Consider the following 57335-nt stretch of genomic DNA (forward strand, 5'->3'; position numbering starts at 1 on the left):
TCCGATCTCGGCAGAAATCGACTTCGACGCCTTTGCCGCTGTAGACCTGCGCGTTGCGCTGATCGTCAAGGCCGAGGCCGTGGAGGGTGCCGACAAGCTGCTGCGCCTGACCCTGGACCTGGGTGGCGAGCAACGTAACGTGTTCTCCGGCATCAAGAGCGCCTACCCGGATCCTTCCAAGCTCGACGGCCGCCTGACCATGATGATCGCCAACCTCAAGCCACGCAAAATGAAGTTTGGCATCTCCGAAGGCATGGTGATGGCAGCCGGCCCTGGCGGCGAAGAGATCTACCTGTTGAGCCCTGACAGCGGTGCCAAGCCGGGTCAGCGTATCAAGTAAGCCTGCAAAGCCCGTCTGCGGCAAGCGGGCCTCCCGTGGCAAACGGGCTGCCTGTGGCGAGCGGGCTTGCCCCGCGTTGGGCTGCGCAGCAGCCCCAATAAAGTCGCCGCATTTGGCCTGTTAAGCCGAGTGTCTGTACCAAGGGCCGCTCCGCGCCGCAACGCGGGGCAAGCCCGCTCGCCACAGAACGCGCGCTCGCCACTACAGGCCCTGTTTGTTCAACCGGCATACCAATGATCACCCCATGAACTTGATTCAACGTATCGACGCGCTGCTGCCGCAGACCCAATGCGGCAAATGCGGGCATCCGGGTTGCAAGCCTTACGCCGAAGGCATCGCGTTGGGTGAGGCAATCAACAAGTGCCCGCCCGGAGGGCAGGAAACCATTGCTGGCCTGGCCCAGCTGTTGCGCGTGCCGGTGTTGGAACTGGACACCAGTCGTGGCGAAGCCCCGGCCCAGGTCGCCTACATCCGCGAAGCCGAATGCATCGGCTGCACCAAGTGCATCCAGGCGTGCCCGGTGGATGCGATTGTCGGCGCCGCCAAGTTGATGCACACCGTGATCATGGATGAATGCACCGGCTGCGACCTGTGTGTTGCGCCCTGCCCTGTGGATTGCATTGAAATGCGTCCAGCGACCACTGTGCTGGCGATTGTCGGCGGCCTGGCGGCCGATGATGGGCAACGCCATGAGCGCGGCCTCAAGCGCGACCGCGCGCGGCGGCGCTTTGAGCAACGCAATGCGCGGCTGCAACGCGAGGAAGCGCATAAACTCGCCGAGCGCCTGGCGCGGGCTAAACGTTTGGCCCCGCCGGTTGCCCCTGTGCAAGCCGATGACGCTCAGGCGGCCCGGGATACAGCGGTCAAGAAGGCCAAGATCACCGTTGCCATGAGTCGCGCCCAACTGCATAAATCACTCAAGGCATTTGGACATCCACCGACCTTTGAGCAGCAGTCGCAGTTGATCGTGCTGCAACAGCAGTTCGAAGCAGCGGAGCAGGCGCTGGCCGCACTGGAAGTACAGAGCACACCGACGCCAGCAACGGCACCGAGTAACAGCGCCGATCTCAAGCGCGCTAAAATCCAGCTGGCCATGCACCGCGCAGCATTGAAGAAAGCCCAGGATCTAAACGCCACTCCACAGCAACTGGCCGAGGCGCAAAGCAAAGTCGATGACGCACAACGCCAAGTGGATACTCATGACAGCGTTTAAACCCGCGCTAAACCCTGCTGTGTGTATTACTACAATCGCGCTGATCGCCTGCAAGGAACCACCTGCCCCATGAACGCTGCAAAACGCCTGGAAATTTTCCGCAGGTTTCATGAAGACAATCCGGAACCCAAGACCGAGCTGGCCTACTCGTCGCCGTTCGAGTTGCTGATTGCGGTGATCCTGTCAGCACAATCCACGGACGTGGGCGTCAACAAGGCTACGGCCAAGCTGTACCCAGTGGCCAATACGCCAGCGGCCATTTATGCCTTGGGTGTGGAGGGTTTGTCGGAGTACATCAAGACGATCGGCCTGTACAACAGCAAGGCCAAGAATGTCATTGAGACCTGCCGCTTGTTGGTTGAGCTGCACGGCAGTGAAGTGCCACAAACCCGCGAAGCCCTGGAAGCCCTTCCCGGCGTAGGCCGCAAAACTGCGAACGTGGTACTCAATACCGCGTTCCGGCAACTGACCATGGCAGTGGACACGCATATTTTCCGCGTCAGCAACCGAACCGGCATCGCGCGTGGCAAGAATGTGGTCGAGGTAGAAAAGCAGTTGATGAAGTTTGTGCCCAAGCCCTATCTGCTCGACTCCCACCACTGGCTGATCCTTCACGGGCGCTATGTGTGCCAGGCCCGCAAGCCTCGCTGCGGGAGTTGCCGCATCGAAGACCTGTGCGAGTACAAGGACAAAACCTCGGACGATTGAGGGTTCATTGGTTTTCTCGATCAGTCGATTGAAAAAATCTTTTTTACCCGTTCGTGGATTATCGTTATAAGGAGCGCCAACGGCAGTCTTAGCCTGGAGTTAACCTTATGAGCACTGGCAAAGAACAACTGGATGTAGAAGACGATCTCGTTGATGTGGCGGAAGACGAAGGGGACGCCCCTGTGGCAGAGGTGGCCAAGACCAATTTGAGCAAACGCCGCACTATCGACAACCTGTTGGAAGAGCGACGCTTGCAAAAACAACTGGCCGATTACGACTTCGACCTCTGATCGATGCGCTGACGGCCGGAAGCCTCCCTGACGGAGGCTTTTTTTTTGCCGGGTTTTCGGTTTTTGGTGCAAAACCGCACCGCGTCTACACGAGGCCGTTGCGCTGGGCCAGCTCGATCAGGTCCACAAGGGAGCGTGCATTGAGCTTGAGTAACAGGCGGGTCTTGTAGGTGCTGACGGTTTTGTTGCTCAGGAACATGCCATCGGCAATTTCCTTGTTGGTTTTGCCTCGGGCCAGTTGCTGCAACACCATCATCTCGCGACCCGACAAGCGTTCAACCATGTCCGCCTCGCTGGCATTGCCCATGGTCGAGCGTACCGAGTTGAGCGCCTGGTTGGGGAAATAGCTGTAGCCGGAAAGTACAGCCTTGATGGCGCTCAGCAGCTCGGTCAGGTCCTGCTGCTTGCATACGTAGCCCGCCGCCCCCGCCTGCATGCAGCGCATGGAGAAATGGCCGGGTGCCTGAGACGTCAGCACCAGCACCTTGACGGGTGTAGCCTGCTTGGTAGACGCCAGCCGACAGATAACTTCCAGGCCATCGAGCTTGGGTATCCCGATATCCAGTATGACAATGTCCGGCATATGTTCCCGTGCAAGTTGCAGCGCATCGACGCCGTTATCAGTCTCGGCAACGACTTCATAACCATGACGTTCCATTAGCATGCGCACAGCAAGTCGAATGACGGGATGATCATCCACGATCAGCACTTTATTCATGAGAAAGTCCAATTTCGCTGTTCGAATTATTTAGAGCAAGCACAATAGCCTAGTCGTTTCCTAGTTGGCATAGCGCTCCCCCCCAAGCAACAGCAAGCAGAGACCCAACCCACAACGATATAGGAATTAACCTACAAAAAAACACAAACTCAGGTGCAGGGAATTTTATGCAACCCTTCAGAACTTTCCGGGGCCATACATATTTCGAGTGAAATATACGCCGCAGAATGGGTACGAGGTAAATGTACCGCACATGACTTTCAGGAAATACCCCTTGCTTATGGCAGCTAGGCCAGTGAGCAGCTGAAAAGAAATCAACTGATTTAGTTCCATTCAACATACCTGTTTACATCCCTATTTCCTACAGAAGTTTCAGCGCCCTACATACTCGCTGTACTTAGGTAGTGAATTTTCCGTAAGACATAGTTCCTGTGCAGGTGTAAAAAATTCATTCAACCGTACAGAAATAAACACGCCATCGCTGAAACGGCCGAATTCAACTTCAACATTCAACAAACCTTAAACAGTCAGACCGCGTTTAAACATCAGCTTGCTTTTAAATGCGCCCGTCTTTATATGCAGGCAAAAAAAATGGCCCCTTGGACTAGGGGCCATTTTTACAACGAGGGTCGCACTCAGAACAGCTTGCGACCCTTGTTGGCGGCGATGCGCATACGCAACGCGTTCAGCTTGATGAAGCCTGCCGCGTCCGCCTGGTTGTAGGCGCCACCGTCTTCTTCGAAGGTGGCGATGTTGGCGTCGAACAGCGACTCATCAGACTTGCGACCGGTAACGATCACGTTGCCCTTGTACAGCTTCAGGCGCACAACGCCGTTCACGTGGACCTGGGAGGCGTCGATCATCTGTTGCAGCATCAGACGCTCCGGGCTCCACCAGTAACCGGTGTAGATCAGGCTGGCGTACTTGGGCATCAGCTCGTCTTTGAGGTGAGCCACTTCACGGTCCAGGGTGATCGACTCAATGGCGCGGTGAGCGCGCAGCATGATGGTGCCGCCTGGGGTTTCGTAGCAACCACGGGACTTCATGCCCACGTAGCGGTTCTCGACGATGTCGAGACGGCCGATACCGTGTTCGCCACCGATACGGTTCAGGGTCGCCAGCACGGTGGCCGGGGTCATTTCGACGCCGTCCAGTGCAACGATGTCGCCGTTGCGGTAGGTCAGTTCCAGGTACTGGGCCTTGTCTGGAGCGTTCTCCGGGGAGACGGTCCATTTCCACATGTCTTCTTCGTGCTCGGTCCAGGTGTCTTCCAGCACGCCGCCTTCATAGGAGATGTGCAGCAAGTTGGCGTCCATCGAGTACGGGGACTTCTTCTTGCCGTGACGCTCGATCGGGATTGCATGCTTTTCAGCGTAATCCATCAGCTTTTCACGGGACAGCAGGTCCCATTCACGCCAAGGAGCAATCACTTTCACGCCTGGCTTGAGCGCGTAGGCGCCCAGTTCGAAACGCACCTGGTCGTTGCCCTTGCCGGTAGCGCCATGGGAAATGGCGTCGGCGCCGGTTTCGTTGGCGATTTCGATCAGGCGTTTGGCGATCAGCGGGCGTGCGATGGAAGTACCCAGCAGGTACTCGCCTTCGTAGACGGTGTTGGCGCGAAACATCGGGAAGACGAAATCGCGGACGAATTCTTCGCGCAGGTCGTCAATGTAGATCTCTTTCACGCCCATGGCTTGCGCCTTGGCACGTGCAGGTTCGACCTCTTCGCCCTGACCCAGGTCAGCGGTGAAGGTCACCACTTCACAGTTATAAGTATCCTGCAGCCACTTGAGGATCACCGAAGTGTCCAGGCCGCCGGAATACGCGAGAACGACCTTGTTTACGTCGGCCATGCCATCACTCCACGGGGTTGTACGGAAAGCCGTCGATTCTACCGACCAAAACCGTGAATTTACAGAGGCGCGACAGCAAATGAAGATAAAGCGACAGATTATGTCGAGCGGGCGACCGATGGTCGCACCTTATGACGTGTGTGCCGCGCTGCTCGGGCCAGTGGCCTGGGGTGCCGGTTTCTCGGGGGCAGCCACGCGTTCGAGCTGAATATTCACGCGACGATTGCGGGCGCGGTTGGCGGCATTGGTATTGGGCGCCAGTGGGTAACTTTCACCGTGAAAACGCAGGGTGATCTGCGATTCCTGAATGCCATTGGCCTTGAAGTAGTCCATCACCGCCAGGGCACGACGGCGCGAGACGTCACGGTTGGTCAGGCGGTTACCGCTGTTGTCGGAATGACCATTGAGCTCGACGTGATTAACCGTCGGGTCGGCTTTCATGAACGCGAGAATCACGTCCAGCTTCTTCTTGGCAGCGGCGTCCAGCTCGATACCGCCGCCGGGGAAGCCGACTTCAGTCTGTTTGACCTGATCGTAATTCATCGGCAACAGCTTGGTGGTGCACAGTTGATAGTCGTTGAAGGCCTTGTTGAATTTCACCGGCAACAGGCGGACCTCCGAGTAGCCGCCCTCACGCCCGTAATGCCGCACCGTCGGGCTACGCCCCTCCAGCAAACCCGTGAACAAACGCCCGGCCTGGGCCTGGGAGCTGTTGAACAGCACGTCGCCACTGCCAACACGCACGGCGCCCAAGTTGATATCACCACGGCCCGGTTGCCAGGGTGCCGCCGCAGCCAGCAAGGTCGCCGAGCCCGCTCCGAGCGCGCCGCTATAGGCTTTCAGGCGAAATGTCGCCTGCTCGCCGGCCCGGCGCACAAACTCACCCGAACCGAAATCGGTGATCGGCTGGGCCAGGCGGCACTCGAATTGGTCGCCTTCCACCTTCCACTCAATATTCTCCAGACGTGTCTGGAATGTGAGTGCCATCGCAGGCAGGCTGGCGAACACACTGAGCAGGGCTAGATAATGCTGGCGCACGGGAGGCTCCACTGGTTTCTACAACACTTCAAAGCGTCATACGTCGTTAAGGCATACCCAGGGATATCGGACACGTGCGGCAAAACTTGATAGCGAGTGCCTGCAAGAGTCTTTTCCGGTAGCATTCCCACCAGATTGACCCGCCTGGAATCCCCAATGTCCGACCGCCTGACCCTGCTGCGTCCCGACGACTGGCATATTCATCTTCGCGATGGTGCTGCGTTACCCCAAACCGTGGCCGATGTAGCGCGCACGTTTGGCCGCGCGATTATCATGCCTAACCTGGTACCTCCGGTGCGTAATGCCGAGCAAGCCGATGCCTATCGCCAGCGTATCCTCGCTGCGCGCCCGGCCGGCAGCCGCTTCGAACCGTTGATGGTGCTCTACCTCACCGACCGTACCCAGCCTGCCGAAATCCGCGAGGCCAAGGCCAGCGGTTTTGTGTACGCCGCCAAGTTGTACCCGGCGGGCGCGACCACCAACTCCGACTCCGGCGTGACCAGTATCGACAAGATCCTGCCGGCAATCGAAGCCATGGCTGAAGTCGGCATGCCGCTGCTGATCCACGGTGAAGTCACCCGTGGCGATGTGGATGTGTTTGATCGTGAAAAGATCTTCATCGACGAGCATATGCGCCGCGTGGTCGAGCTGTTCCCGACCCTCAAGGTCGTGTTCGAACACATCACCACCGCCGACGCCGTGCAGTTCGTCAACGAGGCTTCGGCCAACGTCGGCGCGACCATCACCGCGCATCACCTGCTTTACAACCGCAACCACATGCTGGTGGGCGGGATTCGGCCGCACTTCTATTGCCTGCCGATCCTCAAGCGCAACACCCACCAGGTGGCCCTGCTGGACGCCGCTACCAGCGGCAGCCCGAAGTTCTTCCTCGGCACCGACTCGGCGCCCCACGCCCAGCACGCCAAAGAAGCTGCGTGCGGCTGTGCCGGTTGCTACACCGCGTATGCCGCCATCGAGCTGTATGCCGAAGCGTTTGAACAGCGCAACGCCCTGGACAAGCTCGAAGCCTTCGCCAGCCTCAACGGCCCGCGCTTCTACGGCCTGCCGGCGAATACCGACCGCATTACCCTGGTTCGTGAAGATTGGACCGCCCCTGCCAGCCTGCCGTTTGGCGAGCTGACTGTTATCCCGCTGCGCGCCGGTGAAACACTGCGCTGGCGCCTGCTGGAGGAAAGCAAGTGAGTGAAGACCATTACGACGACGAACACGAGCACAGTGGTGGCGGCTCCCGCCACCCGATGGCCGAGCGGTTTCGCGGTTATCTGCCGGTTGTCATCGACGTAGAAACCGGTGGTTTCAACTGCGCCACCGACGCATTGCTGGAAATCGCCGCGACCACTATCGGCATGGATGAACAGGGTTTTGTGTTCCCGGAACACACCCACTTCTTCCGTGTTGAGCCGTTTGAAGGCGCGAATATCGAAGCTGCAGCCCTGGAGTTCACCGGCATCAAGCTCGATCACCCACTGCGCATGGCCGTGAGTGAAGAAGCGGCGCTGACCGATATCTTCCGTGGTGTGCGTAAAGCGTTGAAGGCCAATGGCTGCAAACGCGCGATCCTGGTGGGCCATAACAGCAGCTTCGACCTGGGCTTCCTGAATGCTGCCGTGACGCGGTTGGACATGAAGCGCAACCCGTTTCACCCGTTCTCCAGCTTTGACACCGCCACGCTTGCGGGCCTGGCTTACGGCCAGACCGTGCTGGCAAAGGCCTGCCAGGCGGCCGGTATCGACTTTGATGGTCGTGAGGCCCACTCGGCCCGCTACGACACCGAGAAGACTGCCGAGCTGTTCTGCGGCATCGTCAATCGGTGGAAGCAAATGGGCGGCTGGGAAGACTTCAACGACTGAGGCTGACGCCTTTGTGGTTGTGGCGAGGGAGCTTGCTCCCGCTGGGTTGCGCAGCGGCCCCAATAAGACCGCCGCGGTTAACCTGTTAAACTGCGGTGTCAGGTTATGGGGCTGCTTCGCAGCCCAGCGGGAGCAAGCTCCCTCGCCACAGAACCAAATGCAGTGCATAAAAAAACCGGCCCTCACAGGCCGGTTTTTTTGTACCTGAAACGAGGCTTACAGCTTGCCAGCGTTCTCGGTCAGGTAAGCCGCAACGCCTTCTGGCGAAGCGTTCATGCCTTTGTCGCCTTTTTTCCAGTTGGCAGGGCAGACTTCGCCGTGCTCTTCGTGGAATTGCAGGGCGTCAACCAGACGGATCAGCTCTTCCATGTTACGGCCCAGCGGCAGGTCGTTGATGATCTGCGAGCGTACAACGCCCTTGTCGTCGATCAGGAACGCGCCACGGAACGCCACGCCGCCTTCGGACTCAACGTCGTAGGCCTTGGCAATGTCGTGCTTCATGTCGGCAGCCATGGTGTATTTGACTTTGCCGATGCCGCCATCATTGATGGCGGTGTTGCGCCAGGCGTTGTGGGTGAAATGGGAGTCGATGGAAACGGCTACCACTTCAACATTGCGCGCCTTGAAATCGTCCATGCGGTGGTCCAGAGCGATCAGCTCCGACGGGCACACGAAGGTGAAGTCCAGCGGGTAGAAGAACACCAGGCCGTATTTGCCTTTGATGGCTTCAGACAGTTTGAAGCTGTCTACGATTTCGCCATTGCCGAGGACGGCAGGTACGTCGAAATCCGGGGCTTGTTTGCCGACGAGTACGCTCATTGGGTATCTCCTGATGTAAGGGTGACGATTGAAGTAAAAGGACCAGCCCAAGTCTGGCGCAGTTAAGCGACAGGCCTGTGACGCGGTCACGCTTCGTGAAGACCGACCATCATACACTGAAAAAACCGTTCGTCAGCGCGCCGCAGGTACCTGGCAATACCCTGTGAATCTACTTTGACAATCATTCTCGTTAACATTAAGATCCATCGCACTTAAGCCTTAAACCCGCGATGGTTCTCCCTTATGTATGTCTGCCTCTGCACTGGCGTCACCGACGGACAAATCCGCGAAGCAATCTATGAAGGTTGCTGCAGCTACAAGGAAGTACGTGAAACCACCGGCGTTGCCAGCCAGTGCGGCAAATGTGCTTGCCTCGCCAAGCAAGTGGTACGGGAAACCCTGACGCAGCTGCAAACAGCCCAGGCCGCACTCCCCTACTCAGCAGAATTTACACACGCTTAAATAGGCGTGTTTTGAAGAACCGGACTTAATGTCCGGTTTTTTTATGCCCGTAATTCAATTAGTTAGCGTCAAGACGCGGAACACAAACATTCTTATTCCGATTAATTTTCATTTATTATTCAATAACTTAGGTTTGACACTAGGGATTTCGCCGCTCAAACTCCGCCCTATACACAGCTATTACAGGGCAGGACCCCAGTCATGAAAGGCGACATCTCAGTCATCCAGCAACTCAACAAAATCCTTGCCAATGAACTGGTCGCGATCAATCAGTACTTTCTGCATGCGCGCATGTATGACGATTGGGGCCTGGAAAAGCTCGGCAAGCGTGAATACAAAGAATCGATCAAGGCCATGAAGGACGCAGACGCGCTGATCAAGCGCATCCTGTTCCTGGAAGGGCTGCCGAACGTACAGGACCTGGGCAAGCTGAACATCGGCGAGCACACCCAGGAGATGATCAGCAGCGACCTGAAGTTCGAGCAGAAGATCCACAGCGACCTCAAGGCCGCCATCGCTCACTGCGAAACCAAAGGCGACTTCGGCAGCCGTGAGCTGCTGGAAGATATCCTGGAAGATCAGGAAGAACATATCGACTGGCTGGAAACCCAGCTGGGCTTGATCGTTAAAGTCAGCCTGGAAAACTACCTGCAATCGCAGATGGGTGAATAAGCGCTGAAGATCGTTCCCACTTGAGCATGGTGACGCAGAGCGTCACAGGATGCATTCCCACGCGGAGCGTGGGAACGATCACAAAAAAGCCCCGCTCTCTTTCGAGAAGCGGGGCTTTTTATTGCATTCGGGTCAAGCGTCAGTCTTGGCCGCCGCGTTTACCGCTGCTTCTTTGATCAGCGCTTGCAGCGAACCGTCAGCAGCCATCTCAGTGATGATATCGCTACCGCCGACCAGCTCACCGGCTACCCACAGTTGTGGGAAAGTTGGCCAGTTGGCGTACTTCGGCAGGTTGGCACGGATTTCCGGGTTTTGCAGGATATCCACGTAAGCGAATTTCTCGCCGCACGCCATGATGGCCTGGGAAGCCTTCGCGGAGAAACCGCACTGAGGAGCGTTCGGGGCGCCCTTCATATAAAGCAGAATGGTGTTATTGGCAATCTGCTCTTTGATCGTTTCGATGATATCCATGGAACACCTCGGCTGGAACTTTGCGACTCACAGGTCGGCACGGTGGCGCATTGTAACGCAAAATTCCAGCGCGGTGCTCGGGCCTTATGCGGCGGCCACCTGTACCGGCACGCCATTAAGCGCGGCGTTTCCAGACAATTCATCCAATTGCCGCTCGTCGGTCAGGTCATTGGCACTGGCCCCAGGCTGCCCACTGGCGATGGTCATGCGCACGCCTGGACGACCGTGGCCCCAGCCGTGTGGCAGGCTGACCACGCCAGGCATCATGTCCAGGCTGGCCACCACTTCCACTTCGATCTCGCCAACGCGTGAGCTGACGCGCACCCACTGCCCATCACTCAATTGTCGGCTGGCAAGGTCGTCGGGATGCATATGCAGTTGATGGCGCGGCTTGCCCTTCACCAGGCGGTGATAGTTATGCATCCAGGAATTGTTGCTGCGTACATGCCGACGGCCGATCAGTAACAGCTCATTGACCATTGGCACCGGCTGGGCCGCAAAGCGCGCCAGGTCTGCCAGGACCACCGCAGGCGCTGCCTGCACGTGGCCGTCGGCGGTTTTCAAGCGTGCGGCCAAGTTGGGGTTGAGCGCCCCCAGATCCACGCCATGGGGATGATCAGCGAGCGTGGCCACCGACAGTTTGTGCTCGGACGCATCGCCATAGACCCCGGCACGCAAGCCAAAGTCGATCATCTGTGCCGGCGCCATGGTCGGCTTGAGCACCGCGCCGGTGTGCGCAGCGAAGGCCTTGGCCAAGCCGACAAAGATCTCCCAATCATGCAACGCGCCGGCAGGCTTGGGCAGGATCGCGCGATTGAAGCGGGTGACGTTACGCACTGCGAACATATTGAACGTGGTGTCGTAGTGATCGTTTTCCAACGCTGAGGTGGACGGCAAGATCAGGTCGGCATAGCGCGTGGTTTCGTTGATATACAGGTCGACGCTGACCATGAACTCCAAACCGTCCAGGGCCTTCTCCAGTTGGCGACCGTTAGGCGTGGACAGCACCGGGTTTCCGGCCACCGTCACCAGGGCGCGGATCTGCCCTTCGCCTTCAGTGAGCATTTCTTCGGCCAGGGCCGATACGGGTAACTCGCCACCGTACTCCGGCCGCCCGGACACCCGGCTTTGCCAGCGATTGAAGTGCCCGCCGCCAGTGGAGGCCACCAGATCCACCGCCGGCGTGGTGCACAAGGCGCCGCCGACACGGTCGAGGTTGCCCGTGACCAGATTGATCAACTGCACCAGCCAATGGCACAGCGTGCCGAAGGCCTGGGTCGATACGCCCATGCGCCCGTAGCACACGGCCTTGTCCGCCGCCGCAAAGTCCCGCGCCAACTGGCGGATCTGTTCGGCAGGCACCGCACACTGGCGGCTCATGGCTTCGGCGGTAAACCCGGCGATCGCCTGGCGCACATCCTCCAGGCCAGCAATCGGCAAATGGCTGTCGCGGGTCAGGTTTTCGCTGAGCAAGGTGTTGAGCAGCCCGAACAGCAGCGCCGCGTCGCCACCGGGCCGCACGAACACATGCTGATCGGCAATCGCCGCCGTCTCGCTGCGCCGGGGGTCAACCACCACCACTTTGCCGCCGCGGGCCTGGATGGCCTTGAGGCGTTTCTCCACATCGGGCACGGTCATGATGCTGCCGTTGGACGCCAGCGGGTTGCCGCCCAGGATCAGCATGAAATCGGTGTGGTCGATATCCGGAATCGGCAGCAACAAGCCATGGCCGTACATCAGGTGGCTGGTGAGGTGATGGGGCAACTGGTCCACCGAGGTGGCGGAAAACCGATTGCGCGTCTTCAGCAGGCCAAGGAAGTAGTTGCTGTGGGTCATCAACCCGTAGTTATGCACGCTGGGGTTGCCCTGATACACCGCCACCGCGTTCTGCCCGTGCCGGGCCTGGATGCCTGCGAGGCGTTCGGCTACCAGTGCAAAGGCCTCGTCCCACGGGATCGGCTGCCAGTCGCTGCCCACTCGCAGCATGGGCTGGTGCAGGCGGTCGGGGTCGTTCTGAATATCCTGCAGCGCCACGGCTTTTGGGCAAATGTGTCCGCGACTGAACGTGTCCAGCGGGTCGCCCTTGATGGAGGTGATCGCCAGGCTGCCGTCGTCCGCCTGGGTGGTTTCCAGGGTCAGGCCGCAGATGGCTTCACACAAATGGCAGGCACGGTGGTGGAGAGTCTTGGTCATGGCCAGTCTCTTTATTGGGCTTTGGCCCAACTATGGCCCGACACCTGAACGCGCACCAGCAACGTTCGTTCTGTGAATCGAGGGGCATCAGGCCAGGCCATGGGCAAGTGTTTCAAATCTTTGCATAGGCGCTCCGAAACCGACACAACCCGCTCCAGGCCCGCCCCACACATTGCAAAAGGTCTTGGCGCCAGTGTACAAATGGAGCGCTGCTGTCAGGAATCAGTCTTCAAAAGCGCTCCGGCGCCCCTCTTGAACACCCTTAAAAACTGTAGCCCTATTGGTAAGACGCGACATTTAATTATAAGATCGCGCCTTCCCCTATTTCGTCGCCCCGTGCGGCTTTCGCCGCAGGTCTCGCCCGTTGTCACAATAAACAAGGCTTTGAGTATCTGCGGTCTGTTGCAAAAAGGTAGTTAATGATGAGCGCAAGGCACTTTCTCTCCCTGATGGATTGCACGCCCGAAGAGCTGGTCAGCGTGATCCGTCGAGGCATTGAGCTTAAAGACCTGCGTAACCGCGGCGTACTGTTCGAGCCTTTGAAAAACCGTGTGCTCGGGATGATTTTCGAGAAGTCGTCGACCCGCACCCGCGTGTCGTTCGAAGCCGGCATGATCCAGCTGGGTGGCCAAGCCATCTTCCTGTCCTCGCGTGACACCCAACTGGGCCGCGGCGAACCGATCGCCGACGCTGCCCGCGTGATGTCGCGCATGCTCGATGCGGTGATGATCCGTACTTTTGCCCACAGCACCGTGACCGAATTTTCCGCCAACTCGCGCGTACCGGTGATCAACGGCCTGTCCGATGACCTGCACCCGTGCCAGTTGCTGGCCGACATGCAAACCTTCCTTGAACACCGTGGTTCGATCCAGGGCAAGACCGTGGCCTGGATCGGCGACGGCAACAACATGTGCAACAGCTATATAGAAGCGGCGATCCAGTTCGACTTCCAACTGCGTGTGGCCTGCCCCGAAGGCTACGAGCCGGATGCACGTTTCCTGGCCCTGGCCGGTGATCGCGTGACCCTGGTGCGCGACCCGCGTGACGCGGTCATCGGCGCGCACCTGGTGAGCACCGACGTGTGGACCTCCATGGGCCAGGAAGAAGAGACCGCCAAGCGCCTGGCGCTGTTCGCGCCGTTCCAGGTGACCCGCGCCCTGCTCGACCTGGCCGCGCCGGACGTGCTGTTCATGCACTGCCTGCCCGCACACCGTGGCGAAGAAATCAGCCTCGACCTGCTCGACGATGAGCGTTCGGTGGCGTGGGACCAGGCCGAGAACCGCCTGCATGCGCAAAAGGCGCTGCTCGAATTCCTCGTCCCGCCGTCGTACCACCACGCATGAGCCAGCCATTACTGCTGAACCTGCGCAATCTGGCATGCGGCTATCAAGATCAACGCGTGGTGCAGCACCTCAACCTGCACCTCAACGCCGGTGACATCGGCTGCCTGCTGGGCTCCTCGGGTTGCGGAAAAACCACAACTTTGCGCGCGATCGCCGGGTTTGAGCCGGTGCATGAAGGTGAGATCAGCCTGGCCGGTGAAGTAATCTCCAGTGCCGGGTTCACCCTGGCGCCGGAGAAACGTCGCATTGGCATGGTGTTTCAGGACTACGCGCTGTTTCCGCATTTGAGCGTGGCCGACAACATCGCCTTTGGCATTCGCAAGCACCCGCAAAAAGACCGCGTGGTTGGCGAACTGCTGGAACTGGTCAACCTGAAAAACCTCGGCAAGCGTTTCCCCCACGAACTTTCCGGCGGCCAGCAACAACGCGTCGCCCTCGCCCGCGCCTTGGCGCCGGAACCGCAACTGTTGCTGCTCGATGAACCTTTCTCCAACCTCGACGGTGAACTGCGGCGCAAGCTCAGCCATGAAGTACGTGACATTCTCAAGGCGCGCGGCACCAGCGCGATTCTGGTCACCCATGATCAGGAAGAAGCCTTCGCCGTGAGTGATCACGTGGGCGTATTCAAAGAGGGCCGTCTTGAGCAGTGGGACACGCCCTACAACCTCTACCACGAACCGCAAACCCCTTATGTCGCCAGCTTTATCGGCCAGGGGTACTTCATTCGCGGGCAACTGAGTTCGCCGGAATCGGTGAGTACCGAACTGGGTGATCTGCGTGGCAACCGTGCCTACACCTGGCCAACGGGTGGCGCGGTGGATGTGTTGCTACGTCCGGATGACATCGTTTACGCACCCGACAGCGCGTTAAAAGCGCGGATTGTCGGCAAGACTTTCCTCGGCGCTTCGACCTTGTACCGCTTGCAACTGCCGACCGGTGCACAGCTGGAGTCGATTTTCCCCAGCCATGCAGACCATCAGGTGGGTGCGCAGGTGGGGATTCGGGTGGCGGCGGAGCATCTGGTGTTGTTTCAGGCATCGGGCAGCACGGCGGCGCAGATTCCTCAAGTCGAATCCGGCGTGCGACGTTACAGCCCGGCTCACTGACCAACTGACAAACCGGATAAAAATGTGGGAGCTGGCTTGCCTGCGATGGCATCACCTCGGTTCAACTGACAGACCGAGGTGTCTGCATCGCAGGCAAGCCAGCTCCCACATTAGATTTTCAGCGCATTCAGAATTGAGTTTCAGCCCCGCCCAATCGGCGCAAATTTGGCCTGGGTATGCTCGGCCAGCACCGCTGCGGCCAGTTCCACTTCTAACCCCCTCCTCCCTGCGCTCACATGAATCGTCGCAAACTGTTGCGCGGTCTCATCAATAAACGTGCGCAAACGCTTCTTCTGCCCCAACGGGCTGATGCCGCCCAACAGGTAACCGGTAGAGCGCTGCGCCGCTACCGGATCGGCCATCTCGGCTTTTTTAACGCCGGCCGCATGGGCCAGCGCCTTCAGGTCCAGACTTCCGACGACCGGCACCACCGCCACCAGCAATTCACCTTTCTCACTGCTGGCCAGCAAGGTCTTGAACACCTGCGCCGGGTCGAGCCCCAATTTTTCCGCGGCCTCCAGGCCATAAGACGCGGCCTTGGGGTCGTGCTCGTAACTGTGGATGCGATGTTCGGCGCGAACTTTTTTCAACAGGTCCAGTGCGGGTGTCATGACTACTCCGGGCGCGGCAGAAAGATCGCCAATTCTAGGCCAAGCCCGCGCAAAACGCTCTAGTGCGCCCCTCCCGCCATGCGCGCTTGCAGCCTCACCCGTGATCATTCACCAGACCAATAGTTCGAAAATGACCAATGGTTCACTTTCGACCTTTGACAGCGGTCATTCTTGTCTATATTTTTTCGTTTCCGAATACTGTAGGAATAGTGCTCCAGTGTTCCAGCGGGAAGCTGCAGTCAGGATGGGGATCCTGATTACGGTGAAAATCGCGCAACGGCCCGTTGAGGCTGTGCGCCAACAAGAACAACAATCGAGGTTTGCCATGACTACTGCTCTTCAACAGCCTTCACTTTCGAGCCAATGCATGGCCGAATTCCTGGGGACTGCGCTTCTGATCTTCTTCGGTACAGGATGTGTCGCTGCGCTCAAGGTCGCGGGTGCCAGCTTCGGGCTGTGGGAAATCAGTATTATCTGGGGGGTCGGCGTGAGCATGGCGATCTACCTGAGCGCCGGTATTTCCGGGGCGCACCTCAACCCGGCGGTAAGTATCGCGCTGTGCATTTTTGCCGATTTCGAAAAACGCAAACTGCCCTTCTATATCCTCGCGCAAATCGCCGGCGCGTTCTGCTCGGCGGCGTTGGTTTACACGCTGTACAGCAACCTCTTTTTCGATTACGAACAAACTCACCACATGATTCGCGGCTCTCAGGCCAGCCTGGAATTGGCGTCGGTGTTCTCCACCTACCCGCACGCGCTGCTGAGCACGGCCCAGGCATTCCTGGTGGAAATGGTCATCACCGCCATCCTGATGGGCGTGATCATGGCCCTGACCGACGATAACAATGGCCTGCCCCGCGGCCCGTTGGCCCCGCTGTTAATCGGCCTGCTGATTGCAGTTATCGGCAGTGCCATGGGCCCGCTGACCGGCTTTGCGATGAACCCGGCGCGTGATTTCGGCCCCAAGCTGATGACCTTTTTCGCCGGCTGGGGTGAAATGGCCTTTACTGGCGGCCGCGATATTCCTTACTTCCTGGTACCGATTTTCGCGCCGATTGTCGGCGCCTGCCTCGGCGCAGCGGCTTATCGCGGGCTGATTGCCCGCCACTTGCCGAGCGCCGCACCTGCTATAGCTGAAGAAACACCTGACACGGCTGTCAACGGCAAGACTCGTATTTCCTGAAAGCGCCGGCCTGGTGCCCCTGCCCTTCGCGGCCCAGGCTGATTTCTGACTTCCTTATTTCGTCCAAGGCAATTGACATGACCGACATTCAGAATAAGAACTACATCATTGCCCTCGATCAGGGCACCACCAGTTCGCGGGCGATCATCTTCGATCGTGACGCCAACGTGGTCCGCACCGCCCAGCGTGAATTCGCTCAGCATTACCCGCAAGCCGGCTGGGTCGAACATGACCCGATGGAAATTTTCGCCACCCAGAGCGCGGTAATGGTCGAGGCCCTGGCACAAGCCGGCCTGCACCATGACCAGGTCGCCGCCATCGGTATCACCAACCAGCGTGAAACCACCGTGGTCTGGGACAAGATCACCGGCCGCCCGATCTACAACGCGATCGTGTGGCAGTGCCGCCGCAGCACCGAGATCTGCCAGCAGCTCAAGCGCGACGGCCACGAGCAATACATCAGCGACACCACCGGCCTGGTCACCGATCCGTACTTTTCCGGCACCAAGCTCAAGTGGATCCTCGACAACGTCGAAGGCAGCCGCGAGCGTGCGCGCAATGGCGAGCTGCTGTTCGGCACCGTCGACAGCTGGCTGATCTGGAAATTTACCGGCGGCAAGACCCACGTCACCGACTACACCAACGCCTCGCGCACCATGCTCTTCAACATCCACACCCTGGAGTGGGATGCGAAGATGCTGGAGATTCTCGACGTGCCGCGCGAAATGCTGCCGGAAGTCAAGTCCTCCTCGGAAATCTACGGCCGCACCAAAAGCGGCATCGCCATCGGCGGTATTGCCGGTGACCAGCAAGCGGCGCTGTTCGGCCAGATGTGCGTAGAAGCCGGCCAGGCCAAGAACACCTATGGCACCGGTTGCTTCCTGCTGATGAACACCGGCGACAAGGCGGTGAAATCCAAGCACGGCATGCTCACCACCATCGCTTGCGGCCCACGTGGCGAAGTGGCTTACGCCCTCGAAGGTGCGGTCTTCAACGGTGGCTCCACCGTGCAATGGCTGCGTGACGAGCTGAAGATCATCGCCGACGCCACCGACACCGAATACTTCGCCGGCAAGGTCAAGGACAGTAACGGCGTGTACCTGGTGCCAGCCTTCACCGGCCTGGGCGCTCCGTACTGGGACCCGTATGCCCGTGGCGCGCTGTTCGGCCTGACCCGTGGCGTGCGCGTGGATCACATTATCCGTGCCGCCCTGGAGTCGATTGCCTACCAGACCCGCGACGTGCTGGACGCCATGCAACAGGACTCTGGCGAACGCCTCAAAGCCCTGCGTGTGGACGGCGGCGCGGTGGCCAACAACTTCCTGATGCAGTTCCAGGCCGATATCCTCGGCACCCAGGTCGAGCGCCCGCAAATGCGCGAAACCACGGCACTCGGCGCCGCGTACCTGGCAGGCCTGGCCTGCGGTTTCTGGGGCAGCCTGGACGAACTGCGTGGCAAGGCCGTCATCGAGCGCGAATTCGAACCACAGCTTGATGAAGCCGCCAAAGAGAAGCTCTACGCCGGCTGGCAAAAAGCAGTCAGCCGCACCCGCGACTGGGAACCGCACGAAGGCGCTGAATAAGCCAACCGCCGGACCCATATCGGGTTGTAACTGGCGGGGAGTCGATTGCTGCGGCATCATGGGCCACTTTTGTATGGCAGCCCAAAGGACGCCCCATGAATCTGCCTCCCCGCCAACAACAAATTCTCGAACTGGTGCGCGAACGCGGCTACGTCAGTATCGAGGAGATGGCGCAGCTATTCGTTGTCACCCCGCAAACCATCCGCCGCGATATCAACCAACTGGCGGACGCCAACCTGCTGCGCCGCTACCACGGCGGCGCGGCCTATGACTCCAGTGTCGAGAACACCGCGTACGCCATGCGTGCCGACCAGATGCGCGATGAGAAACAACGCATCGGCGAAGCCATTGCCGCGCAAATCCCTGATCACGCCTCGCTGTTCATCAATATCGGCACCACCACCGAATCCATCGCGCGTGCGCTGCTCAATCACAACCACCTGAAAATCATCACCAACAACCTCAACGTTGCCACCATGCTCAGTGCCAAGGACGACTTCGATGTGCTGTTGACCGGCGGCAACGTGCGCCGTGACGGCGGTGTGGTGGGCCAGGCGAGTGTCGACTTTATCAACCAGTTCAAGGTCGACTTTGCGTTGGTCGGCATCAGTGGCATTGATGAAGACGGCAGCCTGCTGGACTTTGACTATCAGGAAGTCAGGGTTTCCCAGGCGATCATCGCCAATGCACGCCAGGTGATCCTGGCGGCCGACTCAAGTAAATTCGGGCGCAATGCCATGATTCGCTTGGGGCCGATCAGTCTGGTGGACTGTCTGGTGACCGACCAGCAGCCGGTGCCGGCGTTGGTGCAGTTGTTGAACCAGCATAAGGTTCGGCTGGAAGTGGTTTAGAGTCTGTAACACCGCCATCGCGGGCAAGCCCGCTCCCACAGTTGACCGCATTCTCATGCAGGCACTCGGTCAACTGTGGGAGCCGGGCTTGCCCGCGATGGCGATATATCCAACCCCCCTCTCTCGAGCCTTTCCTTGGCTCATGTTCACAATTCTTCCTTTTTCAGCCCTTCGATGAGTTTTTTCAATCGAAGTCGGGTGGCTGTGCGCGCGTTTATCAGCTACCATTTTCGCAAATGAACATTAATGTTCGAATTCAAAGACGAAAAGATCGCGAGGCCAGCCGATGAACCCTTCCACCTTGCCTGCTCCACCGCTTGCCGAAGTCTATGACGTTGCCGTAATTGGCGGCGGAATCAATGGCGTCGGCATTGCAGCAGACGCAGCCGGGCGCGGTTTGTCGGTATTCCTTTGCGAAAAGGACGACTTGGCCAGCCACACATCTTCCGCCAGCAGCAAGCTGATCCACGGCGGCCTGCGCTACCTCGAACATTACGAATTCCGCCTGGTGCGCGAGGCTCTGGCCGAACGTGAGGTGCTGCTGGCCAAGGCCCCGCACATCGTCAAGCAGATGCGCTTTGTCTTGCCGCACCGCCCGCACCTGCGCCCGGCTTGGATGATCCGCGCTGGCCTGTTCCTGTACGACCACTTGGGCAAGCGCGAAAAACTCGCCGGTTCCAAGAGCCTGAAGTTCGGCCCCGACAGCCCGTTGAAAAGTGAAATCACCAAAGGCTTCGAATACTCCGACTGCTGGGTTGATGACGCCCGCCTGGTGGTACTCAATGCCATGGCCGCCCGTGAAAAAGGCGCGCATATCCACACCCAGACCCGTTGCATCAGCGCACATCGCAGCAACGGCATGTGGGAAATGAACATGGAACGCGCCGATGGCAGCCTGTTCTCGATCCGCGCCCGCGCCTTGGTGAACGCCGCCGGCCCGTGGGTCGCCAAGTTCATCAAGGAAGACCTGAAGCTGGACTCGCCTTACGGCATCCGCCTGATCCAGGGCAGCCACTTGATCGTGCCGAAACTCTACGAAGGTGCGCACGCGCACATCCTGCAGAACGAAGATCAGCGCATCGTCTTCACGATTCCGTACCTGAACCACCTGACCATCATCGGCACCACCGACCGTGAGTACACCGGTGACCCAGCGAAGGTTGCGATTACCGAAGGTGAAACCGACTACATGCTCAAAGTAGTCAACGCGCACTTCAAGAAGCAGTTGAGCCGCGACGACATCGTGCACACCTACTCCGGCGTGCGCCCGCTGTGCAACGACGAATCGGACAACCCGTCGGCCATCACCCGCGACTACACCCTGTCGCTGTCTGGCGGTAACGGTGAAGCGCCGATCCTGTCGGTGTTCGGTGGCAAGTTGACCACCTACCGCAAGCTGGCCGAATCGGCGATGGCGCAACTGGCGCCGTTTTTCACGCAGATGCGCCCAAGTTGGACCGCCACGGCGAGCCTGCCGGGCGGCGAGAACATGACTACGCCAGAAGCCTTGGCCGAAGCGATTCGCGCCAAATTTGACTGGGTGCCAAGCGAGATCGCACGCCGTTGGTCCACCACGTACGGCAGCCGTACCTGGCGCTTGCTCGAAGGCGTGCAATCGCTTGCTGACTTGGGCGAACACCTGGGTGGCGGCCTGTACACCCGCGAAGTCGATTACCTGTGCGCCGAAGAATGGGTGACGCAACCGCAGGACGTGCTGTGGCGCCGGACCAAGCTGGGCTTGTTCACCACACCGCAAGAGCAGGAAAACGTGCAGCGCTACCTGTCCAAGGTCGAGCAAAACCGCGCGAAGATTGAAGCAGCCTGATCGCAGGCAGTGACGAGAAGCCCCTGTACCGCAAGGTCCAGGGGCTTTTTTATAGGGTGTGTCCTGGCATAGCGCAGGCCGATGTCGCGAATCACGCTGAAGGCCGAGCCCAGCAGCACCGGATAGGCCGCCGGTGCCTGCGATTGCATCACCTCGGTTCAATCAAAGACCGAGGTGCAGGCATCGCGGGGCAAGCCAGCTCCCACAAAAAGCCTGGCTCGGAATACCTTGCTGACCATTCGGTTTTCCGAACGCCACACCCCACCCCATTCGGTTTGCCGGACCAAACCGTTACAAATCCCTCGTAACACAAACTTAATCTCCTTATAAATCAATCAAATAACCTTTTATTTCTGGTATGGCACGACTCATGCTCTACACTCCCTGACGATTGCCTGAGGCGCCTTAGGAGCCGTCATGGGCATTCGCAGTACAAAGAGAGTCGCTTAGCCGGCTTCATAAAAAAAACAAATGTCGAGGAAGTATTGATGCGCATCGTTCCCCATATCCTGGGCGCAGCTATCGCTGCTGCTCTGATCAGCACTCCAGTTTTCGCCGCCGAACTCACCGGCACACTGAAGAAAATCAACGACTCCGGCACCATCACCCTCGCTCACCGCGACAGCTCCATTCCGTTTTCCTACATCGCGGATGGCTCGGGCAAACCCGTGGGCTACTCCCACGACGTTCAGTTGGCTGTGGTTGAAGCCCTGAAAAAAGACCTGAACAAGCCCGATCTGAAGGCCAAATACAACCTGGTGACTTCGCAGACTCGTATCCCGCTGATCCAGAACGGCACTGCGGACCTTGAGTGCGGCTCCACCACCAACAACGCCGAACGCGCCCAGCAAGTTGATTTCACCGTCAACATCTTCGAAATCGGCACCCGTCTGCTGGTCAAGAAGGACAAGGATGGCAAGCCGTCCTACGCTGACTTTGCCGACCTGAAAGGCAAAAACGTCGTGACCACCGCTGGCACCACGTCCGAGCGCATCATCAAAGCGATGAACGCCGACAAGCAGATGGGCATGAACGTTATCTCGGCCAAAGACCACGGCGAATCCTTCCAGATGCTCGAAAGCGGCCGTGCCGTTGCGTTCATGATGGACGACGCCCTGCTGGCCGGCGAAGAAGCCAAGGCCAAGAAGCCGGACGACTGGGTCATCACCGGTACTCCACAGTCCTTCGAAGCCTACGCGTGCATGGTGCGTAAAGACGACCCGGCCTTCAAGAAAGCCGTGGATGACGCCATCGTCGCCCTGTACAAATCCGGCGAGATCAACAAGATCTACAGCAAGTGGTTCGAGAGCCCGATCCCACCAAAAGGCCTGAACCTGAACTTCCCGATGAGCGAAAAGGTTAAGGAGCTGATCGCCAACCCAAGCGACAAGCCAGCCCCTGACGTAAAAATCTGATACCTGACTAAGCTTATGTCCTGAGGGAGCCAACCCTCCCTCAGGCGTCTGTTACTACCTGCTGGCATTAATGTGGAACACTCGACCTGGCGGTTTTCGAGCCGATCGCGTGTGCCTGGCGTTCACCGTCAGGCGGGAAAGGATCTTCCCCAAGCGGGTGCTTGTACATCGATCGATCTCGAGGGGAGACCCTAATGAATTACAACTGGGACTGGGGCGTGTTCTTCAAGTCCACTGGCGTTGGCAGCGAGACTTATCTCGACTGGTACATCGCCGGCTTGGGCTGGACCATCGCCATCGCTGTCGTGGCATGGATTATCGCCTTGTTGCTTGGCTCCATTCTGGGGGTCATGCGCACCGTGCCAAACCGCATCGTAGCGGGCATCGCGACCTGCTACGTCGAGCTGTTTCGTAACGTGCCGCTGCTGGTGCAGCTGTTTATCTGGTACTTCCTGGTGCCCGATATGCTGCCGCAGAACCTGCAGGACTGGTACAAACAGGACCTCAACCCGACCACCTCGGCCTACCTGAGCGTTGTCGTGTGCCTGGGCCTGTTCACCGCCGCCCGTGTGTGCGAACAAGTGCGTACCGGCATCCAGGCGCTGCCACGTGGCCAGGAAGCTGCGGCGCGTGCCATGGGCTTCAAGCTGCCACAGATCTACTGGAACGTGCTGCTGCCCCAGGCCTACCGCATCATCATTCCGCCGCTTACCTCCGAATTCCTCAACGTGTTCAAGAACTCCTCCGTGGCGTCCTTGATCGGCTTGATGGAACTGCTGGCGCAAACCAAACAGACTGCCGAGTTTTCGGCCAACCTGTTTGAAGCCTTCACCCTGGCTACGTTGATCTACTTCACCTTGAACATGAGCCTGATGTTGCTGATGCGCGTGATCGAGAAGAAAGTCGCGGTGCCCGGCCTGATCTCCGTGGGGGGTAAATAATGGACTTCGATTTCAGCGGTATCATCCCCGCCATTCCGGGCCTGTGGAACGGCATGGTCATGACCTTGCAGTTGATGGTCATGGGCGTGGTCGGCGGCATCGCACTGGGTACGGTCCTGGCGCTGATGCGCCTGTCGTCCAGCAAACTGCTGTCGCGCCTGGCCGGCGCCTACGTGAACTACTTCCGCTCGATCCCGCTGCTGCTGGTGATCACCTGGTTCTACCTGGCGGTGCCGTTCGTGCTGCGCTGGATCACCGGCGAAGACACCCCGATCGGCGCGTTCACTTCCTGCGTCGTGGCCTTCATGATGTTCGAAGCTGCGTACTTCTGTGAAATCGTGCGGGCCGGCGTGCAGTCGATCCCCAAGGGCCAGATGGGCGCAGCCCAGGCAATGGGCATGACCTATGGCCAGACCATGCGTCTGATCATCCTGCCCCAGGCTTTCCGCAAGATGACCCCGTTGCTGCTGCAACAGTCGATCATCCTGTTCCAGGACACCTCGCTGGTCTACACCGTGGGCCTGGTGGACTTCCTCAACTCCGCCCGCTCCAACGGCGACATCATCGGCCGCTCCAATGAGTTCCTGATCTTCGCCGGTGTCGTCTACTTCATCATCAGCTTTTCCGCCTCGCTGCTGGTCAAGCGTCTGCAAAAAAGGTTTGCCGTATGATCTCTATCAAGAACATCAACAAGTGGTATGGCGACTTCCAGGTGCTGACCGATTGCAGCACTGATGTCAAAAAAGGCGAAGTGATCGTGGTGTGCGGCCCATCGGGTTCGGGCAAATCCACCCTGATCAAGTGCGTCAACGCGCTGGAACCGTTCCAGAAGGGCGACATCGTGGTCGACGGCACCTCCATTGCCGACCCGAAGACCAACCTGCCCAAACTGCGCTCGCGCGTGGGCATGGTGTTCCAGCACTTCGAGCTGTTCCCGCACCTGACCATCACCGAAAACCTGACCATCGCACAGATCAAAGTGCTGGGCCGCAGCAAGGAAGAAGCCACCAAGAAGGGCCTGCAGCTGCTTGACCGTGTGGGCCTGTCGGCGCACGCCCACAAGCACCCGGGCCAGCTCTCCGGCGGCCAGCAACAACGTGTGGCCATTGCCCGCGCCCTGGCCATGGACCCGATCGTCATGCTGTTCGACGAACCGACCTCGGCGCTCGACCCGGAGATGGTTAACGAAGTGCTCGACGTGATGGTGCAACTGGCCCACGAAGGCATGACCATGATGTGCGTGACCCACGAAATGGGCTTCGCGCGCAAAGTGGCCGACCGCGTGATCTTCATGGACGCCGGCAAGATCATCGAAGACTGCCCGAAAGAGGAGTTCTTCGGCGATATCAGCGCCCGCTCCGAACGCGCGCAGCACTTCCTTGAGAAAATCCTGCAGCACTAAAAAGCAGCACTGTTCTCCCTGTGGGAACCGGGCTTGTGTGGAAGACGGCTTGTGTGGGCGCTGGCTTGCCTGCGATAGCATCACCTCGGTGCAACTGATACACCGAGGCGCCTGCATCGCGGGCAAGCCCGGCTCCCACATAATCAAATTGCCCACACAACCGGGTTCGCAACAGGGCTGACAGCGCTGGTTGACCCAAGGCATCTGTGATGAAATGCGACCCCAACCAATTTCGCGCCGCACCGCCATCACTTGCCGTGAAACCTCGTCTGATTCGCCAACTGTTCCTGCCGCCGTTGATCATCGCCCTGATGATCGGCTTGGGTTACATCGGCTTCTGGGTCAGTGAGTACTATGGTATCCGCACCCTCAGCGACAACGGCGAACGCCAGTTGGAGCTGCATGCCCGCACCGTCGAAAGCGAACTGAGCAAATACACCTACCTGCCCAGCCTGTTGGAGCTGGAATCCAGCGTCTCCAGGCTGCTGGCCGACCCGAGCCAGGAAACCCGGCAAACGGTCAACGATTACCTCGAAGGCCTGAACCGACGCAGTCGCAGCCGGGCCATCTACGTGATGGACACCACCGGCCGCGTGCTGGCCACCAGTAACTGGCGCGATGCCGACAGTTACCAGGGTGAAGACCTGTCCTTCCGTGCCTATTTCCAAAACGCCGTGCGCGGCCAGCCCGGCCGTTTCTATGGCATTGGCAGCACCAACGGCGAACCCGGTTACTACCTGGCGCACGGCCTCGAAGAGCACGGCAAGATCATCGGCGTGGCCGTGGTCAAAGTGCGCCTTGAAGCACTCGAAGAACGCTGGCAGCGCGCGCGTCTCGAAGCCTTTGTGAGCGATGAGAACGGCATCATCATCCTCTCCAGCGACCCGGCCCGGCGTCTCAAGGCCGTGCGCCCGCTGAGCGATGACACCAAGGAACGCCTGGCCCACAGCCTGCAATATTACTGGGCGACATTGAACGAGCTGGAGCCGTTGGCCCGCGAGCGTCTCAACGAAGGTACCGAGAAACTCACCTTTCCGGCCAACAGCGAAGTGGTCAACGACGAGCGCGAAGTCAGCTACCTGGCCCAGACCCGCCCGCTCAGCGACACGCCGTGGAACTTCACCCTGCTGACTCCACTTAACGACCTGCGTCGCGCCGCGATCAATCAGGGCATTCTGGTGGCGGTCGCATTTGGCCTGGTCGCGTTCCTGCTGATTGCCTGGAACGAGCGGCGCAAAGTCATCGCCACCCGCCTCGCTGCGCGCGAAGCCTTGCAGGAAGCCAACAGCCAGCTGGAACGGCGAATTGCCGAACGCACCGCCGACCTGCGCGCCAGTAACGAACGGCTCAAGGGCCAGATCCGCGAACGCCGCCAGGCCGAAGAAACCCTGCGTCGCGCCCAGGATGAACTGGTGCAGGCCGGCAAGCTTGCGGCCATCGGCCAGATGTCCACCAGCATTGCCCATGAACTCAACCAGCCGCTGGCGGCATTGCGCACGCTGTCGGGTAACACCGTGCGCTTCCTGGAGCGTGGCGCCCTCGACACCGCCAGCGCCAACCTCAAGACCATCAACGAGTTGATCGACCGCATGGGCCGCATCACCGCCAGCCTGCGCTCGTTTGCCCGGCGCGGCGATGATCAGGGCGAGGCCAACCTGGGCAAAGCCGTGGACGCCGCCTTCCAGGTTCTGGGCGCGCGCCTGGACGGCTTGCCGTTGACCGTGCACCGTGACTTTGTCAGCGCGCAATTGCAGATCGACCAGACCCGCCTGGAACAGATCCTGGTCAACCTGATCGGCAACGCCCTCGACGCCATGCAGGCACAACCGGCCCCCGAACTATGGCTGGACGGCCACAGCAGCGAGGGCAAGTACCGCCTGCAAGTGCGCGACAATGGCCACGGCATCGACCCCGAAGCGCGCAAACATTTATTTGAACCGTTCTTCACCACCAAACCCGGCGAACAAGGCCTGGGCCTGGGCCTGACACTTTCGGCCAGCCTGGCGGCGGCCACCGGCGGCAACCTCGCCGTGGAACACCCGGCCAGTGGTGGTACTGCCTTCGTCTTGTGCCTGCCGTTGGTGGGCACCCAAAAAGCTGAGTCGACATGATGAGTACCGATCCTAAAGACCTCACCGTTCTGATCGTCGAAGACGACCCCCATGTGCTGCTCGGCTGCCAGCAAGCCCTGGCGCTGGAAGACATTCACAGCGTGGGTGTGGGCAGTGCCGAGGAAGCGCTCAAGCGCATCGGTGAGAACTTTGCCGGCATCGTCATCAGCGATATTCGCCTGCCAGGCATCGATGGCCTGGAGCTGCTCACCCGCCTCAAGGCCCTGGATAAAAGCCTGCCAGTGGTGCTGATCACCGGCCACGGGGATATTTCGATGGCAGTCGGTGCCATGCGTAACGGCGCCTACGACTTCATGGAAAAACCCTTCTCCCCCGAGCGCCTGGTCGATGTGGCGCGCCGCGCGCTTGAGCAACGTGGGCTGGCGCGGGAAGTCTGGTCGCTGCGCCGCCAACTGGCCGAGCGCGACTCGCTGGAAGGCCGCATCATCGGCCGCTCGCCCGCCATGCAAAACCTGCGCGAACTGATCGCCAACGTCGCTGATACCTCGGCCAACGTGCTGATCGAAGGCGAAACCGGCACCGGCAAGGAACTGGTTGCGCGTTGCTTGCACGATTTCAGCCGACGCCACGACCATCAATTCGTTGCCCTGAACTGCGGTGGCCTGCCGGAGAACCTGTTCGAAAGCGAAATATTCGGCCACGAAGCCAACGCCTTTACCGGCGCGGGCAAGCGGCGCATCGGCAAGATCGAACACGCCCATGAGGGCACGCTGTTCCTCGACGAAGTGGAAAGCATGCCGATCAACCTGCAGATCAAACTGCTGCGTGTGTTGCAGGAACGCACCTTGGAACGCCTGGGCTCGAACCAGAGTGTGGCGGTGGATTGCCGAGTCATTGCCGCGACCAAATCCGACCTGGACGAACTGAGCCGCGCCAACCAATTCCGTAGCGACCTTTACTACCGCCTCAACGTCGTGACCCTGGAATTGCCACCGTTACGCGAGCGCCGTGAAGACATCCTGCAGCTGTTCGAACACTTCCTGCAGCAATCGTCACTGCGTTTTGACCGCAGTGTGCCTGAGCTGGACAACCAGACCGTATCGACCCTGATGAGCCACGACTGGCCAGGCAACGTGCGTGAACTGCGCAACGTCGCCGAGCGCTTTGCGCTGGGCTTGCCAGCCTTCAAGAAAAGCGGCGCCAGCAGCAGCAACCACGGCCTGGCCTTTACCGAAGCGGTGGAAGCCTTCGAGCGCAACCTGCTTAACGACGCCCTGCAACGCAGCGGCGGCAACCTCACCCAGGCGAGCCTGGAACTCGGAATGGCCAAGACCACGCTGTTCGACAAGGTCAAGAAATACGGGTTGAGCCACTGATGGACTTACTCTTGAAAGCCGCCCTGGGCGCGGCGGTGGTGCTGATCCTGGCGGCGCTGGCCAAGACCAGAAATTACTACATCGCAGGGCTGGTGCCGCTGTTTCCGACTTTCGCACTGATCGCGCATTACATCGTCGGCAAGGGCCGTTCGGTGGACGACTTGAAGACCACCATCCTGTTTGGGATGTGGTCGATCATTCCGTATTTTGTGTATTTGGCGACGCTGTATGTGATGGTCGACCGCATGCGCCTGGAGGCCTCACTCGCCGTGGCGGCAGTGGCATGGTTGATGGCGGCGACGGTGTTGGTGACAGTGTGGGTACGCGTCCACGCCTGACACACCGCGGTTAAACCTGCGGGAGCTGGCTTGCCTGCGATGGCGGTGTATCAGCCAACTTATCTGGCACAGACATACCGCTATCGCAGGCAAGCCAGCTCCCACATTGGGGTTCATGGTGAGCCTGATAGATCAGCGGATGATCTTCTCGACCTGAATCCCCAGCTTCTTCAGCCGATACCAAAAACTCCTCTCGGAAATCCCGATCTTCGCCGCCGCTGCAGCCTGCACGCCGTTGCTCTCGTTCAACGCCGCCATGATGTAGGTTTTCTCGACCTCAGCCAGCGCCGCATCCAGGTCGGCAGGCACGCCCGGTGTGTCACCGAGCAGCGCCGTAACGCCGTCCTCGGCAGGTTTGGACGCAAACAGATAAGCCGGCAAGTCAATGTCTTCAATCACCGGCGAAGCCGCCACGATGGTCGCCCGCTCCACGCAGTTCTGCAGCTCACGAATATTGCCCGGCCAGTGGTAAGCCGCCATCGCCTGCAATGCCTCGGGGCTGAAGCCGGTGATGCGTTTGCCCGCGGTAGCGCTCAGGGTCTGGGCGAAGTGCCGGGCCAGGGGCACGATGTCTTCGGCGCGCTCGCGCAAGGCCGGCAACGGGATCGGGAATACATTGAGGCGGTAATACAGGTCTTCGCGAAATTCTTTATTGGCCACCGCATCCAGCAGGTTCTTGTTCGTGGCGGCGATCACACGCACATCCACCTTGCGCTCGCGCGAGTCGCCCACCGGCTCGATCACCCGCTCCTGCAAGGCCCGCAGGATCTTGGCCTGCAACGCCAACGGCATGTCGCCCACTTCATCCAGAAACAAAGTGCCTTGGTCAGCCTGCATAAAGCGCCCTACCCGATCGGCCACGGCACCGGTAAAGGCGCCTTTGCGATGGCCAAACATCTCGCTTTCCAGCAAGCCTTCGGGGATGGCCGCGCAGTTGACCGCCACGAACGGCTTGTCGGCGCGGCTGCCATGTTTGTGAATCGCGCGGGCGACCATTTCCTTGCCGGTGCCGCTCTCGCCGGTCAGCAGGATAGTGGCGTTGCTGTCGCGTACCGAATCGACCGCGTGCAGCACCTGGCGAAACGCCGGGCTGTCGCCCACCAGACTGTCGAACTGCGCATGGTGATCCAGCTCGGCGCGCAGGCGTGCGTTGTCGCGCATGATGTCGCGAAACTGCAGGGCCTTGGCCACGGTGATGTCCAGCTCGTCGATATCGAACGGCTTGGCAATGTAGTCATAGGCGCCATTACGCATCGACTGCACGGCGTTTTTTACCGTGCTGTAGGCGGTCATCACGATCACCGGCAACTCCGGGAAGCGCACTTTTATCTCCGCCAACAGCGCCGGCCCGTCCATGCCTGGCATGCGCCAGTCGCTGATCACCAGGTCGATGTCTTCCTGCTCCAGCACCTTGAGCGCGTGCAGGCCATTGCCGGCGGTAAATACCTGGATGCCGTTCTGGCTCAAGGCCGATGACAGCAAGTCGCAGAGCTTGGGCTCGTCGTCGACTACCAATACGTTATGCGTCATGAACTTCCTCATCGTCACCGTCGTCTTCACCATGGGCCGGAATGTACAGGCTGAAGGTGGCGCCGGCATCTTTCTCACTGGCACATTCGATGCTGCCGTCATGACTTTCCATGATCGAATAGACTTTAGCCAGCCCCAGGCCCGTGCCCGAGGCCTTGGTGGTGACGAATGGCGTGAAGATCCGCTCGATCATATCGGCCGGAATGCCTTGGCCGGTGTCAGCAATGCTGATCACCGTATTGCCGTCCACACTGCGAATGCCCAAGGTCAGGCGCCCGCCTTCGGGCATCGCATCAATGGCATTGAGGATCAGGTTCAGGCATGCCTGCTTGAGTTGCTTGGCATCGGCATAAATCGTCGCGCCGGGCGCCTGGTCATCGATGTGCGCATCGATGTTATGGGTGGCCAGCTCCGGGCTGCAAAAGCCGAGGATCTCTTCCACCACCGGGCGCGCCGCCTGCAACACACGCAGGGGCGGATTGGGCTTGGCGAAATCCAGAAACTCGGTGATCAGGTCGTTGATGCGGCTGACTTCGCTGATAACGTATTCGAGGTGGCGCTTGTCGGTGTCCGGCAGGTCGACGCGACGGTGCAGCAGTTGAGTGGCGGTCTTGATGATGCCCAGCGGGTTGCGAATCTCGTGTGCCAGGCCCATGGCGACTTCGCCCAAAGCATGCAGCCGGTCGCGGCGGCGCAGCTGGGCCTCGAGGTGGTGCAACTCGCCCAGGCGTTCGGTCATGTGGTTGAAGGTGCTGCTCAGTTGCGCCAGCTCATCGCCGCCGCTGACCAGCACGCGATGCTCGTAATTGCCCGAGATCACTGCGTCCACGCCCTGGGATAAATCGCGCAACGGTTTGGTCAGGCGGCGTGACACCAAGACACCGGCGCCCAGCGACAACGCCGAACTCAGCAAGAAGATCAGCACGAACAGGTTGCTCTGGTTCACCAGCCCCACCAGGCTGGTATGGCGCAACAGGCCGCTGAAAATCACGCCTTGCAGTTCGCCGCCATCATTGAAGATCGGCCAGTACAAACCGCTGTAGTTATTGGTGAACTGCTCGCTCGGTTGCTTGGTGGCGCGCATCGCCGTTTCAACATTCGTGGGAATGCGTGACGGATGATTCTCAAAGCGCTGGGTCGAGAATATCTCGGAAAACCCCGTAGGATTGGCCAGGTACAGGCGCAGGTCGAGGGAATGCACATCGGCCACGCTGGTGAGGAAGCTGCTGTCCAGGTACGTGGCCACCAACAGCACGTAGTCGACGCCCTCTTGGGTGGTTTCGAACGTTGAGACCACCAGGCCCGTCGTCACGCCGGCCACCTGGATGGTCTGCAACACTGCGTTGCTGGTCAGGTTGATCTGCTTGACGACATCGTCAGGGGCCGTGCTGAACACAATCTTGTGGTCACTGACACGAATCAGCGAGACCACGTCGATATCGGTGGCCTCGGCAATATCGGCGGTGAGCCGGTCATGCTTGGCGGCTTGTTTGTTCAACGGCGGAGCCGTGTAGCGCAGGAACAGCTTGGCCATGCGCGCGTTGTCATGCAGGATGTCGCCGATTTCGTCCTTGACGATCTTGGTCGACTCTTGCAGCCAGATGCGCACGTTGCTGTCAAAAATCTGCGACAACGTGGTCGCCGCCAGTTCGGCCGCGATCATGGTCGGGATAACGCTGACCAGCCAGAACGCCAGCACCAGCTTGCGCTGGACGCTCCAACGCGAAATGGCAAAGGGGCGGGCTTTTGGGCGGGTCTTGGTGATCATCAGGTTTCGCTTATCGCAGCAGCCATGGCAGGGTCGGAACGGTCCGGTCTTATGTACATTTTCACGAGTTTGAGCAGGCCGTTGACCAGCCGGTTACGGTGACGGAAGAACATGCTGTTGCCCTGGAACTCGCACCCCAGGCGCAGCTTACTGGCATAGCCCTCCTGACCGCACTCGTACACCGCGATCTTGTGTGCAATACAGTAGTCGACATTGGTCAACCAGTAGCGAAAGTACAAACTGTACGCACGGCTGAACTCACGGTCATGCCCGAAAAACTTGTCGATCAGCCGATGCTGGTCCAACAGCACCAGGTTGAACGCCACCAGACGCTCATCCACCCAGTAAAGAGCACAGACCGCACGCCCTTGCAGCTGTTCAAGAATGCCGGTGAAATAACGCGCCGGCAGGCGTTCGAACTGCAAATCGGCGCGGCTGAGCGTGTCTTCGTACAGGCGCATCACCTCGGGCAACACATCATCAATAGTGTGCCGCCACTCGACCCGTGGGCCTGGCGCGCGCAACTTGCGGCGCAAGTCTTTGCGGGTCGCCTTGCACAGCGAGCCCAGGTAGGCGTCCACCGAGCCGTAAGGCACCGTCAACCACCCCCTGGGTAAGCTTGGCATACTCTGAAAGCCTGCCTGGCGGCAATTTTCTGCCCAGTCCAGGTCACTGGTCGGCACGTCTTTGACCGCCACCAGGCCAATCCCGAAGGTAGTGGCATCCTCGCGTGCCGCCTCCAGCAAATGCTTGATCAACAGTCGGCGCTGCCCCTGGGGCACGTGACTGGCGATGCCCGCATCGCAACGCTCGGCCACCGGCGAGCCAATGGCATACAACTGCAAGCGCAAAACACCCGGCCACAGTCGCTCCAGGCGCTCGGTAAAGCGCTTGCCGGCGCCCGACACCGTGGTGTCGAGGCGATAATAAGTGATGAACGCGGCGGCAACGGCCACCAGCGTTTCATCGTCGTAGACGGCCAGGTAACGCCACTTGAAATCATCGATCGCGGCGTTTTCCACGGCAACGTAAAAATCCCAATCCTCCAGGGCTGCGGGAAAGCAGTCATTCCAGGCGCAACGCGGGATGGCCCGGATAGTCGAGAAGGCTTGGGCGGTGATCACGTCTAGTCCTTAGGCTGAGGCCCGCTGTCGATAATCCACGGGCGCCTGCACAGCCGGGGCGGCGTGTTGCTCGACAAACTCTGCGCTCAACTCGATCACTCGGCGGTATTGCAGGTCGACGGTGATCATGTGGTAGCAGTTATCCAGCAGGATCTTGGTCACCGGGCCGCCCAGGTGGCGCTCGACATAATCGGCGTTCCAGCGGCTGGTGATGTCGTCCTCGATGGAGTGCAGCACCAGCGCCGGCACCTTGACCTCGGGCATGCGCTTTTTGACCACCGCGTTCATGCGGTGCAACTCGCGCACCGTGATGCCTTCCATGGTCAGTAAACCGGCCTCACTGCTTTCGCCTTCCTTCATCTGACGCTCGACGATCGCCCGCAGGCGCTCGTTCTTGATGCCGTAAGGCGGCTTCTCTTCGAAGCGACAGATGTGCACGCCGAACGGGATCTTCATCAGCAACGGCGTCAAAAACGCCAGCTTGTTAATGCTCCAGCCGTCGTACTTCAAGGTGGTCGAATACATCAGCAGCCCGGCCACTTGCCCAGGGTGCTCGGCGGCCACGTACATCGACATCACCGCGCCCATGGACAAGCCACCGACAAACACCTGCTCATGGCGCTGCTTGACCTGCGCAAAGGTCTTGCGCACGCCTTCGTACCAGTCCAGCCAGCCGGTGGCCTGCAGGTCGCTGTTATCGCCGCAGTGCCCAGCGAGTGTGGGCACATACACCGTGCAGTTACCCGCCTTGGCCAGGCCTTTGGCGACCTGGCGCAATTCCGTCGGGGTGCCGGTCAGGCCGTGGATCAACAGGATCCCGACCGGACCTTCACCGAGAACGAAGCCGGCATCACCCTCGCCGAGGTCGATCCCAACGCTGTTCACCGTTTAGTCGCTCGCACCAGCAATTGCTCGAGCAGCTTCAGGCCCAGGTCGATTTCCGGGTAGCTGATTTCCAGGGACGGTGCCAGGGTGATCACGTTTTTGTAGTAGCCGCCCACGTCGAGGATCAGGCCGAGTTTCTCGCCATCGACGATCATGTCGCCCTTCATGCCTTCTTCGACCATGTAGTCCAAGGTCGCCTTATCCGGCGTGAAGCCATCCGGGCCGCAGATTTCGCAGCGCAGGGCCAGGCCCAGGCCATCGACGTCGCCGATGATCGGGAAACGTTTCTGCAGGTCTTGCAGGCCTTCCAGGAAGTATTTGCCCTTGGCCATGACCATTGCGCCGTAGTCGACTTCGCTGGTCATCTTGAACATTTCCAGGCCTACCGCCGTACCCAGTGGGTTGGAGGCGAAGGTGGAGTGGGTCGAACCTGGCGGGAAGACCTTCGGGTTGATCAGCTCTTCACGCGCCCAGATGCCGCCCAGCGGGTTGAGGCCGTTGGTCAGCGCCTTACCGAAGACGATCACGTCCGGCTGTACGTCGAAGTGTTCGATCGACCACAGTTTGCCGGTACGGTAGAAGCCCATCTGGATTTCGTCGGACACCATCAGGATGCCGTGCTGATCCAGCACTTGCTTCAATTCGCGGTAGAAGTTCATCGGCGGGATCACGTAGCCGCCGGTGCCCTGGATCGGCTCGACGTAGAACGCTGCGTATTCGCACTGGTTGGTTTTCGGGTCCCAGACGCCGTTGTATTCGGTCTCGAACAGCCGCGCGAATTGCTGCACGCAGTGGCTGCCGTATTCTTCTTTGGTCATGCCCTTAGGGCCGCGGAAGTGGTACGGGAACGGGATGAAGTTGGCGCGCTCGCCAAAATGGCCATAGCGGCGACGGTAGCGGAAGCTCGAGGTGATCGACGAAGCGCCGAGGGTACGACCGTGGTAGCCGCCTTCGAAGGCGAACATCAGGCTCTTGCCGTTGGAGGCGTTACGCACCACTTTCAGCGAGTCTTCGATCGACTGCGAACCGCCGACGTTGAAGTGCACGCGACCGTCGAGGCCGAATTTGTTCTTGGCATCGACCGCGATCATTTCCGACAGCTCGATCTTGCCTTTGTGCAGGTACTGGCTGGCGATTTGCGGCAGGGTGTCGATCTGCTGTTTCAGCGCGTTATTCAAGCGCGGGTTGGCGTAGCCGAAGTTAACGGCCGAGTACCACATTTGCAGGTCGAGGTAGGCCTGGTCTTCGGTGTCCCACACGTAGGAGCCTTCGCAACGGCTGAAAATACGCGGCGGCTCGATGTAGTGAACGGTGTCGCCGTAGGAGCAGTATTTGGCTTCTTTATCCAGAAGAATCTGGTCTTCGGCGGTAGCGATACGAATATCAGACATGGTGGAAGAGTTCCTGATTTTCAACAGAGAGGTCGGCGGCAAAGGTGCCGGAGTTAGCGGCGATGCCTTGTGGCAAAGCGGTCAGCAGTGCGGGCAATTCGGCAAAGGTGTCGAAGCGCGCATGGGGAATGTTGTTGGCTTCGCAGTACTTGGCGAGGCTGCCTTTGGCGAAGACGAAGTCGGCGGTTGAAGCCACGCACATGTCGGACTTGCCGTCGCCGATCACCAGCACGCGCTTGTTGCGCGGCGTGGATTTGCACTTGCAGTTGCCGGAGGCGGCGCGGCAGGCATCGCTGGAATACGGGAAGTCGATGCGCCAGCTGTTCTGGTCGACCTGGCGCAGGCGGTTGGCGAGGATCGGCAGCAAAGTCACGTAGTTGCGCGACAGAATGCGCGCGATGCCTTGCTCGATGCCGTCGCTGACCACTTCGATGGTCGCGCCCAGGCCCATGACGTGATCGACAAAGTCCGGGAAGTCCGGGTCGATTTCAACGCTGTCGAAATACGCCAGCAGTTCAGCCGGGGTGGCCTTGATCAGCGCCAGTTGACGGCTCAGGCATTCGCGGGAACCGATATGCCCATCCAGCCATTCCTGTTCGATGGTTTCCCACTCAGGGCCGGCGAAGCGCTGGAGGACGTTGTCGATGACGTCGGTGGGGGTGATGGTCCCGTCGAAGTCGCACACGATATGCCACTGGATCATTGCGTTTACCTGGAAGAGGAGCGCTCTGTGCGCTTGTGCCAGGGGTATTGCAGAGACTGTGCCAACTGGCCAAAGCCCAGCGGGGCTGGGGTTTTGGTCGATAAACAGGGTGATTTGTGTCGCAGGAGCTACAATTTTTGTAGCTTGCTACAAACAAGATGAGTGCTTGCCTCAGGGAGGCTCTTCGCGCGTGAATGCGCGCAGGTTCAGATAAGGAAACGCTCCATGTTCAAGGTTACTTCTGCTGTATTCGCCGGTTTGCTGGGGCTGTGGAGCTTTTCCAGCTCGGTATTGGCCGAAGGTATTACCGGCGAAGTCGGCGCGGGCGTCAGCTATGAGCCCCATGACCCGACAGGCAGCCGCTACGAAACCCGGCCGATTCCTTATTTCGATCTGGATTGGGGCAATGTGAGCCTGGGCACCGACGACGGCCTGACCTGGAGCGCACTCAATACCAACGGTTTCACCGCCGGCCCGTATATCAATTACCTGCCGGGCCGCACGGCCAACGGTTCACTGCGTGGGTTGCGGGATGTGCCGGACATGGCCGAAGTCGGGGGGTTCGTCCAGTACTCACCGGCCGAGTTCTGGCGCGTATACGCCCAGGTTGGCCAAGCCGTCGGCGGCTCGCGTGACCAAAGTGGCGTGCTCGGCAAACTGGGCGGCGAGTTGGGCTACCCGCTGGGCGGCGGTATTATCGGCAGCACTGGCTTGATGGCGCATTTTGCTGATGCGCGCCAGACCCAGGCGTTTTTTGGCGTTGATGATAAAGAGTCCGTTGCGTCTGGCATCCGCACCTATAACGCCAGCGCAGGCTTTCAGAACCTGACGCTGACCGAGAGCTTCGAATTCCCACTGGACAGCCACTGGTCACTGTTGACCAGCGCCAGTTGGACTCGCCTGGTGGGGTCGGCGGCGAACAGCACCATCGTCAAAGAGACCGGCAAGGTAAACCAGGGCCAGGTCCAGACGGCGATCAGCTACAAGTTCGACTGACGCATCCTGTGACGCTCTGCGTCATAACTTCAAGGGCAGGACGCGGAGCGTCCGGGGCGGCGTTCCCACGCAGAGCAAGGGAACGATCATCAGGCCTTGGCTTCCTGGATGATCTGACGAATAGCCCCGACAAAGGCTTCAGCCGGCTGCCCACCGCTGACCGCGTACTGGTCGTTGAACACGATGGTGGGTACTGAAGTCACACCGCGTGTAATCCACAACTCTTCCTGCTCACGGACTTCAGCAGCGTACTCGTCAGACGCCAGAATTTCAGCCGCGCGCTTGATATCCAACCCAACACTTTCGGCGATGATCGCCAGCGTCGCGTGGTCGGACGGGTCTTGCCCATCACTGAAATACGCCTTGAACAGCGCTTCCTTGAGGTTGTACTGCAACCCTTCAAGCCCCGCCCAATGCAGCAGCCGGTGCGCATCGAAGGTGTTGTAGATACGGCTGTGCCCGTCCGTGCGAAAGGCAAAGCCCAGCGCCGCGCCCATGTCGCGGATACGCTCACGGTTGGCCTGGGATTGCTCGGCGGTGGAGCCGTACTTTTCGGTGATGTGCTCGACGATGTTCTGCCCTTCGGCCGGCATCTTCGGGTTCAGCTCAAACGGCTGGAAATGAATCTCGGCCTGCACCTCGCTACCCAGTTGGTCGAGGGCTTCGGTCAGGCCGCGCAGGCCGATGATGCACCAGGGGCAAGACACGTCGCTGACGAAATCGATTTTCAGGGGAGTACTCATGGTAGGCAACCTCGCTGGCATTAATGTGCGCCATAAAGGTTGCACCATACACCAACTTCACAGCACCTTCGAAGGCTCGCCCAGATCAATCTGCGCCCAATGCGCGGCATCTTCGCGATGGGCTTTCAGATACGGCAACACAGCCGTCAGCAGCGGTGCCTTGAAGGCTTCCTGGAAGCGGTGGGCCATGCCCGGTATGAGCTTCAGCTGGCTGCCCTGGATATGCGCGGCCAGGTGTACGCCGTGCATCACCGGCAACAACGGGTCGGCGGTGCCGTGCACCACCAGGGTCGGCACGCGCAATTGGTTAAGCAAAGGCACGCGGCTCGGCTCAGCCAAAATCGCCATGATCTGACGCTTCACGCCGTCCGGGTTGAAGGCGCGGTCGTAGGACAGCGCGGCCTGGTGCAGCAGCGCCTGGCGATCATCTTTCACGTTGGGGCTGCCCAGGGCTGCGAGTAAATCGGCTTGTTGCTCCAGCGCCACTTCACGGTTCGGCGCGCTGCGCCGCGACAGCAACTGCACCAACGCCGCATTGGGCGCCGGCAGGCCTTCGGCGCCGGAACTGGTCATCACCAGCGTCAGGCTTTCGACCCGCTGTGGCGCCATGGCTGCCAGGTGCTGGGCGATCATGCCGCCCATACTCGCGCCCAGCACGTGGAATTGCTGAATCTGCAGCGCGTCCATCAAGCCCAATGCATCGTCGGCCATGTCGGTCAGCGTGTACGGCGCCGCCACCGGTAAACCGAGCTTGTAGCGCAGCACTTCGAACGTCAGGTTGGCGCTGGCGGGAGCCTGGCGCCAGGTGGACAAACCAACGTCACGGTTGTCGTAGCGGATCACTCGAAAACCCTGTTCACACAAGGCCACCACCACTTCATCCGGCCAGTGGATCAACTGCCCGCCCAGGCCCATGACCAACAGCAACGCCGGGTCCGACGCTCGGCCGATGCTCTGATAGGCGATGCTGACTTTTTCCAGGTCGACCGTTTGGGTCGGGACATTGACATCACATCGAGAAGCCGCAAAAGACGGCAGGCCGAACACTAGAGCGGCCAATAAAAACAACACGCGCATGAAAAACACCGAAACGCAGAACCCCAGTAGAGCGCGAGTCTGATGAAGTTTGTACAAGCGCGCTGCCACAGTTGCGTGACAGTTTGATGAAGTGCGCCCAACGGTCATGGTCGACATGACTGGCAACATGAGACAAACTCACGATATATCTAATCATCACAAATTATCTTCATGGAGCGCCCGTGCTCGAAATCCGCCACCTCAAGACCCTGCACGCATTGCGCGAAGCCGACAGCCTGGTCGAAGCCGCCGAACGCCTGCACCTGACGCAATCGGCGCTGTCCCACCAGTTCAAAGAACTGGAAGAGCGCCTGGGCATGCCGCTGTTCGTGCGCAAAACCAAACCGTTGCGCTTCACCAGCGCCGGCTTGCGCCTGCTGCAACTGGCCGATGCCACCCTGCCCTTGTTGCGCGGCGCCGAGCGTGACATTGCGCGTTTGGCCGGTGGCACCGCCGGGCGCTTGCACATGGCGATCGAATGCCACAGCTGCTTCCAGTGGCTGATGCCGACCATCGACCAGTTCCGCGATGCCTGGCCGGAAGTCGAACTGGACCTGGCCTCAGGCTTTGCCTTCGCGCCGCTGCCGGCCCTGGCGCGTGGCGACCTGGACCTGGTGGTGACCTCCGACCCGCTGGAACTGCCGGGCATCACCTATGTACCCTTGTTTACCTACGAAGCCATGTTGGCCGTGGCCAACCAGCATGCGCTGGCGAACAAGTCGTACATCGTGCCGCAAGACTTGCTCAGCGAAACCCTGATCACCTACCCGGTTGAGCGCGACCGCCTGGACATCTTCACGCGCTTCCTGGAACCGGCCGACGTGGAGCCGGCCCAGGTGCGCACCTCGGAGCTGACGGTGATGATGATGCAATTGGTCGCCAGCGGCCGTGGCGTGTGCGGCATGCCCCATTGGGCGCTGCATGAATACAGCGCGCGTGGGTATGTGAAGGCCAAGCGTTTGGGCGAAAAAGGCTTGTTCGCGACGTTGTATGCGGGGATCCGTGCGGACATGCTGGATGCGCCGTATATGCGCGACTTCTTGCTGACCGCCAAGGACACCTCGTTTTCAACTTTGGATGGGGTCAGCGCCGTGCGTTAATCACGCACAAAGGTGAACACAATGAGGACTCTAATGTGGGAGCTGGCTTGTCGAATCGTCGCACCGCTGCGATGCAGACACCTCGGTGTGTCAGGTACACAGAGTTGATGCTATCGCAGCGGTGCGACGATTCGACAAGCCAGCTCCCACACAGAACTATGGTTCCCCTATGGAATTTCAGTCGCCTTTGAGTTCACGCCACATGTGGACCTTGTCGAAGTACTCGATCCCCACCCGCACCGCCAACGGCTCCAGGCCGTATTGAATAAAACCGCAGCGCTGGTACAGCGCGAAGGCTGCGTCGTTGCCGGCGGTGACGGTCAGTTGGATCAGTTTGACGCCGGGCTGGCGTCGCGCGGCATCGAGCGCCGCCTCCAGCAACTCACGGCCCAGGCCCTTGCGCTGATAAGCCTCGGTCACGAACATGCCGAACAGCGTGACTTTGTGCCGGGCCTTTTCCCGGGGTTCGAAGGCCAGGCCGACAATCCCGGCCAAGGTGTCAGCCGCGAACGCGCCGAGTACCCGGTCCAACGGATTGTCCAGGCGCTTTTCCCACCAACTCATTGGCATCCGCGCGCGCTCGGCGACGCTGGAGGTAAACGCTTGGGGATAGGCGCCGTAGGCCTCAAGCATCAGCGCTCGATATGCCTCGGCGTCGTGGGCACCCAGTGGGCGAATCAGCATGCGGTGAGCGACTTTCGGTAAAACGGCAGGATCAAATCCCGCGTTAAAGGCGCCAGGTGCAAGCCGCCGTCACCGGCCGGGTCGATCCAGCGCACTTCTTCAATCTCGGCAGCGGGCGTCACCGGCACATCAATGTGCACCTGGAACAACTCGGCGTGCACCGTAAAACCCGGTTCGTTGGCGGCAGGCGCCGAGAAGTGGCCCAAGTACACGGCATCACTCGGTTTGATACACAGGTTCAGTTCTTCGTACAGCTCACGGGCCAGCGCCTCGGCGGGTTGCTCACCGGCGTCGATCTTGCCGCCGGGCTGCATGAACGCCTGGGTGCCACGTTTGCGTACCAGCAGGGTTTGACCGTCGCTGCCGATCAGCAGGGCGGCGGCAATTCGAATAGTGGAAATGCTCATGAAAGAATCGGTGTCTCTTCAGGTTGTTTGATAAATACGCTGTATTTCGCGCCTTCCATCGCCTCGAACGCAATCAGCTTGTCCACCAGCGGCAGATTCAACACCTTGCCGGCGTTAAGCAACAGCATGCCGTTATCGGCATTGAGGTTGCGGGCCAGCACCATGCCGGCTTCCAGCTCTCGGGTGGAGAGGACCTTGACGCTGGGGTCGCCCAAGGTCACATCGCTGAGGAAGGCCGCGCAGGCCTGCACGAAGTCTTCCACCAGCTCCGGATCGTAAAGACGACCGGCGTACTTGCGGATATACAGCAACGCTTCGTCGCTGTTCAGATGCCGTTCAAGGATCAAGCCTTTTTGCAGTTCGATGAAGTCCACTGCCAGTTTAAGCAGGCGCGAGCCGGGCGGGATCGCATCGCCCTTGAGGTGATCGGGAAACCCTGTACCGTCCCAACGCTCCTGGTGGTGGCGAATGATCCGCGCCGCATCCTTCATCGGTTCCAGGGTCATCAGCAGCGATTCGCTCTGGGTCGGGTACTCGCGATACAGACCACGGTCGGTGCTGTGCAGCTTGTCCGACGGCGCAACCATCATGCTGTCGCTCCAGCTCAGCTTGCCAATGTTGTACAGCGCAGCGGCCATGGTCAGGTCGCGGGTGCTGGCTTCGTCGATGGACTGGGCCGCGCAGTAGACCCGGATCAGTTCGATCAAGGCGCGGTTGGTCTGTTTGTCCTTGGGCAAGCGCAGGTTGGCCAACAGCGAAAACACTTCGGTACCGGTCACGTAGCTGCGCTTGAGCTCGTCGTAGGCCAGATCGAGCATGTCGGCGGTCTGTTGCAGCTCGCTGGTACGGGCTGCCACGCGCTTTTCCAGGTTGGCGTTCAACACCTTGAGCTGATCGTTCTGCTCATGGGCCAGGCGCTCCAGGCGCTGATGCTCCAGGGCCTGGCGCAACACCAGCGGCAGTTCTTCGTCATTCCAGGGTTTGCTGATGTAACGGTGAATCTGCCCTTCGTTGATCGCCTTGATGATCGTCGCAAGGTCAGCATAGCCGGTCAACAGGATGCGGCTGGTGGCCGGGTACAGCCGGTGGACTTCAGCCAGCAACTGCGCGCCGTCCATGCCGGGCATGCGCGCGTCGCTCATCACCAGGTCGATGGGCTGGGCCGCCATGATCTCCAGGGCCTGGGCGCCGCTGCCGGCGAGTACGACATTGAAGGGTTGGCCGCGCAACAGGCGGCGCAGGCTGTTGAGGATCGATTCTTCATCATCAACCAGCAGAATCGTGGGTGGGGTCGCAAGTTGTTCATCCATGGTTACTGCGCCTTAAAAATAAACGTAATAGAGCTAAATTGAACCCTGGTATCCCGCCGCGTTTCTGCGCTTGATGCACGCAGCCACGCGGCTGATTTGACGCCAACTTGCCGTCGATATCAAGGGAACTCAACTATGCTGTCTTAACCGGTACGTACTCCTCCCGGATGTCAAACCAAGGAAGGAAGCGTTATGCCATCGAACCTCTTGCCAATGCAGAGTGCGCCATGAACCCGGATTCAGGGCGGGCCAACCGACGCATTCTGATCGTGGATGACACCGCCTCTATCCACGAAGATTTCCGCAAGATTCTGTGCGCCAATCCCAACGATGCCCCCTCACTGGACAGCCTGGAAGAAGCCCTGTTCGGCACCGCGGCGCCGGTGCGCCAGGCGTTTTTGCTGGATTCGGCCTATCAGGGCCAGGAGGCCCTTGCCCTGGTGAACAAAGCCCTGGCGGACGGTGCGCCCTACGCCATGGTGTTTATCGACATGCGCATGCCGCCCGGCTGGGATGGCCTGCACACCATCGAACAGTTGTGGAACGTCGACCCCAACCTGCAGATTGCCCTGTGCACCGCCTACTCCGATTACTCCTTTGAGGCCATCGAAGCGCGATTGAAGTACAACGACCAGCTACTGATCCTGAAAAAACCTTTTGACCACCTGGAAATCCGCCAGATGGCCAGCGCCCTGACCTGGAAATGGCAGCTCGCCCAAGACGTCGCCCTCAAGGTACTGGGCCTGGAGCGCACCATTGAAGAACGCGTGCAGGAACTGCTCAAAGTGTCGCACCTGTTGCAATACGACGCGCTCACGCAGTTGCCCAACAGCACGTTACTGGGTGACCGCCTGACCCAGGCCATCGCCTTGGGCCGACGGCATGACACACAACTGGCGGTGATATTTATAGGGCTCGACCGCTTCAAGCGCATCAACAATGCCTTGGGGTATCCGGCGGGCGACGAGGTGCTCCAGCAGGTCAGCCAGAGCCTGGTGGCGACGGTGCGAGACTCGGATTCAGTGTTTCGCTACGGGGCCGACGAGTTTGTGATTCTGCTCAACGATATCCAGCACCCGCAACAAACCCAGCATATTGCGCAAAAGTTGCTCACGGCCGTGCGCACAACCCGCCACGTCGCCGGGCACGACCTGAGCGTCACCGCCAGCCTGGGCATCAGTATTTACCCCAATGACAGCAGCACGGCGGTGGAACTGATCAAACATGCCGAAACCGCCATGCGCACCAGCAAGGAGCGCGGCCCGGGTGACTTCAGCTTTTATACCGAGACCATGAACCTGCGCGCGCAGCATCAGCAAGGCCTGGAAAGCGCGATCCGCCAGGCCCTGGAGCGTGACGAGTTCGTGCTGCACTACCAACCGAAACTGGAATTGAAAACCGGCAAAATCGTCGGTGCCGAAGCCTTGATACGTTGGTTTGAGCCGCGCTCCGGATGGGTCAGTCCGTCTGAGTTCATTCCGGTGGCCGAAGACAGTGGGCTGATAGTGCCCTTGACCCAGTGGGTACTGCGCCGGGCCTGCGAGCAAGGGCAAGCCTGGCGCGCCATGGGCTTGAGCCCGTTGTGCATCTCGGTGAACGTCTCGGCCATCGACTTTCGCCAGCGGGACTTTACCGACAACCTGGCCGAGATACTCACACAGACCGGCCTGCCGCCTGCCCAATTGGAGTTGGAAATCACCGAAAGCGTGTTGATGCAGAATGTCGACGACACCGTCGCCACCTTGAACACCATCAAGGCCATGGGCGTGCGTCTGGCCCTGGATGACTTCGGCACCGGTTATTCCAGCCTCAGCTACCTGCGGCGCTTTTCCATCGACGTGCTGAAAATCGACCAATCTTTCGTACGCGGCATGAGCGTAAATAGCCAGGACGCGCAACTGATCAGCGCTATCATCGGCATGGGCAAAAGTCTGAACATGAGCATCATTGCCGAAGGCGTGGAGACGATCGAACAACTGAACTTCCTGCAAGCTCAGCGGTGCGAAGAAGGCCAGGGTTTTCTATTCAGCAAAGCCGTGCCCCCAAAGGATTTTGCGCAGTTGATGCAAGCCGGTCACCCTGCCCTGATGCCCGATCAATAGCCGATTGCAAGGAGTGCTCGCTTGAGCGAAGTATCAACCCAAGGGCTCATTTTCACCTTATGGTTAGGCGCGAGTCTGCCACTGGCAGCCGCACCGCTGGACGAGGCACTCAAACCCTTGCCGGGCGTGCCGACGCTGGACCCGGCCAAAGTCGAACTGGGCCGGCAACTGTTCAATGAGCCACGCCTGTCAGCCAACAACACCCTGTCCTGCGCCAGTTGCCATCGCCTGGAGTCCGGCGGCGCCGACGACAAGCCGTTTTCGATCGGTTTTGACGGCAAACCGGTAGAGGTCAACACCCCATCGGTGTTCAACGCCAGCCTGAACTTCAAACAGTTCTGGAATGGTCGCGTCGACACGCTGGAGGCGCAGGTCGAACACGTGGTCACCAGCACGGCAGAAATGGGCAGCGACTGGAAAACCGTGGTGCAGAACCTCGCCGCCGTGCCCGCCTACCAGAGCGCATTCCAGCAAACCTATCCCGATGGGGTCACCGCAGCCAATGTGCAAAACGCCCTGGCCACCTATGAGCGCACACTGCTCACGCCCGACTCACGGTTTGACCAATACTTGAAGGGCAATACGGAGATCCTGACCCTCAAGGAAAAGTACGGCTACCAGCGTTTCAAAGATTACGGCTGTATCGCCTGCCACCAGGGTGTGAACATCGGCGGCAACATGTTTCAAAAATTCGGCGTGATGGCTGACTACTTCAAGGACCGCGGCAACCCGGTCGAGTCAGACCTGGGGCGTTACCTGTTGACCAAGGATGAAGAGGACCGCTATGTGTTCAAGGTGCCCAGCCTGCGTAATGTGGCGGTCACCGCGCCCTACTTTCACGACGCTTCGGCCAAGAGCCTGGAAGAGGCTGTGGACGTGATGTTCAAGTATCAGCTGGGGCGCACTCCGACCCAGGAAGACAAGGACCTGATCATCCTGTTTCTCAAGACCCTGACTGGCCAATGGGCGGGCAAGCCGTTATGAGCCGACTGCCGAGCCTTTCCCGCCGTCGTATCAGTCAGCTGTTGCTGGGGTTGATGACCCTGCTGCTGGCCTCGACCCTGGTCTTTTTGTACCTCATGTCCTCCCGCGACCAAACAGCCAGCTACACCCAGTCACGGGACCTGATCCGCCAGCTCCAGCAACTCAACGCACAATGGGACAGCGAAGTGCTCAAGGCCCGGATTGCGATTACCCACAACTACGATCCGCTGGTGACACCACTCACCGAAATGACGCGTATATGGGCCGAACTTAACAGCCGCAGCACCTACCACAACAGCGTCGACCTGCCCCGTTGGCGCACCATCCAGCTAGCGTATGAAACCGCCATCCAGGAAAAGGCGCGGCTGGTAGACCGGTTCAAATCCCACAATGCGGTGCTGCGCAACTCGCTGGCGTTTCTGCCGACCGCTGAAGACGATATCCAGGCCCAGTTCAATCGTGTTGACGATGGAGGGCGGCTGCAACTGCAAAGCGTGGCCACCGACACCTACGACCTGCTGCTCAGCAGCCTGGAGTTCGCCCAGGTCACCAGCGACGACCGCGCCGCCGATATTCTGGTGGGCCTGGGCAAACTGGAAATTAACAAGGAACGCCTGCCCATTGAGTTCCAGGCCCCGGTCGAGATCCTCAGCAACCACATTTCGCTGATCCTGCGCGAGCAACCGGTGGTCAACAGCCTCCTCGAACGAATTGCCGCAGTGCCCGTGGCCGAGCGCCTGGATGACTTGACCACCCACCTCAACCAGGACCAGCAGGCGGCCGACCTCATTGATCATCAATACCACCGCTACCTGTTGATTTTCTCAACCTTGCTGGTGGTGTTGCTGCTGTACCTGGCGGTACGCCTGTTGCGCAGTTTCGCCGAGATCAACCGGATCAATCGTGCCTTGCAGGCCGCCAACGAAACCCTGGAACAAAGGGTGGAGCGGCGCACGCAACAGCTCAAGGACGCCCAGAGCGAGCTGATGGACAGCGCCCGCCAGGCGGGCATGGCGGAAATCGCCACGAACGTGCTGCACAACGTCGGCAACGTGCTCAACAGTGTGAACATTTCCGCCGACCTGGTGGGGCGTAAATTGCGCAACAGCAAGGCCCAGGGCCTGGGCAAAGCCATGCAATTGATCAACGCGCATCAGGGCGACCTGGGCACCTTCCTCAGCGAGGATGAAAAGGGCAAGTTGCTGCCGGGCTACCTGAACCAATTGGTCGAAGCGATTGCAGTCGAACAGCAAGACATGAGCGAGGAACTGACGCAACTGAGCAAAAGCGTTGACCACATCAAGGACATCGTCTCGACCCAGCAATCCTATGCCGGCGCCTCCACACTGCTCGAACCCGTCAACATCAGCGCGTTGATGGAAGACGCCCTGCGCATGAACGCCGGCGCGTTGAGCCGTCATCACGTCACGGTGGTCAAGGAGTACGCGCAAGTACCGGAGATTCTGGGCGACAAACACCGGCTGTTGCTGATCATGGTCAACCTGATCAGCAACGCCAAGTACGCCATGTCCAACCTCAGTGACCGGCCACGGCAAATGACCCTGACCGTGCAACCGGCGGCTGAAGAGACGCTGAAAATCAGTGTAAGGGACGATGGCGAGGGCATACCCGCCGAGAACATGACCCGGATATTCACCCACGGCTTCACCACGCGCAAAGAAGGCCACGGCTTCGGCCTGCACAGCTGCGCCCTGGCCGCCGTGGAAATGCACGGCCAACTCAGCGCCCACAGCGATGGGCCAGGCCTTGGCGCAGTGTTTACCTTGACGATTCCTCTTACCCTTGCCGGAACTGCCCCATGAACCAGACTCCCAACCGGCGCATTCTGTTGATTGATGACACACCGTCAATTCATGAAGACTTTCGCAAGATTCTGATGCCGAGCGTGGCCGCCAACCCTGCACTGGACGACCTGGAGTCAGCGCTGTTCGGCGCCGCCGCCACGCCTCAGGCTCAGGTATTCGACCTGCATTCGGCGTACGGTGGCGAAGAAGGCCTGGGCTTGCTGACCACGGCCATGGCAGAACAACGGCCCTATGCGCTGGCTTTTGTGGACATGCGCATGCCCCAGGGCTGGGACGGCGCGAAGACCATCGAGGCATTGTGGAAGGTCGACCCCGACCTGCAAGTGGTGGTGTGCACCGCGTACTCGGATTACTCCTGGGAGGACCTGCTCTTTCGCCTGCACGCCCATGACCGCTTGCTGATCCTGAAAAAACCCTTCGACAACATTGAGGTCCAGCAAATGGCCAACACCTTGGCCAACAAGTGGGACATGGCCCGTCGCGCCGCCTTGCAAACCTCCCACCTGGAACAGCTGGTGGAACAACGTACCCAGGCGCTGCAACTGGAAATCGACGAGCGCAAGCACTTGGAAAGCCAGCTGGTGCAGTCGGAAAAGCTCGCGTCGCTGGGTCAGCTTGCCGCCGGTGTCGCCCATGAGATCAACAACCCGGTAGGCTTCATTTCGTCCAACCTCAGCACCCTCGATGGCTACTTCAACCAGCTGCAACAGATGCTTGAAGCTTATCGACACACTGAAGAAATAATCGCATCGCAACCACAGCGCGACCAGCTAAAGGCTTTGCGCACGACGTTGGAGCTGGACTTTCTCAAGGAGGACATCCCGATCCTGATCCGCGAATCCAAGGATGGCATTGGCCGCGTGGTGCAAATCGTCAAAGACCTGAAAAATTTTTCGCGGGTGGACAACGACCAGACCTGGCAATTCACCAACCTGCAACAAGGCATTGATTCGACGCTGAACATCGTCGCCAGCGAACTGAAGTACAGGGCTGATGTGGTCAAGCACTACATGCCGCTGCCGGACATAGAGTGCCTGGCGTCGCAGCTCAATCAAGTGGTGATGAATCTGGTAATCAATGCCGCACAAGCCATGGGCCCGGAACGCGGCACCATTACCATCAGCAACGGCGTGGAAGGTGAGAACATCTGGCTGGAAGTGGCGGACGACGGCTGTGGCATTGCGCCGGAAACCGTGCAGAAGATTTTCGACCCCTTCTTCACCACCAAACCCGTCGGCGAAGGCACTGGCCTGGGGTTGTCACTCTCCTACGGCATCGTCAAGAAACACCGGGGCTCAATCTCGGTCAGCAGTGAGTTGGGCAAGGGCACAACCTTTCGGGTGGTGCTGCCGATTCGGCAAACGGCGGCGTAGGGCACGCCGCCGAGTCGGGGTTATGCATCCGCCTTTTTTGGGCTGGACCCAAACGAAGCGAAACGCTTGTTGAACCCGGCGATCCGGCCTTCGACCTGGGTCTTGCGCTGCTGGCCGGTGTAGATCGGGTGCGAGGCGCTGGACACATCGAGCGGGATATACGGGTAAGTGTTGCCGTCACTGTGTGTATGGGTGCGGTCGCTGTCGGCGGTGGAGCCGATCAGGAAGAACACGTCGGCGGCGGTGTCGTGGAACAGCACAGTGCGGTAGTCGGGATGGATACCAGCTTTCATAAGGCCTCCGGGGCGTCTGGGTGCAATTCAAGTGTTATACAGTAACACAAATCATGCGCCCAAACGAGAACCGATTTCAATAAGAATAGGCCGACTGCTTCTATGCCGCTTCCTGGAAGTCCATTTCCGGGGGTTGTTTCGAGAAACCGCGCGTTAGAAAGCCCAGGTACACTAGGCCAATCGCCAACCACACCGCGCCCAGGTAAATCGCCAGGTGATCGAGGCTGACCATCAGCCACACGTCAGCGAGCAAGCCGATGGTCGGGAATACCAGGAACAGGATCAGCTCACGCACACCGCGCTGTTTGGCGCCGATCCAGTAGTGAAAGATCACCGACAGGTTCACCAGGCTGAACGCCAGGAACGCACCGAAGTTGATGAACGAAGTTGAGGTGGTCACGTCGAGCTTCAACGCCAGCAAGGCCACCACCGCACACAACAGGATGCTGTTGACCGGCGTGCCGAAGCGCGCATGCAAGGTGCCGAAGAACGACTTGGGCAACACACCGTCACGGCCCATGGCAAACAACAGCCGCGAACCGCTGGCCTGGGCCGACAGCCCCGAGGCGAACTGGCCGACGATCAGGCCGATCAGGAAGATCGACACAAACAGGTCGCCGCCCACGTTGCGGGCAATCTCGTAGGCCGCCGAATCCACATCGGCGAATTCGAACGACGGGTGGGCGATCTGCACGAAGTACGACACGCCGACGAAGATCAGGCCGCCGATCAAGGTGATCAGCATGATTGCCCGTGGGATGGTACGGCGCGGGTCGCGGGTTTCTTCGGTGAGGGTACTGACCGCATCAAAGCCCAGGAACGAATAGCAGGCGATGGCCGCGCCGCTCATGATCAGCGGCATGTGCATCTGGCCGTTGAAGAACGGGGCGATGGTCCATAGCGGCTTGCTCGCGTCACCGCCGATGTAGTGGATGCACAGCGCGACAAACGCGATCAGCACCAGAAATTGCACCAGCATCAGCAGCGCGTTGATGCCGTTGGCGAGCTTCAACCCGATGATATTGATCAGCGTTGTGATGCCGATAAACGCCAGCACCCACACCCATTGCGGCACCGCCGGGAAAGCCGAATGCAGGTACGCAGCGCCGATCAGCCAGATGGCCATGGGCAGGAACAGGTAGTCGAGCAACACCGCCCAACCGGCGATAAAGCCCAGCTTAGGGCTGATGGCCTTGCGCACATAGCTGTAGGCGGAACCGGCCACCGGGAATGCCGAGGCCATGCGCCCGTAGCTCATGGCGGTAAAGAACATCGCCACCAGGGCCGCCAGGTACGCGGCCGGGACCATACCGCCGGTGGATTGCGCGAGGATGCCGAAGGTGCCGAGCACAATGATCGGCGTCATATAGGCGATGCCAAACAGCACCACCGACCCTAACGACAGGGTGCGTTGCAAACGAGCCATGAGCGATTCTCCGCTGATTTATTAGATTTATGGCAGAACTGAAGTCAGTGAAGCGCAAACTATTTTTATGATTGATGTCGCTTTTGTGGCGAGGGAGCTTGCTCCCGCTGGGCTGCGCAGCGGCCCCAAAATCTTAGGGCCGCTACGCGCCCCAGCGGGAGCAAGCTCCCTCGCCACTAGGGGCCAGTCTTAAACGTGGGGGATCAGCAATTCGCGCGTCCCATCGCTGCGCTCAATCACCTCGCCGGGCAATTTCAAGCGCTGGTCATCCAGGTAGCGGTAGTCCTTGCGAGCCGCCACCAATTGGTCAAGATCCAGCTCGACGGTGAATTGCCCTTCCTCACGCCCCGCTTCAAACAGCAAGGTGCCGATCGGGTCCACCAGGGCGCTGCCACCGGCGAACAACAGGTCGTCGTCGCCCTCTTCGACCCGGTTGACCATCAGCGCAAACGCCTGGTTTTCCTGGGCGCGGGCCATGATCGCGGTGCGGTGCGTGGGGCCGTAAGGGTCCATGTTGCCGTTGGTGACGATCAGCAGTTCGGCACCCAGTTGCGCCAGGGCGCGGGCGGTTTCCGGGAACTCGATGTCGTAGCAAATCAGCAGGCCGACGCGCACGCCGTTCCACAGGCATGTGGCGTAACGATCACCAGCGGTGAACACGCCGCGATCCGAAGCCCACAGATGCGTCTTGCGATAACGCAGGGCGATGCCCTCGGGGGTGATCAGCAAGGTGGTGTTATAGAACTGGCCACCGTCGTGTTCGGCCATGCCGATGACCACGGCGATATTGCGCGCACGGGCCGCCTGGATAACCGCTTGTACGGTGGGGCCGTCTACCGGCTCGGCGATAGTGGCGACGGTCTCGGCCGACGGGAAGCCCATCAGGTGGGTTTCCGGGAAGACGATCAGTTGCGTGTCGGCGGCGCACGCAGCTATGGCCGCCAAGGCGCGCTCAAGGTTGTAAGCTGTACCGTTATCGCGGCCTGCCAATTGGGCAAATTCGACCTTCATGGGTATTCCTTGTTCTTTATCCGTGTCGCAGTATGCGCAGCCAACACCGGCCAGGGAATTACGCGGCCGAGGTAACCCGATAGGGGTAGATTGATGAGCATGACGCTGCAAGACATCGCCTGGCACCGTTCGGTGGGGCAAATGATAGACGCCCTGGACCAGCCCAATTTCTGGACCCAGCTTGTGCGGCTGTTGGACCAATACGTGCCGTCCGACAGTTGGGTGGCCTTGCTGTTCAGCAGTCAGCACCGCCCGCTGGTGTTCGCCGAATCCCCGGGCGCCGATGGCACGCCGGACCCTCTGTTCCAGGACTACCTCAACGGCCTGTACCTGCTCGACCCGTTCTACATCGCCAGCCGCGAACACGCGCGCACCGGCCTGTTGCGCCTGGCGGACGTGGCGCCGGAGCATTTCGAGCTGACCGAGTACTACCAGCGCTACTTTCGCCTGAACGTGGTGGCCGATGAAATCCAGTTCAATTGCCACCTGCCGGACGGGCGCACCCTGTGCCTGTCGCTGGGTTCGAAACAGCGTTTTGACCCACAGCAAATTGCCCTGCTGTCACTGATCCAGCCGTGGGTGGTGAGCTTGCTGCGCCAGCGCCTGCCCCATGAACTGAACCAGGTGAGCGCGCCGCAACCGCCGATTCAAAATGATGACTGGGGCGCACAACTCACCGCCCGTGAGCTGGATGTAGGCCGTTTGATGCTCAGCGGTTGCTCCAGCAAGGAGATCGCCCGTAAGCTGGAAATCTCTGTTGAAACCGTGAAAGTCCATAAGAAACACATGTACAGCAAGCTAGGGATCAAATCCCAGTCGGAGCTGTTCTCGATCTTTCTTCAGGCACAAAACGCCTGACCGATGAGTCCGAACCCAAGGAAACCCGTATGAGCCTGTCGTTGCTAAGCCGTTACGCCTTCTTTGCCGTGTGCGTCATTTTCACCCTCGCCAGCCTTCCGTTTATCGAACATGAGTGGCTGTGGCCTATCACCGTGGTCACCGGCATCCTCAGCCTGATCGGCGTTTTCGACCTGCTGCAAAGCCCCCACGCGGTGCGCCGCAACTATCCGATCCTGGGTAATATCCGTTACCTGGTGGAAGCCATTCGCCCGGAGATCCGCCAGTACCTGCTCGAATCCGACAGCGACGCCCTGCCCTTCTCCCGGGCTCAGCGCTCGCTGGTTTACTCGCGCGCCAAAAACGAAACCGCCGACAAGCCGTTCGGTACCCTGATCGACGTGTACCAGTCGGGCTTCGAGTTTATCGGCCACTCCATGCGTCCGGCGCCGCTCAGCGACCCCAGCGCCTTTCGCGTGATGGTCGGCGGCCCGCAGTGCACGCAACCTTACTCGGCCTCGGTCTTCAACATCTCGGCGATGAGCTTCGGCTCGCTGAGCGCCAATGCGATTCGCGCGTTGAACCAAGGCGCCAAGCTCGGCAACTTTGCCCATGACACCGGCGAAGGCAGCATCAGCCCCTACCACCGCGAAAACGGCGGCGACCTGACTTGGGAACTGGGCAGCGGTTACTTTGGCTGCCGCACCAGCGACGGCCGTTTCGACCCGGAACGTTTTGCCGTGCAGGCGCAGAACCCGCAAGTGCGCATGATCGAAATCAAGATGAGCCAGGGTGCCAAACCCGGCCATGGCGGGATTCTGCCCAAGCACAAAGTCACCCAGGAAATTGCTGAGACGCGCGGCATCATGATGGGCGAAGACTGCATCTCGCCATCGCGCCACAGCGCGTTTTCCACACCGATCGAGATGATGCAGTTCATCGCGCAATTGCGTGAACTGTCCGGCGGCAAACCGGTGGGTTTCAAGTTCTGCCTCGGCCACCCGTGGGAGTTCATGGGCATCGCCAAGGCCATGCTCGAAACCGGCATCCTCCCGGACTTTATCGTGGTCGACGGCAAGGAAGGCGGCACCGGCGCCGCGCCGGTGGAGTTCACCGACCATATCGGCGTGCCGCTGCGTGAAGGCCTGCTGTTTGTGCATAACACCCTGGTGGGCCTGAACCTGCGCGACAAGATCAAGCTGGGCGCCAGCGGCAAAATCGTCAGCGCCTTCGATATCGCCAGCGTGCTGGCCATCGGCGCCGACTGGGCCAACTCGGCGCGCGGCTTTATGTTCGCCATCGGCTGCATCCAGTCGCAAAGCTGCCACACCAACAAATGCCCGACGGGCGTCGCCACCCAAGACCCGCTGCGCCAGCGTGCTCTGGTGGTGCCCGACAAAGCCCAGCGCGTGTTCAACTTCCACCGCAACACGCTGCACGCCTTGGCGGAAATGCTCGCTGCGGCCGGCCTGGATCATCCGTCGCAACTGTCGGCCAAGCATTTGGTGCGGCGCATGTCGGCGACCGAAATCAAACTGTTCTCGCAGCTGCATGTGTTCCTCAAGCCTGGCGAGTTGCTCACCGGCGAGGTGAACGGCGAGTTCTATTCGCGCATGTGGCAAATGGCACGGGCGGACAGTTTTGAGCCGCAGGAAGTGGCTGCCGCATAAATATCCGAACACTCTTGACCGCTGAACCGGACCACCGACGGCATCGTTGAAACAAGGAGCTTCACATGCCGTTACTCGACTTCAGCGCCATTGCGGCGCAACTGCCCGACAGCTGGAAATCCACGCGACTGGGCCAGGTCGGCCCTGCGCGGATCAAGGTGTTGCGTATGGATGAGCAGGCTTATGAGGAGGAAATCCATGATTACAACGAAGGGTTATTGGTGATCGACGGTCAGTTACGCTTGAACCTCGGCGGCCGGGAAGTTCGGGTAAATGCCGGCCAGATGTACCTTGTGGAAGCCGGCACTGCCCATGCCGTACTTGGCGGGAGCCATGGCACGTTGGTGGTGGTGGATGTGTAAAATGACTAAAGTCACCTGGGATTCATTAAGACATAACCTTCATCCATCACGACATAAAGTTTATAATTTTGCGTTTCCAGTAAAGACTTATATACACCCAACTTGAGATCTCTCTCAATGATTACATCTGCTTCACCATCGACATTCCTCACACCCACCCGCGGCAGCATCTCGGGCAGAATGACATATGTAAAATCCACAACTCCTTTGAGGACGGGCATAGCCCTATAAAGGCCTTCACTCGCAGGTGACGCCCCGCCCATCCAGCTATTTATAATATGTATACTTTTCACCCTGGCCAACTCACTGTGTTGAATGTCATAGGCGAGACTGGTCAAAACAGCCGCTTCATACGTTTTTTGATAAGCTAAAATTCGCCCATATGCATATGAAACCGACAAACTATAATAAAGGGGCAACACCAATACAAAACTACACCACCACCTAAAACCCACCAACACCTTGTGACTTAAAAAAAACACCAACACCATTGCACCAGACAAACCCAACAGCGTCCTATAGTCCTTATTATACACTTCAAAAACCAAGGCAATTCCTGAAAACGAAAAATACACAACGGGTAGTATTAGACAATAAACCCCAATCAGCACCCCCTTACTCAGCCGTGTGCCTTTGCAGTACAAAATCTCTTTGCCTACCCACAAATAACCCAACAATGCGACTGCAAAAAGTCCCCCCATCAGCACTTTGAACATCAACGGATAGGGTGTACTCACCTGGTGTGCAACTTGCACTGAACGTAAGAATATCTCGACGATCGACTCCTTGCTTACCGACAGCATGCCCTGTCTATCTGAATGCATAAAAGGATAAACGCTTATAAGATAGATAAGGCTACCGACCGCCACCGTTCCCAACCGTATACCCATCATCGAAAAAATCTCAGCCGCGGACTTACGGTCACTCACGCATTTCACGAATTCAAAACAACAAAAAACGATAAAAAAATTGAGTGATATTTGATAAAGCGCACACGCGATTGCCACACACATTCCGGATATAATAATTGCCCTCCACTTTCTCACGCCGTTTGACGTCACGGCATAAATAATCGCTACCAGACTGAGTGCAACAGCAGAGCCATCATACTGATAAGAGAGATTTTGCAGAAAAAACGGATTATATAAGATCGGTAAAACCACCAGACAACTGCTCAACGTCGGCTTATCAAAACCCCAAAACACAAGACGTCTCAAAGCGAACGCCATCACCAATAAAGAAATGATCAACTGCAAAGGAAACAAATTAGGGACCCAGCCACTAAAACTTAAAACATGATAATATACCTGAATCAACGGTCGTCCTTCACCTATCCAATTCGCATCAGCCTCATTTGAGCGAAGCGTATCATCATAGAAGCTGAAATCAGCTTTTACCAAAGGGTACGCATATAAAAAAACGCAAGCCAAAAACACACTTATTACTTGACGCGGCGTTAACTCACGCCAAAAAAATGAATTATTCATGTGCTTTTTCCTTTGTTCGCACCGCACTAACAGCCCCGACCACCTTATCTTTAACGACATACCTAGGCCGATGCTTGGCCTCCATATAAATCCGCCCCACGTACTCCCCCAATATCCCAATCCCAATCAGTTGCACCCCGCCCAAAAACAAAATCGCTGTCATCAACGACGGATACCCCGGCACGTCATTGCCAAACAACACTTTGTCGACGATCAAAAACCCCGCATACACCAACGCCACCAGCGAAATACACCCGCCGATATAACTCCACAGCCGCAGCGGCAAGGTGCTGAATGAGGTGATGCCGTCCAGCGCCAGATTCCAGAGTTTCCAGGCGTTGAACTTGCTCTGGCCCGTGGCGCGTGGGGCGCGGTCGTATTCGACGATGGCCACGGTAAAGCCGGCCCAGGACAACACGCCTTTCATGAACAGCTGCTGCTCGGGCAGGGCCTTGATCACGTCGACTACCTTGCGATCCATCAGCCGGAAGTCGCCAACGTTTTCCTCGATGTGGGTGTAGGCGATGCGGTTGAGCAGGTGGTAGAACAGCGAAGCACTGTGGCGCTTGAGGTAACCGTCACTGGCGCGGTTACGGCGTTTGGCCAATACCACATCGGCGCCGTTTTGCCATTCGGCGAGCAGTTGCGGGATAACCTCGACCGGGTCTTGCAAGTCCACGTCCATGGGGATCACTGCATCACCCGTGGCGTACTCCAACCCGGCGAACAAGGCGGCTTCCTTGCCGAAGTTGCGCGAGAAGTTGATCAACATCACGTCGCTGTCAGCCATGGCGAGCGCGTGCACCCGTTCGGCGGTGCGGTCGGTGCTGCCGTCGTTGATAAACACAATCTCGACCGTATGGTTGCGCAATAAAGGCTCCTGCCGCGCCGCGCGGTAAAACCCGTCCACGGCCTGCTCCTCGTTGTACAGCGGCACCACCAGCGAGATTCTCATTGGTCACGCTCGCGAAACACCACCCAGCGCGACAGTAAAAACCCGCACACCAGGCTGACCAGCGAAAACACCAGCACGGTGACCATGCCCGGCATGCCCCAGCGATCGGCCAGCCCGCCCACCACCAGGCTCAAGCCGCCCATGCACAGCATGAACAGCCCATAACGCGGCAATGAGGGCGGCATGGAAAAGGTGTAAAGCGCATTCATATAAAAGGACAGCGACGCCGCCGCCGCGAAGGCAAGAAAATTGCTCGCCGCCTGGCTCATCTCAAACGCGGTCCTGAACACAAAAAACAGCTGCCAATGGATCACCGTATTGGCGATACCAATGACCGTGTAGCTGGAGAATCCCTTCCATGCTCGGCGCATAAAGTTGTCCTGTGGCGTCTGGCCCAGCAAGCCATGACACGCCCACTGCGTCTACTGTCAAAGTTGACAGGTAGCCCGGCCGCCACACTGAGACATTCAGTAATACCCAGCCTTTGCAATTGCTTACAAATACCGCCAACCTGCGCGCGCCCGACGTGCGGCGTGTGAAAACACGCGCATTCGTCTGTCATGACTTAAACCATTGCCCAAGAGCCCGCTGCCATGC

The 57335-nt window shown here is 59.3% G+C and carries 55 protein-coding genes (2 of these 55 running past the window's edge); 31 read left to right on the forward strand and 24 right to left on the reverse strand.

Annotation, left to right across the window (positions count from 1 at the left end; translation table 11 throughout):
* From metG to HX790_RS04990, 4 genes are all read left to right on the forward strand, one after another.
* A protein-coding gene (gene metG, locus HX790_RS04975) for a methionine--tRNA ligase (RefSeq protein ID WP_017137048.1) crosses the window boundary here: on the forward strand, positions 1–340 show its final stretch. 1712 nt of this gene lie to the left of the window's left edge; only the last 340 of its 2052 coding nucleotides appear in the window; its start codon lies beyond the left edge, outside the window; the stop codon is at positions 338–340.
* A gap of 244 nt (positions 341–584) precedes the next feature.
* A complete protein-coding gene (rsxB, locus tag HX790_RS04980; protein ID WP_138453760.1) occupies positions 585–1553 on the forward strand; it encodes an electron transport complex subunit RsxB in 969 nt (322 codons plus the stop codon).
* A 69-nt stretch (positions 1554–1622) separates the two neighbouring features.
* Complete coding sequence (nth, locus tag HX790_RS04985) at positions 1623–2261, forward strand: endonuclease III (protein ID WP_017137046.1); 639 nt, start codon at positions 1623–1625, stop codon at positions 2259–2261.
* A 107-nt stretch (positions 2262–2368) separates the two neighbouring features.
* Positions 2369–2551, forward strand: a complete 183-nt coding sequence (locus HX790_RS04990; protein ID WP_017137045.1) for a PA3496 family putative envelope integrity protein — start codon at positions 2369–2371, stop codon at positions 2549–2551.
* A gap of 85 nt (positions 2552–2636) precedes the next feature.
* Here HX790_RS04990 and HX790_RS04995 read toward each other — a convergent pair whose 3' ends face one another.
* From HX790_RS04995 to HX790_RS05005, 3 genes are all read right to left on the reverse strand, one after another.
* Positions 2637–3269 (reverse strand): response regulator transcription factor, encoded by a 633-nt coding sequence (locus tag HX790_RS04995; RefSeq protein ID WP_017137044.1) that lies wholly within the window; start codon positions 3267–3269, stop codon positions 2637–2639.
* Positions 3270–3904: 635 nt separating this feature from the next.
* Positions 3905–5122 (reverse strand): argininosuccinate synthase, encoded by a 1218-nt coding sequence (locus HX790_RS05000; protein WP_003208700.1) that lies wholly within the window; start codon positions 5120–5122, stop codon positions 3905–3907.
* Positions 5123–5251: 129 nt separating this feature from the next.
* Positions 5252–6160, reverse strand: a complete 909-nt coding sequence (locus HX790_RS05005) for an OmpA family protein (protein ID WP_099548518.1) — start codon at positions 6158–6160, stop codon at positions 5252–5254.
* A 156-nt stretch (positions 6161–6316) separates the two neighbouring features.
* Between HX790_RS05005 and pyrC the strand changes: the two genes are divergently transcribed.
* Together pyrC and rnt are read left to right on the forward strand one after the other, a co-directional pair.
* Entirely contained in the window at positions 6317–7363 is a 1047-nt protein-coding gene (gene pyrC, locus HX790_RS05010) for a dihydroorotase (protein ID WP_017137042.1), read from the forward strand.
* Entirely contained in the window at positions 7360–8031 is a 672-nt protein-coding gene (rnt, locus tag HX790_RS05015) for a ribonuclease T (protein WP_017137041.1), read from the forward strand. Before pyrC ends, rnt begins: the two co-directional genes overlap by 4 nt.
* Before the next feature lie 216 nt (positions 8032–8247).
* Here the strand turns inward: rnt and HX790_RS05020 are convergent, their stop codons facing one another.
* On the reverse strand, positions 8248–8850 hold the full coding sequence (locus HX790_RS05020; protein ID WP_003172097.1) for a peroxiredoxin: 603 nt from the start codon (positions 8848–8850) through the stop codon (positions 8248–8250).
* 243 nt (positions 8851–9093) lie between these two features.
* Here HX790_RS05020 and HX790_RS05025 point away from each other — a divergent pair, with 243 nt between their 5' ends.
* Positions 9094–9312 carry a bacterioferritin-associated ferredoxin gene (locus HX790_RS05025; protein WP_010564137.1) on the forward strand — a complete coding sequence of 73 codons (219 nt, stop codon included), beginning with the start codon at positions 9094–9096 and terminating at the stop codon, positions 9310–9312.
* A 201-nt stretch (positions 9313–9513) separates the two neighbouring features.
* A complete protein-coding gene (gene bfr, locus HX790_RS05030) occupies positions 9514–9984 on the forward strand; it encodes a bacterioferritin (RefSeq protein WP_176991308.1) in 471 nt (156 codons plus the stop codon).
* Between the two features lie 132 nt (positions 9985–10116).
* Here the strand turns inward: bfr and grxD are convergent, their stop codons facing one another.
* Together grxD and HX790_RS05040 are read right to left on the reverse strand one after the other, a co-directional pair.
* On the reverse strand, positions 10117–10455 hold the full coding sequence (grxD, locus tag HX790_RS05035; protein WP_058421605.1) for a Grx4 family monothiol glutaredoxin: 339 nt from the start codon (positions 10453–10455) through the stop codon (positions 10117–10119).
* A gap of 84 nt (positions 10456–10539) precedes the next feature.
* Positions 10540–12648, reverse strand: a complete 2109-nt coding sequence (locus HX790_RS05040) for a molybdopterin oxidoreductase family protein (protein ID WP_176991309.1) — start codon at positions 12646–12648, stop codon at positions 10540–10542.
* Positions 12649–13070: 422 nt separating this feature from the next.
* Between HX790_RS05040 and argF the strand changes: the two genes are divergently transcribed.
* Both argF and HX790_RS05050 read left to right on the forward strand, forming a co-directional pair.
* Positions 13071–13991 (forward strand): ornithine carbamoyltransferase, encoded by a 921-nt coding sequence (gene argF / locus HX790_RS05045; RefSeq protein ID WP_017137038.1) that lies wholly within the window; start codon positions 13071–13073, stop codon positions 13989–13991.
* The gene (locus HX790_RS05050; protein WP_176991310.1) at positions 13988–15097 is read left to right on the forward strand and encodes an ABC transporter ATP-binding protein; all 1110 of its coding nucleotides are present in this window, start codon (positions 13988–13990) and stop codon (positions 15095–15097) included. Before argF ends, HX790_RS05050 begins: the two co-directional genes overlap by 4 nt.
* A gap of 140 nt (positions 15098–15237) precedes the next feature.
* On the opposite strand, the gene ybaK is transcribed toward HX790_RS05050, so the two are convergent.
* Positions 15238–15708, reverse strand: a complete 471-nt coding sequence (ybaK, locus tag HX790_RS05055) for a Cys-tRNA(Pro) deacylase (protein ID WP_017137036.1) — start codon at positions 15706–15708, stop codon at positions 15238–15240.
* A 325-nt stretch (positions 15709–16033) separates the two neighbouring features.
* Here ybaK and HX790_RS05060 point away from each other — a divergent pair, with 325 nt between their 5' ends.
* From HX790_RS05060 to HX790_RS05110, 11 genes are all read left to right on the forward strand, one after another.
* Entirely contained in the window at positions 16034–16891 is an 858-nt protein-coding gene (locus tag HX790_RS05060) for an MIP/aquaporin family protein (RefSeq protein ID WP_169985840.1), read from the forward strand.
* 77 nt (positions 16892–16968) lie between these two features.
* Positions 16969–18474 carry a glycerol kinase GlpK gene (gene glpK, locus HX790_RS05065; protein WP_176991311.1) on the forward strand — a complete coding sequence of 502 codons (1506 nt, stop codon included), beginning with the start codon at positions 16969–16971 and terminating at the stop codon, positions 18472–18474.
* A gap of 95 nt (positions 18475–18569) precedes the next feature.
* Positions 18570–19325 (forward strand): DeoR/GlpR family transcriptional regulator, encoded by a 756-nt coding sequence (locus tag HX790_RS05070; protein ID WP_010212755.1) that lies wholly within the window; start codon positions 18570–18572, stop codon positions 19323–19325.
* 286 nt (positions 19326–19611) lie between these two features.
* Positions 19612–21150 carry a glycerol-3-phosphate dehydrogenase gene (gene glpD, locus HX790_RS05075; RefSeq protein ID WP_017137033.1) on the forward strand — a complete coding sequence of 513 codons (1539 nt, stop codon included), beginning with the start codon at positions 19612–19614 and terminating at the stop codon, positions 21148–21150.
* Between the two features lie 488 nt (positions 21151–21638).
* Positions 21639–22565, forward strand: a complete 927-nt coding sequence (locus tag HX790_RS05080; RefSeq protein ID WP_058421600.1) for a glutamate/aspartate ABC transporter substrate-binding protein — start codon at positions 21639–21641, stop codon at positions 22563–22565.
* A 194-nt stretch (positions 22566–22759) separates the two neighbouring features.
* Positions 22760–23506, forward strand: coding sequence for an amino acid ABC transporter permease (locus HX790_RS05085; protein ID WP_099548514.1), 747 nt, complete (start codon positions 22760–22762; stop codon positions 23504–23506).
* Positions 23506–24177, forward strand: a complete 672-nt coding sequence (locus tag HX790_RS05090; protein WP_017137030.1) for an amino acid ABC transporter permease — start codon at positions 23506–23508, stop codon at positions 24175–24177. Before HX790_RS05085 ends, HX790_RS05090 begins: the two co-directional genes overlap by 1 nt.
* Positions 24174–24908: an amino acid ABC transporter ATP-binding protein gene (locus HX790_RS05095; protein ID WP_017137029.1), complete on the forward strand. Its 735-nt coding sequence runs from the start codon at positions 24174–24176 to the stop codon at positions 24906–24908. Before HX790_RS05090 ends, HX790_RS05095 begins: the two co-directional genes overlap by 4 nt.
* Before the next feature lie 209 nt (positions 24909–25117).
* Complete coding sequence (locus HX790_RS05100; RefSeq protein ID WP_169985332.1) at positions 25118–27019, forward strand: sensor histidine kinase; 1902 nt, start codon at positions 25118–25120, stop codon at positions 27017–27019.
* Complete coding sequence (locus HX790_RS05105) at positions 27019–28356, forward strand: sigma-54 dependent transcriptional regulator (protein ID WP_017137027.1); 1338 nt, start codon at positions 27019–27021, stop codon at positions 28354–28356. The genes HX790_RS05100 and HX790_RS05105 overlap by 1 nt, the downstream gene beginning before the upstream one ends.
* On the forward strand, positions 28356–28694 hold the full coding sequence (locus HX790_RS05110) for a GlpM family protein (protein WP_017137026.1): 339 nt from the start codon (positions 28356–28358) through the stop codon (positions 28692–28694). Before HX790_RS05105 ends, HX790_RS05110 begins: the two co-directional genes overlap by 1 nt.
* A gap of 132 nt (positions 28695–28826) precedes the next feature.
* Here the strand turns inward: HX790_RS05110 and HX790_RS05115 are convergent, their stop codons facing one another.
* Genes HX790_RS05115 through HX790_RS05140 form a run of 6 tightly spaced genes read right to left on the reverse strand, consistent with a single transcriptional unit; the run spans position 28827 to position 36095 of the window.
* A complete protein-coding gene (locus tag HX790_RS05115) occupies positions 28827–30224 on the reverse strand; it encodes a sigma-54 dependent transcriptional regulator (RefSeq protein WP_017137025.1) in 1398 nt (465 codons plus the stop codon).
* Complete coding sequence (locus HX790_RS05120) at positions 30214–31992, reverse strand: HAMP domain-containing sensor histidine kinase (protein ID WP_017137024.1); 1779 nt, start codon at positions 31990–31992, stop codon at positions 30214–30216. Before HX790_RS05120 ends, HX790_RS05115 begins: the two co-directional genes overlap by 11 nt.
* On the reverse strand, positions 31992–33116 hold the full coding sequence (locus tag HX790_RS05125) for a GNAT family N-acetyltransferase (RefSeq protein ID WP_176991312.1): 1125 nt from the start codon (positions 33114–33116) through the stop codon (positions 31992–31994). Before HX790_RS05125 ends, HX790_RS05120 begins: the two co-directional genes overlap by 1 nt.
* 9 nt (positions 33117–33125) lie before the next feature.
* Positions 33126–34001, reverse strand: coding sequence for a carboxylesterase (locus HX790_RS05130; protein WP_017137022.1), 876 nt, complete (start codon positions 33999–34001; stop codon positions 33126–33128).
* Positions 33998–35392: an aspartate aminotransferase family protein gene (locus HX790_RS05135; protein ID WP_176991313.1), complete on the reverse strand. Its 1395-nt coding sequence runs from the start codon at positions 35390–35392 to the stop codon at positions 33998–34000. Before HX790_RS05135 ends, HX790_RS05130 begins: the two co-directional genes overlap by 4 nt.
* On the reverse strand, positions 35385–36095 hold the full coding sequence (locus HX790_RS05140) for an MtnX-like HAD-IB family phosphatase (RefSeq protein ID WP_017137020.1): 711 nt from the start codon (positions 36093–36095) through the stop codon (positions 35385–35387). Before HX790_RS05140 ends, HX790_RS05135 begins: the two co-directional genes overlap by 8 nt.
* 225 nt (positions 36096–36320) lie before the next feature.
* Between HX790_RS05140 and HX790_RS05145 the strand changes: the two genes are divergently transcribed.
* Positions 36321–37091, forward strand: coding sequence for a MipA/OmpV family protein (locus HX790_RS05145; RefSeq protein ID WP_026013708.1), 771 nt, complete (start codon positions 36321–36323; stop codon positions 37089–37091).
* 89 nt (positions 37092–37180) lie between these two features.
* On the opposite strand, the gene HX790_RS05150 is transcribed toward HX790_RS05145, so the two are convergent.
* Positions 37181–37834, reverse strand: a complete 654-nt coding sequence (locus HX790_RS05150) for a DsbA family oxidoreductase (RefSeq protein ID WP_017137018.1) — start codon at positions 37832–37834, stop codon at positions 37181–37183.
* Between the two features lie 57 nt (positions 37835–37891).
* Complete coding sequence (locus HX790_RS05155; RefSeq protein ID WP_099548510.1) at positions 37892–38911, reverse strand: alpha/beta fold hydrolase; 1020 nt, start codon at positions 38909–38911, stop codon at positions 37892–37894.
* Between the two features lie 182 nt (positions 38912–39093).
* Here HX790_RS05155 and metR point away from each other — a divergent pair, with 182 nt between their 5' ends.
* Positions 39094–40011, forward strand: coding sequence for a transcriptional regulator MetR (gene metR, locus HX790_RS05160; RefSeq protein ID WP_017137016.1), 918 nt, complete (start codon positions 39094–39096; stop codon positions 40009–40011).
* 177 nt (positions 40012–40188) lie between these two features.
* Here metR and HX790_RS05165 read toward each other — a convergent pair whose 3' ends face one another.
* The 3 genes from HX790_RS05165 to HX790_RS05175 are packed head-to-tail and all read right to left on the reverse strand — an operon-like array spanning position 40189 to position 42412.
* Entirely contained in the window at positions 40189–40695 is a 507-nt protein-coding gene (locus tag HX790_RS05165) for a GNAT family N-acetyltransferase (protein ID WP_099548509.1), read from the reverse strand.
* Positions 40689–41102 carry an NUDIX domain-containing protein gene (locus tag HX790_RS05170; RefSeq protein ID WP_017135907.1) on the reverse strand — a complete coding sequence of 138 codons (414 nt, stop codon included), beginning with the start codon at positions 41100–41102 and terminating at the stop codon, positions 40689–40691. The genes HX790_RS05165 and HX790_RS05170 overlap by 7 nt, the downstream gene beginning before the upstream one ends.
* Positions 41099–42412 (reverse strand): HD domain-containing phosphohydrolase, encoded by a 1314-nt coding sequence (locus tag HX790_RS05175; RefSeq protein WP_017135906.1) that lies wholly within the window; start codon positions 42410–42412, stop codon positions 41099–41101. Before HX790_RS05175 ends, HX790_RS05170 begins: the two co-directional genes overlap by 4 nt.
* Before the next feature lie 227 nt (positions 42413–42639).
* On the opposite strand from HX790_RS05175, the gene HX790_RS05180 reads away from it, so the two are divergent.
* Genes HX790_RS05180 through HX790_RS05195 form a run of 4 tightly spaced genes read left to right on the forward strand, consistent with a single transcriptional unit; the run spans position 42640 to position 48697 of the window.
* Positions 42640–44514 (forward strand): bifunctional diguanylate cyclase/phosphodiesterase, encoded by a 1875-nt coding sequence (locus tag HX790_RS05180; protein ID WP_176991314.1) that lies wholly within the window; start codon positions 42640–42642, stop codon positions 44512–44514.
* Positions 44515–44535: 21 nt separating this feature from the next.
* The gene (locus HX790_RS05185; RefSeq protein ID WP_099548508.1) at positions 44536–45498 is read left to right on the forward strand and encodes a cytochrome-c peroxidase; all 963 of its coding nucleotides are present in this window, start codon (positions 44536–44538) and stop codon (positions 45496–45498) included.
* The gene (locus HX790_RS05190; protein WP_225933034.1) at positions 45495–47321 is read left to right on the forward strand and encodes a DAHL domain-containing protein; all 1827 of its coding nucleotides are present in this window, start codon (positions 45495–45497) and stop codon (positions 47319–47321) included. The genes HX790_RS05185 and HX790_RS05190 overlap by 4 nt, the downstream gene beginning before the upstream one ends.
* Complete coding sequence (locus HX790_RS05195) at positions 47318–48697, forward strand: ATP-binding protein (RefSeq protein WP_017135902.1); 1380 nt, start codon at positions 47318–47320, stop codon at positions 48695–48697. The genes HX790_RS05190 and HX790_RS05195 overlap by 4 nt, the downstream gene beginning before the upstream one ends.
* Before the next feature lie 20 nt (positions 48698–48717).
* On the opposite strand, the gene HX790_RS05200 is transcribed toward HX790_RS05195, so the two are convergent.
* The 3 genes from HX790_RS05200 to HX790_RS05210 form a co-directional block, all read right to left on the reverse strand.
* Positions 48718–48990 (reverse strand): type B 50S ribosomal protein L31, encoded by a 273-nt coding sequence (locus tag HX790_RS05200; RefSeq protein ID WP_017135901.1) that lies wholly within the window; start codon positions 48988–48990, stop codon positions 48718–48720.
* 100 nt (positions 48991–49090) lie between these two features.
* The gene (locus tag HX790_RS05205; RefSeq protein WP_176991315.1) at positions 49091–50416 is read right to left on the reverse strand and encodes an APC family permease; all 1326 of its coding nucleotides are present in this window, start codon (positions 50414–50416) and stop codon (positions 49091–49093) included.
* A 189-nt stretch (positions 50417–50605) separates the two neighbouring features.
* A complete protein-coding gene (locus HX790_RS05210; protein WP_099548506.1) occupies positions 50606–51427 on the reverse strand; it encodes a carbon-nitrogen hydrolase family protein in 822 nt (273 codons plus the stop codon).
* A gap of 93 nt (positions 51428–51520) precedes the next feature.
* Between HX790_RS05210 and HX790_RS05215 the strand changes: the two genes are divergently transcribed.
* The 3 genes from HX790_RS05215 to HX790_RS05225 all read left to right on the forward strand — a co-directional run bounded on the left by HX790_RS05215 (position 51521) and on the right by HX790_RS05225 (position 54296).
* Complete coding sequence (locus HX790_RS05215) at positions 51521–52285, forward strand: LuxR C-terminal-related transcriptional regulator (RefSeq protein ID WP_017136332.1); 765 nt, start codon at positions 51521–51523, stop codon at positions 52283–52285.
* A 29-nt stretch (positions 52286–52314) separates the two neighbouring features.
* Positions 52315–53934 carry an FMN-binding glutamate synthase family protein gene (locus HX790_RS05220; protein ID WP_169985314.1) on the forward strand — a complete coding sequence of 540 codons (1620 nt, stop codon included), beginning with the start codon at positions 52315–52317 and terminating at the stop codon, positions 53932–53934.
* A 65-nt stretch (positions 53935–53999) separates the two neighbouring features.
* The gene (locus HX790_RS05225; protein WP_017136330.1) at positions 54000–54296 is read left to right on the forward strand and encodes a cupin domain-containing protein; all 297 of its coding nucleotides are present in this window, start codon (positions 54000–54002) and stop codon (positions 54294–54296) included.
* Positions 54297–54307: 11 nt separating this feature from the next.
* Here HX790_RS05225 and HX790_RS05230 read toward each other — a convergent pair whose 3' ends face one another.
* From HX790_RS05230 to HX790_RS05240, 3 genes are read right to left on the reverse strand one after another with little or no spacing between them, the layout of a single operon-like run.
* Positions 54308–55783 carry a glucosyltransferase domain-containing protein gene (locus tag HX790_RS05230; RefSeq protein ID WP_176991316.1) on the reverse strand — a complete coding sequence of 492 codons (1476 nt, stop codon included), beginning with the start codon at positions 55781–55783 and terminating at the stop codon, positions 54308–54310.
* The gene (locus tag HX790_RS05235; RefSeq protein ID WP_017136329.1) at positions 55776–56738 is read right to left on the reverse strand and encodes a glycosyltransferase family 2 protein; all 963 of its coding nucleotides are present in this window, start codon (positions 56736–56738) and stop codon (positions 55776–55778) included. Before HX790_RS05235 ends, HX790_RS05230 begins: the two co-directional genes overlap by 8 nt.
* The gene (locus tag HX790_RS05240; protein ID WP_017136328.1) at positions 56735–57109 is read right to left on the reverse strand and encodes a GtrA family protein; all 375 of its coding nucleotides are present in this window, start codon (positions 57107–57109) and stop codon (positions 56735–56737) included. Before HX790_RS05240 ends, HX790_RS05235 begins: the two co-directional genes overlap by 4 nt.
* A 222-nt stretch (positions 57110–57331) precedes the next feature.
* Between HX790_RS05240 and HX790_RS05245 the strand changes: the two genes are divergently transcribed.
* Positions 57332–57335, forward strand: partial view of an OpgC family protein gene (locus HX790_RS05245; RefSeq protein WP_099548501.1) — the 5' end (the start) only. It continues 1121 nt past the right edge of the window; 4 of the gene's 1125 nt are visible here — the first part of the coding sequence; its start codon is at positions 57332–57334; its stop codon lies beyond the right edge, outside the window.

It is taken from the genome of Pseudomonas sp. IPO3747 (assembly GCF_013385245.1).
Lineage (GTDB): Bacteria > Pseudomonadota > Gammaproteobacteria > Pseudomonadales > Pseudomonadaceae > Aquipseudomonas > Aquipseudomonas edaphica.

Coding starts and splice junctions, on each gene's coding strand:
- HX790_RS05090 (WP_017137030.1), top strand. CDS start 23,506: ATGGACTTCGATTTCAGCGGTATCATCCCCGCCATTCCGGGCCTGTGG.
- HX790_RS05210 (WP_099548506.1), bottom strand. CDS start 51,427: ATGAAGGTCGAATTTGCCCAATTGGCAGGCCGCGATAACGGTACAGCT.
- glpD (WP_017137033.1), top strand. CDS start 19,612: ATGAACCCTTCCACCTTGCCTGCTCCACCGCTTGCCGAAGTCTATGAC.
- HX790_RS05025 (WP_010564137.1), top strand. CDS start 9,094: ATGTATGTCTGCCTCTGCACTGGCGTCACCGACGGACAAATCCGCGAA.
- HX790_RS05230 (WP_176991316.1), bottom strand. CDS start 55,783: ATGAATAATTCATTTTTTTGGCGTGAGTTAACGCCGCGTCAAGTAATA.
- HX790_RS05155 (WP_099548510.1), bottom strand. CDS start 38,911: ATGCGCGTGTTGTTTTTATTGGCCGCTCTAGTGTTCGGCCTGCCGTCT.
- HX790_RS05225 (WP_017136330.1), top strand. CDS start 54,000: ATGCCGTTACTCGACTTCAGCGCCATTGCGGCGCAACTGCCCGACAGC.
- HX790_RS05195 (WP_017135902.1), top strand. CDS start 47,318: ATGAACCAGACTCCCAACCGGCGCATTCTGTTGATTGATGACACACCG.
- HX790_RS05145 (WP_026013708.1), top strand. CDS start 36,321: ATGTTCAAGGTTACTTCTGCTGTATTCGCCGGTTTGCTGGGGCTGTGG.
- HX790_RS04990 (WP_017137045.1), top strand. CDS start 2,369: ATGAGCACTGGCAAAGAACAACTGGATGTAGAAGACGATCTCGTTGAT.
- HX790_RS05150 (WP_017137018.1), bottom strand. CDS start 37,834: ATGAGTACTCCCCTGAAAATCGATTTCGTCAGCGACGTGTCTTGCCCC.
- HX790_RS05175 (WP_017135906.1), bottom strand. CDS start 42,412: ATGGATGAACAACTTGCGACCCCACCCACGATTCTGCTGGTTGATGAT.
- HX790_RS05220 (WP_169985314.1), top strand. CDS start 52,315: ATGAGCCTGTCGTTGCTAAGCCGTTACGCCTTCTTTGCCGTGTGCGTC.
- HX790_RS05070 (WP_010212755.1), top strand. CDS start 18,570: ATGAATCTGCCTCCCCGCCAACAACAAATTCTCGAACTGGTGCGCGAA.
- HX790_RS05020 (WP_003172097.1), bottom strand. CDS start 8,850: ATGAGCGTACTCGTCGGCAAACAAGCCCCGGATTTCGACGTACCTGCC.
- HX790_RS05085 (WP_099548514.1), top strand. CDS start 22,760: ATGAATTACAACTGGGACTGGGGCGTGTTCTTCAAGTCCACTGGCGTT.
- HX790_RS05170 (WP_017135907.1), bottom strand. CDS start 41,102: ATGAGCATTTCCACTATTCGAATTGCCGCCGCCCTGCTGATCGGCAGC.
- HX790_RS05080 (WP_058421600.1), top strand. CDS start 21,639: ATGCGCATCGTTCCCCATATCCTGGGCGCAGCTATCGCTGCTGCTCTG.
- HX790_RS05200 (WP_017135901.1), bottom strand. CDS start 48,990: ATGAAAGCTGGTATCCATCCCGACTACCGCACTGTGCTGTTCCACGAC.
- HX790_RS05105 (WP_017137027.1), top strand. CDS start 27,019: ATGAGTACCGATCCTAAAGACCTCACCGTTCTGATCGTCGAAGACGAC.
- HX790_RS05100 (WP_169985332.1), top strand. CDS start 25,118: ATGAAATGCGACCCCAACCAATTTCGCGCCGCACCGCCATCACTTGCC.
- HX790_RS05165 (WP_099548509.1), bottom strand. CDS start 40,695: ATGCTGATTCGCCCACTGGGTGCCCACGACGCCGAGGCATATCGAGCG.
- HX790_RS05050 (WP_176991310.1), top strand. CDS start 13,988: ATGAGCCAGCCATTACTGCTGAACCTGCGCAATCTGGCATGCGGCTAT.
- HX790_RS05095 (WP_017137029.1), top strand. CDS start 24,174: ATGATCTCTATCAAGAACATCAACAAGTGGTATGGCGACTTCCAGGTG.
- HX790_RS05120 (WP_017137024.1), bottom strand. CDS start 31,992: ATGATCACCAAGACCCGCCCAAAAGCCCGCCCCTTTGCCATTTCGCGT.
- argF (WP_017137038.1), top strand. CDS start 13,071: ATGAGCGCAAGGCACTTTCTCTCCCTGATGGATTGCACGCCCGAAGAG.
- HX790_RS05040 (WP_176991309.1), bottom strand. CDS start 12,648: ATGACCAAGACTCTCCACCACCGTGCCTGCCATTTGTGTGAAGCCATC.
- HX790_RS05000 (WP_003208700.1), bottom strand. CDS start 5,122: ATGGCCGACGTAAACAAGGTCGTTCTCGCGTATTCCGGCGGCCTGGAC.
- HX790_RS05135 (WP_176991313.1), bottom strand. CDS start 35,392: ATGTCTGATATTCGTATCGCTACCGCCGAAGACCAGATTCTTCTGGAT.
- ybaK (WP_017137036.1), bottom strand. CDS start 15,708: ATGACACCCGCACTGGACCTGTTGAAAAAAGTTCGCGCCGAACATCGC.
- HX790_RS05240 (WP_017136328.1), bottom strand. CDS start 57,109: ATGCGCCGAGCATGGAAGGGATTCTCCAGCTACACGGTCATTGGTATC.
- rsxB (WP_138453760.1), top strand. CDS start 585: ATGAACTTGATTCAACGTATCGACGCGCTGCTGCCGCAGACCCAATGC.
- HX790_RS05060 (WP_169985840.1), top strand. CDS start 16,034: ATGACTACTGCTCTTCAACAGCCTTCACTTTCGAGCCAATGCATGGCC.
- HX790_RS05180 (WP_176991314.1), top strand. CDS start 42,640: ATGAACCCGGATTCAGGGCGGGCCAACCGACGCATTCTGATCGTGGAT.
- HX790_RS05215 (WP_017136332.1), top strand. CDS start 51,521: ATGAGCATGACGCTGCAAGACATCGCCTGGCACCGTTCGGTGGGGCAA.
- nth (WP_017137046.1), top strand. CDS start 1,623: ATGAACGCTGCAAAACGCCTGGAAATTTTCCGCAGGTTTCATGAAGAC.
- HX790_RS05110 (WP_017137026.1), top strand. CDS start 28,356: ATGGACTTACTCTTGAAAGCCGCCCTGGGCGCGGCGGTGGTGCTGATC.
- glpK (WP_176991311.1), top strand. CDS start 16,969: ATGACCGACATTCAGAATAAGAACTACATCATTGCCCTCGATCAGGGC.
- HX790_RS04995 (WP_017137044.1), bottom strand. CDS start 3,269: ATGAATAAAGTGCTGATCGTGGATGATCATCCCGTCATTCGACTTGCT.
- HX790_RS05115 (WP_017137025.1), bottom strand. CDS start 30,224: ATGACGCATAACGTATTGGTAGTCGACGACGAGCCCAAGCTCTGCGAC.
- HX790_RS05235 (WP_017136329.1), bottom strand. CDS start 56,738: ATGAGAATCTCGCTGGTGGTGCCGCTGTACAACGAGGAGCAGGCCGTG.
- HX790_RS05205 (WP_176991315.1), bottom strand. CDS start 50,416: ATGGCTCGTTTGCAACGCACCCTGTCGTTAGGGTCGGTGGTGCTGTTT.
- HX790_RS05190 (WP_225933034.1), top strand. CDS start 45,495: ATGAGCCGACTGCCGAGCCTTTCCCGCCGTCGTATCAGTCAGCTGTTG.
- bfr (WP_176991308.1), top strand. CDS start 9,514: ATGAAAGGCGACATCTCAGTCATCCAGCAACTCAACAAAATCCTTGCC.
- HX790_RS05140 (WP_017137020.1), bottom strand. CDS start 36,095: ATGATCCAGTGGCATATCGTGTGCGACTTCGACGGGACCATCACCCCC.
- pyrC (WP_017137042.1), top strand. CDS start 6,317: ATGTCCGACCGCCTGACCCTGCTGCGTCCCGACGACTGGCATATTCAT.
- grxD (WP_058421605.1), bottom strand. CDS start 10,455: ATGGATATCATCGAAACGATCAAAGAGCAGATTGCCAATAACACCATT.